We start from the raw sequence: 57,671 nt of genomic DNA on the forward strand, positions 1-57,671 counted from the left end.
AGAATTATTGACCGTATTGATGAAAATGCCTTTATAATTGAGTTTGATGTTAATTCAGTAAAAGGTGGTGTGCTACGACATTATTTAGACAAAAAGAAAAACAAGATATTACCCAAGATTTAATGCCGTTTCTTTAACATATTCAAATACATGTTTTCAACCTTGGTTCTTGCCCAAGGTGTACGTCTTAAAAATTTTAAACTCGATTTTACAGAAGGGTCATGAGTAAAACATCTAATGTTTATCTCGTAGCCCATATATTCCCATCCATAATGGGCTTGCAGCTCAGTAATAATCTGTTCTAATTTTACTCCGTGTAATGGATTGTTGGGTTGGGTTGACAAACTATAAGTTTTTAACTAATGCTTTAATCTTTACTGCCTTTTCAAAATGATCTAGCTTGTGTGTTTGTATCCACCAAGTAGCAGCTTCCATTAATAACTCAGGATTATCATTTTTATTTTTGAAAAAGGCATAAAAAGAGATACCAACATTAGTTCCTTTTTGCGTAATTTTCTTATCGCAAACTTCTAGGATTTTAGTTTTTAAACTTGGAGTCATTACTTAATTTCTATTATCAGAATTTCGTCTTCGATTTCGATTTCTATTTCTATTTCGGTTTGAAGTTTTACTCTTAGCGTTTCTAGAATTAGAGTTTCCACTACGACTTTGGTTTCTATTTCTATTCTGACCTGGTTTTATCGGTTCAGTTGAAGCATTAGGGTCGGGTTCAAAACCTTCAAGGATTTCAACCTCAATTTTCATATCGATGAGCTTTTCAATATCTCGCAAAAATGTAGTTTCATCTGCACTTACCAAAGAAATGGCTTGGCCACTTGCTCCTGCTCTACCTGTTCTACCAATTCTATGCACGTAGTCTTCAGAAATATTAGGCAATTCAAAATTTATAACATGTGGCAACAACGGAATATCCAACCCACGAGCCGCAATATCTGTAGCAACAAGCACTCTAATAGAACCATTTTTAAATCCAGCTAAAGCTTTTGTTCTTGCACCTTGGCTTTTATTACCATGAATAGGAGCGGCAGAAATACCTGCACTTATCATTTTCTTGGATAACTTATTAGCTCCGTGTTTGGTTCTGGTAAAAACCAAAACTTGTTTCCAATTGCCATCAGAAATCAGCTTAATAATTAAATCCGTTTTTTTGCCTTTAGCAACACGATATACCTTTTGTTCTATAATTTCTACAGCTGTATTCTCCGGAGTTGCTTCAACCTGAACAGGATTATTAAGAATAGAATACGCTAGTTTTTTAATATCCTTAGAAAAGGTCGCTGAGAACATTAAGTTCTGTCTTTTGTCTGGCATCAGTTTCATTACACGTTCTATATCGCGTAAAAAACCCATATCCAACATACGGTCTGCTTCGTCTAACACAAAGATTTCGACACGTTTTAGAGATAATGCACCTTGACTTTCCAAATCGATTAAACGGCCTGGTGTTGCCACCATAATATCTATCCCTTGTCTTATTTTAGCAACTTGTGGTTTTTGGTTGACTCCACCAAAAATAACAGCACTCTTTAAATTTACAAACTCGCTATATTCCTTAACATTAGCATAAACCTGCGCTGCTAACTCACGTGTAGGAGTTAATATCAAAGCTCTTATGGGTCTAAATTTCTGTTTAGGATTTTCGGATAATAAGTGTAATAATGGCAGTGTAAAACCTGCGGTTTTCCCAGTGCCTGTCTGTGCCGAAGCTAAGACATCTTTACCTTCTAAAACTGGCGGAATGGCTTTGGCTTGTATTGGTGAAGGTGTTTCGTATCCTTTTTTACTAATGGCTTTTAGTAAAGGCTCGGATAAGCCTAGTGATTTAAATGACATATAAATTTTTTGGCAAATGACCTTCTAATTTATAGCGTCATTTTTCTTAGCCGCAAAGGTAGTGTTAATTTATTCGTTACCTTGTATTTAGTTGACTTTCTGAAAATTTTCGATTAACTTCGATTAACGTTTGATATAAGTCATTAAAACGGACTCATATCACTAAAGTTAAACGATCTTCTTCAAAAAAACTCAGCATACTGCATTACTCTAAAATTAAAGGTGTTAAATTCTGGATCTTTAGCTTTGAGTTGTTTGTATAATGGTAATCTGCTTATTGAAATGTTTGCTGCTCCAGAGCCTGAGGTTAGAGATACGGTTTTTATGGTTCGTTTTGTTTGGTCAGATTGCTTCGTTTCTCTCGCAATGACGGGAAATGAGAATTCATGAATTCGTGGCACCTCATTACTTACCAATTCTAATTTTAGGTTGTAATCTTTTAAGTGTTTTCTAAAAAAATATTCTGGTCCGTTTTTGCTGTTGCCTCCTGTAAATAAAATGGTTTCTATACTTGGATATTGTTTTAAATACCCAACCACATCTCGCAGTTTAATATTCTGCATACCTAAGTCTGAGGCATCAATTTTTTCGCGTTCTGCGCTTTCTACAATATCACAAACACCAATTTTGTGTTTTATTAGAAACGCTTTGCGTTGGTCAATAGCTTCATTAGAGTTATCGTACCGTAAATTGAGATTATGGATTTTATCTATAAACAACCACAACGAATTGTAATAACTTCCATAACAGAAGTCCACATCTTTTTCTAATAACTCACCTGTTGAAAATCGTGGTGGTGGCAGTGTGCCAACGATTAGTTTTTTAGTGTTATTTTGTATAAATGGTTGGTATGGATGTTTGTGTTTGAACATATCTTTGTTGTAGAAATCTACACTACTTCAATAAAAGTAAACCTTAGCAAGACACTTCGACTGCGCTCAGTGTGACATATAGAAATGACAAACTATAATGTTTTCAATAATCGTTCAACCTCAACAATGGTAGTTCTATAGATACGTCTGTTGGGTTTTGTCATGTGTGCGATTCTACTGAAATTTCTTGTAATAGCTCTTTACCCTCAGAGGTTCTGTTATTTTCTAAATAGAATTTTGCCAATTCAAGTCGCTCTTCATAGTTAGAATATGGTCTGTCTATTTGTTTTAATTCGGTTTCGGCTTTTTCAATTTTTCCTAATTCTTTCAATGCCAAACCATAGCAAAATTGCTGTTTAGAACCCTTAAACTCTGATTTATTGATAATCTGTTCAGCATGTTCTACAACACCTATATAATCCTTAAGCTGAAAATAGCATAGTACTAATTGTTGTCTGGCGTATAAATCATTTTGATCTGTATCTTCTAGGGTTTTCTTATAATTTAAAATAGCATTTGGCATATCATTATTCTGCACATAAGCATCAGCCAGTTCTACTCTATTAGCATAGGTGTCCGAAAATTCCAGCTTCCTTTCTAAATCCTTTATCTTCTTGGTAGGATTGATAATAGACGTAATTTCACTCTGAATTTTGTCTGCATCATTCTTATTATACACCTGAGTGATAATATAGATTAGAGAGCCAATAACTGGAATGAAAAAAATTAAAAAGAACCAATAATATGGTTTATGGTTTTTGTACACATGATAAATACAAAAAGCCTGAAGCGCAACAATTAAGTAATAATGCATGAATTATAATTAGACCCTTAAATATAAAAACTATCTAGTAAAAACCAACTCGTTTTCAGATGATAAGTCTTCACTAAAACCGTAGCCTTCATAGTTAAAACCTTTAACATCATCAATAGTTTTAGCGTCTATATCTATAATATAACGCGTCATATAACCTCTGGCTAATTTAGCATACGTCATTATGGTTTTGTATTCACCATTTTTTAGGTCCTTGAAATTTGCAGTAACTACAGGTACTTTTAACGTTTTTGTATCAATTGCTTTAAAATACTCATTACTTGCTAAGTTTAGAAAAAGTTCGTCATCCTCTAACTCATCATTTAAGGCTTGTGTTACCTTCTTTTTCCAAAATTCATAAAGGTTTTTGTTTTTACCTACTGGTATTTTGGTTCCCATTTCTAGTCGGTAAGGCTGAATTAAATCCAAAGGTTTTAAAACACCATACAATCCTGAAATAATACGTACTGTATCTTGTACTTTATCGAGTTTCTTAGTATCAATAGTATATGCATCGATTCCTCTATAGACATCACCACTAAAGGCATACAAGGCTTGCCTTGCATTGTCTTTTGTAAACGGTAATTGCCATTCTTGGTTACGCTCATAGTTGAGTTGCCCAAGGTTATCTGAAATGCTCATAAGCTTTGATAAACTTTTGGCAGATTTTTTTTTTAGCAGTTTGTTTAAACGTTCTGCTTCTGCTAAAAAACAACCTTCAGACGTTTTAGTTGTTGGCAGTTTGGTTTCAAAATCTAATGACTTAGCTGGTGATAGTACGAGTTTCATAAAAAGCCCCTTTTGATTTCCCCAGAGGGGAAAAATTATAACTCAAAAATACAATCTTAAATAGATAGATTGAAATTGAATTGAAAACAATTTTTGATAGTGATATAATTAAAGTCTATATCGCTTTAGTAAATGAACTTTCTTTCTGAATTTAGAACTTGGATGCTGTGTTAGATGCTGTAATAAATTCAGCATGACAAAAAAAGGATATTATAGTTCCTTAGGAGTCTTGATGTTTTGCGTAATGCCTCCATTTTTCGATACATTGTTGTATATCTTCTGGTATTTCGGATTCGAACCTTAAAAACTTACCAGTTGTTGGATGTTCAAAACCTAAGGTTTTAGCGTGCAACGCTTGTCTTGGCAAGACTTTAAAGCAATTATCTACAAACTGCTTGTATTTAGTAAACGTGGTGCCTTTTAAGATTTTTTCACCACCATAACGCTCATCATTAAAAAGTGTATGTCCAATGTACTTCATGTGCACACGGATTTGGTGTGTACGACCAGTTTCGAGCTTACAGCTTACCAAAGTTACATAACCTAAGCGTTCTATAACCTTGTAATGCGTTACTGCTGGTTTGCCTTTGTAGGCTTCATCTCCTTCGTAAACTGTGTTCTGTAAACGGTTTTTAGGATGACGACCTATATGACCTTCAATAGTGCCTTCGTCTTCAGTCATATTTCCCCAAACTAATGCTACATATTCTCTTTCGCTTGTTTTTTCGGCAAACTGATTGGATAAATGTGCCATGGCTTCTTCGGTCTTAGCAACAACCAATAAACCACTTGTATCTTTATCTATACGATGCACCAAACCTGGTCTGTTGCTGGAGTTGTTTGGTAGGTTTTCAAAATGATAAATTAAGGCATTTATTAAAGTACCTGAATAGTTACCATGACCAGGATGCACCACCATACCTGCAGGTTTATCTACAACGAGTAAGTCATCATCTTCGTAAACAACAGTTATAGGAATATCTTCAGCAACTAGTAGATGTTCGTGCGGAGGATGCTCAAACTTTACAGTAATTTGGTCGTTGGGCTTTACTTTATAGTTAGACTTTACTACATTTCCGTTTACAAAAATGCTTCCATCTTTTGCTGCAGCCTGAATTTTATTGCGTGTAGCATTTTCAACAAAATTCATTAAATATTTGTCTATTCGGAGTGGTTGCTGACCCTTTTCTACCTTAAAAGCATAATGCTCATAAAGTTCGTCTTCCTGATCAGAACTATCTAAAATATTTGGCATCCTTATTATCGTTTTCCATTTCCTAAAACCAAATCTATAGTAGATGTAAGTGGTAACAATGTACCTGGTTTTAATGTTTTGCCTTCGTGCTTCATTCCTAAAACAACATCTTTACCAATGTTATCTATATATGTAATGTCACCTACTTTAAACTCTAAGGCTTCTAACTGTGGTTTTGCTTGTCTAAAAGTACGCTTTAGGATATTTGGCACTTCAACTTTACGGTAACCCGAAGGATTAAGTATAAGGTATATTTTTCTATTTTCTTTAACCTGAGAGCCTGCTTCTGGATTTTGTTCTATAACCGCAAACTTTGGATAGTTAGGATTATAGTTTGCAGAATCTTGAATTTTCATTTGAAGATCATTGTCCTCCAATTCAATCTTTACGGTTTCAATTGATTTACCCTTTAAATCTGGCACAACAACAAATTCGCCATGGTTTGTAGTTATATCTAACCATTTTAATATAATAAAGCATAATACTACAATGGCAACAATGGCCAATGCTAATTGCTTAAAAAACACTTTACTGGTAAGAAATTTAACTAAACTCATAAGCTTACTGATTGATTGACAAAACTAATAAATTATAACGTTATAATAACGGCACAAAATTAAAATACGTATCAAAACTGCATTTAGTTTGTTGAAAATAAATTATACATTTACATTACTCTATGGAGTTTAAAATATCTCACGCTAAAAACATAGCGTAGATACTTAAAATACTGATATAAATTCAGCACAAGCAAGTTTAGCATAAATGAAGAAAAATATTGCAATTATAATGGGTGGTTACTCCAGTGAGTATCAGATTTCCCTAAAGAGCGGCAACGTCGTATATGAAACTTTAGACAAGGAAAAGTACAATTCTTATCGTATCCATATTTTTAAGGATAAGTGGGTTTTTGTAAATACTATGGATGAAGAGTTTCCTGTTGACAAAAATGACTTTTCGGTTTTAGTAAACGAAACAAAAATTACTTTTGATTGTGTTTTTAATGCCATACACGGTTCGCCTGGCGAAGATGGTTTTATGCAAGGTTATTTTGAATTATTAGGCATGCCACAAACAAGTTGTAGTATGTACCAAGCTGCTTTAACCTTTAACAAGCGTGATTTGCTTGCTACTCTAAAACCTTATGGTATAAAAACTGCCGAAAGTTATTATTTAAATCTTGGCGATGAGATAAATGAAGATGCCATTGTCGCTAAAGTTGGCTTACCTTGTTTTGTAAAAGCCAATAAAGCTGGTAGTAGTTTTGGGATTTCTAAAGTTTATAAAAAAGAAGATTTACAAGCTGCTATTGAGAACTCTTTTAAAGAGGACAACGAAATTATCATTGAACAGTTTTTGGATGGCACTGAGGTTTCCGTTGGAGTTATTTCATACAAAGGAAACACCAAAGTTTTACCAATTACCGAAATTGTATCTGAAAATGATTTCTTTGATTATGCTGCTAAGTACGAAGGCAAATCTCAAGAAATCACTCCTGCAAGGCTCACTGAGGATTATAAAACCAAAGTAGAAACTGTTGCCAAAAAAATATACGACGTATTAGGTATGACAGGCTTTTCTAGAAGTGAGTTTATCTTTAAAAACGATGAACCTTATTTACTGGAAGTTAATACGGTTCCTGGCTTAACTAAAGAAAGTATTTTACCTCAACAAGCTAGAGAAGCAGGCATAAGCTTACAAGATTTGTTTAGTAATGCTATTGAAGAAGCATTCAAAAAGTGATGATTTTTGAATTACAACTTTTGAATAGTTTACTCAATTTCTTAATTCTTATCTTTGTTAGAGTTTAATTTAAAAGATTTCTGCTATCGCAGAAAGTAAACATGAAAAAAGCACTTTTCCCTGGTTCGTTTGATCCTATTACTAATGGCCATTTTGATATTATACAACGTGGCATCAAACTTTTTGATGAAGTTGTTGTAGCCATAGGTATCAATGCCGATAAAAAATATATGTTTTCTTTAGAAGAAAGAAAGCAGTTTATTGAAGAGGCTTTTAAGAACGAACCAAAAGTAAAGGTTGTGACCTACACAGGCTTAACGATAGATTTTTGTAAAGAGATCGGTGCGGAATTTATTTTGAGAGGTCTAAGAAATCCTGCTGATTTTGAATTTGAAAAGGCCATTGCCCATACCAACAGAAAATTGTCTAAAATTGAAACGGTATTCCTTTTAACTGCTGCAAAAACGTCATTTATATCATCTTCAATTGTTAGAGATGTCATTAGAAATAATGGTGACTATACGGTTTTGGTACCTGATAGTGTTAGAGTTAAATAATATTATTCCGTCTGGCTTTTTGAACAGCTTCTAACTTATTGTGCACTTGAAGTTTTCTGTAAATATTTTCAATATGCTTTCTTATTGTGCCTGTGGAAAGTATTAAGTTATCTGCAATAGCATTATAGCTTAAACCCTTACTTAACTGCTCTAAAACATCTACTTCGCGATCTGTGAGTTTAATGTTTTCTATCTCTTGTTTGCCTTCTGCTACAAAAGGATTTCGTAATAACTTTAAGGTTTTTAAGGCTATTGAAGGGTTCATTGCTGCACCACCATTCAAGGTTTCTAAAATTCCTGAGTGTAAATCACCTGCATTTATCTCCTTCAACAAATAGCCGTCTGCACCAGCTTTTATTGCGTTAAAGATGTTTTCGTCATTATCAAAAACAGTCAGCATAATAATCTTAATGTGTGGATATTTTTGCTTTACTTTCTCCGTAGCTTCAATACCATTCATTACTGGCATTTCTATATCCATTAAGATTAAATCTATATTATTGTTTTCTTCTAACTTTTCGAGCGCATCCATACCATTCATAGCCGTATATCTTACCTCTAAATCTTCAAAAAAAGACAGTTTTTCTTCTACTGCTTTTATTAAGAAGGCATTATCATCTACTATGGCTATTCTAATATTCATGGACTTAAATTTAGTCTAAAGTTTGCAATTCTTGTCTTAAAAACAAATACGTAAACTATCGTATTTTACATTTGTAAGGTTACTGTGGTGCCTTCATCTATAATAGAATGTAGGTCTAGCTGTCCTTTTATTTCATTAGCACGTTTTTTCATATTATTAATACCGTTACCAAGTTTTACAGTATTCTTATCAAAACCATTACCGTTATCTTTTATTTGTATAACCAAATTATTGTTTTGCACAAAAATATTGACATCTATTTTAGTTGCATCTGCATATTTTAAAGCATTGTTAATGGCTTCTTGTATTATTCTGTAAATGTTCATTCCTTCCACCGAAGAAAACGACATATCTTTATTGACAGTCTCATTAACAGCAAAATGAAACTTAATATTCCTAGAGGCTAAATTGGCTTTATCTATAAAGTTAGAAATTCTTATTTCAAGATCTTCAAAAGTAATTTTATCCTTATTCATGGCCCAAATTGTATCTCTAAGCTCATAGATTGTTCCAGACGTAAAGTTGCTAATAGCGTCTAACTTAGTGTTTAACTTCTCATCTTTTATATCAAAACCATATTTTAAATTATCAATTGAAGAAATTATAAAAGTGAGCTGCGCACCAATATTATCGTGTAAATCTCTAGAAATTCTTAAACGCTGCTCCTGTAGTTTGTTTTGGGTTTCAATCTTTAGCAAAGCGTCCTTTAATTCGTTTTCCTTTTGTAATTGTTGATTTTTAAGACGTTGCTGATTAAAAAACAGATAACCTATTAATCCCAAAATCAAGGCAATTGCAGCCAAGCCTAACAATTGGTAATCTCTCTTTTGAATTATTAAATCTTGCTCTGCTATTTCGGCGCGTTGTATTAAGATTTCTTTTTCTTTTTTTTCAGTTTCGTACCTAACTTCTAAATCTGCTATTTTTTGGGCATTTTTTTCTGAAAAAATTGAGTCTTTAAGCTTTATATATATTGCCTTTTGCTTTCTGGCTTCACTAAAATTTCCTAACATATAATTACTCTCGGCATCAGTAAGGTAAAGGTCAGCAGAAATCAGCTCTATCTCAGGATATTTCTTAACTAGATTAAATCCTTCGGTTACATAACGCTTTGCTACTTTTGGTAAATTTTTTTCATTATAAAGTGTAGCAATGTTGTTGTAGGTTGAAAGCATTCCTCTTTCATCACCATCATAATTTTCTTTCTTTTTTAGAGCTTTTAAATAGGTCTCTAATGCCAAATTTATGTCACCTTTAGAGTTGTATGCATTAGCTAAATTGTCTAAGATTTTATAATAGTCTATTCTATTATTTAAACGCTCTGCCAGCTCTAATCCTCTTTTGTATGTTGCAATTGCCTCATCAATTCTTCCTAAATCTTTTAGGTTGATTCCAATATTATTTAACGAAGCTATCTGTTCATTTTCTTGATTGTATTTTTCTCTTACTTCTAATGCTTTTCTGTGATATTGAAGTGCTTTTTCACTAAGGTTCATTTCTTGGTAAATTAGCCCAATATTATTAAGTGAAGACGATGTTGACCTTTCATTTTTTGAGGCTTCATCCATCTTTAAGGATTGAAAAAAATAATCTAAGGCTTTGTCATAGTTTCCTCTATTCCAATTAAACATTCCTAGATTATTAATGCACATGGACTCTATATTCTTAAACCCATAATCCTGACTCATTTTCAGGGCTTTTTCAAAATAAAAAGCTGCAGAATCTGATTGCCCAGTTATGTCCATATAAATACCATGAGTGTTGACAAGCTCTGTTAATCCGAAGTTGAAATTGGCTTCCCTTGCATATTGTTTACCTTCTTTGATGACCTCTAGTGCTTTTTTAGTGTCGTTAAACACATAACTAAAGGCTAACTTATTGAACATTCTAATTTTTACAGAATCATTCTTGGTATGGCGAGCAACGGTTAGTAAACTATCAAGATTTTGAGAATAAGCATTGAAACTGAGTAATATGCCTAAGCAAATTAATAGGTGTTTTTTCATACTAAAAAAAGAAAAAAGCATCAATGGTATGCTGTTAACTTTAACAGAACATATCGCTGATGCCTTCTTCAAAAATTGATTAATAGCATATGTAATATATAACAATTTTTTACTCATTTTGGTTTTTTTCGATAAATGGACTATTTCAAAAGATTAAGCGTAATCGCTTAATGATTACGCCTAATCGAAACAAATCTCAACAACAAGATTTATTGGCTAAGGTTATAGGCGTAAATGGTTTTATCATTTGGTTTGTAATACAAATAACCACCAAACTCATCAACTTTATATTCAGGTTTCTTATCCTTTAAGATAATCTCCTTTTCAACATTACCAGAATCTTTGTTTATTTTAATTAATCCTACACCGTCATCAAGCTTAGTAAGAATAAATTGAGAATTTTCTGTTGCTGAAGTTGCCTTAAAACGTTTTGCCAACTCATTAAAAGAAGCAGTTCCTATAGCCGAAAACATATCCTGTGCTCTTTTCATCTCTGCACCATACTGATTATATTGTCCTAAATAATTTTTATTAGCACCTGCTCTTGCTGCTGCACTCATAGCCATTCCTGTTGATGCTACAGCAGTTACACCTGCTAAAATAGCACCAAAAGCACTTATTCCCGGAGCTCTATGATACTCATGCCAATTAGTTTTACCTTCCCAATCAAGCAACATCATGTTCTGATCTGAAGTTAATAGAATTCCTCCATCTCTTACCTCAATATGTGTTGGATCTTCTTTGCCTTCAAAATCCGCTTCTACTAATAGCTCTGAAGCACCAGAATCTGCGTCTATACTAAACAGCTTTTCATCTGCAGCGATTAAATATCTATTGTTCTTTTCATCAAAGGTAGAACTTACTGTAGTAGCTCTTTTAAACTTTAACGGTTTTGCCCATACTTGTTCGCCAGAATTAAGATTTACAATATTTGCATCTTCTGAAGTAATGTAAATAAGACCTTGAGGCGTTTCTGCCATGGTCAAAATATTTTCACCTGTTTTTAATGGCTTTTTAAATAAAGTATTTCCGTCGTAAGATATTTTGTTGATACCTCCTGATTGGATACCAAAAAGGATACCATCTTCCATGATATAAAAATGCTGTACATAACCTTTTGTTTTTGGTGCTTTATCCCAGAGGTCTTCTCCATTAGCCGCATTAAACATTGTAATTTTAGATTCTGATTTAGCAGCTAGAGCACCACTTCCACCTGCCACATCACTAACAACCGCTAACCCTTGAGATAAAATCTGAAAATTTGAAACACTTCCTTTTACTTTACGCTCGTCTTCCCATGCCTCGGTACCGTTAGCGTTGATTTTATAGATTCTAGTGTTTTTACCATTTGTTGTTGCAGCAAAAGCATATATATCGGTCTCAGTCTCGTTACTCGTCATCCAATTAACATTTTTTACTTTATTTTCCCATAGCGTTTCACCTGTTTTTGATTTTGCTATTATACCTTGACTTGTAGGAATCAGCAATTTGTCTTTTAAAAGCAAAGGTTTCCCAGTAACAGCATAATGTTTCATGGTTACTTTACCAGGTGTTAATAAGAAAAATGAATAGTCTTCCTCACCGGTTCCTAAGTCATAAACAGCAACTTTAGGAGTTACATTTTCAGCTTTACCACCACCCTTTTGAAAACCGCTAACTACTAATTTGTTTTGAGGCATCATAACATCGCAAGTAAATACATTTTTCCAGTTTTTAGACTCTGTTGTAAAAAGCACTTTACCAGATACATGATCTATAACAGCCTTTTTGGAAGATAAGTTTGCAAAACCTGTTTGACCAACCATTACATAAGGAGATAGTGGTATATAATTTAATTCTTCTGGTTTTACTTTTCCATAATCCGTAAAATTAAATAGCAACTCATTAGAGCCTGGTTTAATTCCCACCAAACCGTCATTGGTGGCTACCACCACTGTTCCACTTTGTGTGATTGTCATATCATTAATTTTAGCTCCTAAATCGAAACTAAAATCTGGTGATTCTGCTTTTTGAGCATACAATGATGCTGCACCCAAAACGAGGGTCAGCATCATTACTTTATTTATTTGAGTTAATAGCGTTTTCATAAATAAAAAGTTATTTATTGAACTTGCTTATTTAAGTTAAAGGAACCATCTGTTATTGTTTTTACAGATTGGTCTCCATTAATGTTTTTGCATGTAAACTCAAACGTACCTTTTACCTTATCGTCGGTTTCTTCAGAAACACTTAAAGAACCTACCATTGAATTATCATATGGTGCCTGCCATATTTCGGTTGTAGAATTTTGAGGATTGTTTAAATCCACATCAGTTTCTGTATAAGAAGCTACATTAACATTTGATATTACTGAACCGTCTAAATCATAAGTACCTACACCTTCGTAACCCCAAATTGTGAATGCAAAAGCATTACCATCACTATTTGAAGCAATAATAATTAGATTCTGGCCATTATTAGCTATTGTTGCAGAAGACGAAATCTCCCAAGATTCGTAATTTGCACCATCTACTTTAGCCACTAAAGTTCCTGAAGGCGCACTACCTCCACTACCTCCATCATCACTGCTAGAACATGAATTAAAAGTTACTAATGACACTACCATTATCAGTAACAAGATTTGGTTTAATTTTTTCATCGTTAATTAATTTATTGGTTAATACTTCGACAAATCTCAACAATTAGATAAAGGCAAACCATACGATGAATTGCGTATATTTTTACAAATACCTATATATCAATAAGTTACTTCGAGAATAACACTTAAATCCTAACAAAATATCATGAAAAACCTGTAACAAAAGCTGCTTTTTACCTACATATTATTACAACATTCTCGTTTTTATGTTACATCAATTTACATACATGCTTTTTAGGCTGAAGTTAATTCAGCCTTCTGAAAATGCAATTAAGTATTGGATTGATACTAACGCTATTGCAAAACTAGAATACGCTTTAAAACACGGTAATTATAAAACGCGTCAACTTGCAGCAGAAGGACTAGAGCTCGTTGGACAACCGTCATCCATTCCGGTATTACTCAATGCTATAAACGACAATATACAAAAGGTGTCTATTGCAGCACTAAATGCCCTTGAGACTTTAGGTTGTTCTGATGATTTAGTAATTTCAATAACGAGAAAGCGCTTTAATTGGGTTAAAGAACTTCGTGATAAAGAAGAAAAGGAACAAAATAAAAAACCTAAAAAGCACAATATTTATCGTTGGGAACGTGCCAGTAAAAAATCTTTTGATCGGGTTAAGGAACAACTTAACAAACCTATTCGCTAGGTATTATTACTTAATCAAATTTAAAATGTGGGTGCTTATCACACAAGTCTTTTATATAAGATTGAAGCTTGGTTACAAACTGTTGATGTGCTTCTGACTTTGAATTGAAAGGCTTGTGTTTTAATCCTTTTTGAACCATCTCAACATTTTGCATTGTAATTTCTGTAGCTTCCGAAATCCAAACCTGTTTAAACTTTTCCCAGATGTAATCTATGGCAAGGTCGTTTGGATGAATCATATCTGCATTGTAAAAGCGATAATCCCGTAATTCGTCCATCATAATTTCGTAAGATGGAAAATAATACAACTGATTTCTCGGTTCTACAACTTGATGAATTGCTGCTAACAGATGTGATTTACTTTGAGTATTTTCTACAAAACCATCTTTTGTATGACGTACTGGAGATACTGTAAAAAGAAAACTAACCTTTGGGTTTACACTCCTAACCAAACTTATAATTGCTAGTAAAGATTCTGCAATATCATTAACAGATAGCAACTCTTTTAAAAATGATTTTTGAGGTAATTTATGGCAATTGGCAACTATATGATCTGTTGAAATTTGCCTATACACCCAACTTGTTCCTAATGTGATAATGATATGGGTTGATTCTTGTATTTGTCTATTTGTTTGCTCTAAGGCATTATTAAGGTTGGCTGAAAGTTCTTCCTTAGAACTACTATTTAATTTTGAATGTGCATCTAAACAAGACCATTGTTCGTTATGAAAAATCAACTCATCTTCGGAATAGTAATCCTTGTTTATGGAACGTGTAATTAAGTTTTCAATGGCTTTAGGGTGAAATAGTATTCCGAATGGATTAATAATAGTTTGAAACTTAAAATAGCTAAACTTATCTCCAATATTCTCAGAAAAACACGAACCTAATAACAACAACTTAGAATTATAATCTATTTGGTTGTGTGGTTGTGCTTGTAACGGTATTTTGGTTTGTAATTTCATTTATTAATAAGCAAACTGAGACAAAAGTTATTACGCAGAGATTCACAGAGTTTCACCAAGTTTCACTGAGAAAACACCTATACCTACTCTTTGCGAATCTCTGTGCTTTCTCTCAGTGTGTCTCTGAGAAATCTCTTTACTTTATATAATCTTTAGCAGCCTTTAAAGCCTCTTCAATTCCAGCAGGATTTTTACCACCTGCAGTTGCAAAGAATGGTTGTCCACCTCCACCTCCTTGAATATATTTTCCGAGCTCTCTTACAATAGTGCCAGCATTTAAACTTTTGCTAGCGACTAATTCTTTTGAGATATAACAAGACAGAATTGCTTTTCCGTCATTTTCTGCACCAAATAACAAAAACAAATTATCAAACTGGCTACCAAGCTCAAAACATACATCTTTAATACCAGCTGCATCTAGATCGAGTTTTTTTGCTAAAAATTGAATACCATTAATTTCGGTTAGTTCTCTTTTAAGCTCTCCTTTTATGTTTTTGGCTTTATCTTTTAATAAACTCTCTATTTGCTTTTTTAAATCTACATTTTCAGCTTGCAAATTTTGTAAAGCCTTTACAGGTTCCTTAGCGTTATTGAGCAAATCCTTCATTTCAAAATATGCTCTGTTATTTTCAAAATAAAAATCTTTAACAGCATCATTGGTAATTGCTTCAATACGGCGAATACCAGCTGCAACAGCACTTTCAGATACTATTTTAAAATGCCATATATCTGCTGTATTCTTTACGTGAGTACCACCACAAAGCTCTATAGATTGTCCAAAACGAATGGTACGTACTGTATCACCATATTTTTCGCCAAACAATGCCATTGCCCCATCGTCTAAGGCCTTATCCATTGGTACATTTCTATTTTCTTGCAATGGTAATTTGCCATCGATACGTGCATTGACAAAATTTTCAACATCTCTTAACTCATCTACTGTTAGCTTAGAAAAGTGTGAAAAATCGAAACGTAAATGTTTAGAATGCACTGCAGAACCTTTTTGTTCAACATGCTCACCAAGAATTTCTCGCAATGCCTGATGTAGTAAATGTGTTGCGGTATGGTTACATTCGGTTCTGTATCGCTGTTTTGCATCAACAACAGCCTTATGTGTTTCGACTAAATGATTTGGTAAATTTTTAGCGAAATGTATAGTTATATTATTTTCTTTTTTAGTGTCTAAGATATAAATGACATCACCATTTATGTCTTCTAAATAACCTTTATCTCCAACCTGTCCTCCACCTTCTGCATAGAAAGGGGTTAGATTAAATACCAATTGATACATTTCACCATCTTTTTTGGAGGTTACTTTTCTGTATCGTGTTATTTTTACATTAGCTTCAAGTGTATCGTAGCCTATAAATTCTTGTTCTGCATCATCAATTAATACGGTCCAATCGTCTGTAGATATTTCGCTTGCAGCACGAGATCTGTTTTTCTGAACTTGAAGTTGCTCTTCAAATCCTTTTTCATCTAATTTTAAATTCTTTTCAGATAAAATTAAAGCGGTTAAATCTATAGGAAAACCATATGTATCGTAAAGTTCAAAAGCTTTATCACCAGAAACAGTATCTCCTTTTGTTTCTTCAACAATACGATTCAATAATACCAAACCTTGATCTAAGGTTCTTAAAAATGAGGTTTCTTCTTCTTTAATTACATTTTCAATAAGTTGTTTTTGCGCTTTCAATTCTGGGAAAGCATTCCCCATTTTTTTACTAAGCATATCAACCAGACGATATATAAATGGTTCTTTCTTATCTAAAAATGTAAAACCGTAACGTACAGCACGACGTAAAATTCTTCTAATTACATAACCAGCACCAGTATTACTTGGCAACTGACCATCTGCTATAGAAAATGCTACTGCACGTACATGATCTGAAATAACACGAATAGCGACATCGACTTTTTCGTCTTTACCATAATCTTTATCTGTTATGGTTTCAATTTCACGAATTATAGGTGTAAAAACATCTGTATCGTAGTTAGATTGTACTCCTTGTAACACCATACATAAACGCTCAAAGCCCATTCCTGTATCAATGTGCTTGTTTGGCAAAGCTTCTAAACTTCCGTTAGCCTTACGGTTGTATTGCATAAATACCAAGTTCCAAATCTCTACAACTTGTGGATGATCCATATTTACTAAAGATTTTCCATCCACTTTTGCTTTTTCTTCAGCAGAACGAATATCGACATGGATTTCGCTACAAGGTCCGCAAGGTCCTTGGTCACCCATTTCCCAAAAGTTGTCCTTTTTATTTCCTTTTAGTATTCGGTCTTCAGAGATATATTGTTTCCAAATGTCATAAGCTTCTGCATCCATTTTAAGATTATCAGCATCATCGCTACCTTCAAAAACCGTAACATAAAGAATGTCCTTATCAATTCCATAGACTTCGGTAAGCAATTCCCAAGCCCAAGCAATAGCTTCTTTTTTAAAATAATCGCCAAAGCTCCAGTTACCTAGCATTTCAAAAAGTGTATGATGGTAGGTGTCGTAACCAACCTCTTCCAAATCGTTATGTTTACCAGAAACACGTAAACATTTTTGCGAATCTGCAATTCTATTTTTCTTTGGTTCTGCATTACCTAAAAAATATTCTTTAAAAGGTGCCATACCAGAGTTTACGAACATTAATGTAGGATCATTTTTTAACACCATAGGTGCAGATGGCACAATAAGGTGTTGTTTCCCTTCAAAGAAATTTAAAAATTTAGCGCGAATATCTTGAGACTTCATATAATGAAATTATAGCTTGTTTAGTTTTAATTACCACAATTACAAAACAATTTTTATCTTTACTCACCAATCTCTTAATTTAGATTTTGGTGTTCGTGAACCTACAAATAAACTACAATAAAAAATAATGTAATATTATTTTTGTAGGTTTGGTTGTTTTGCTAGTGAAATTAACACTCAATTAGAGTTTACTAGCTGCAAAAATAGTATAAATTCAGACATGGCTAAGGTAAAATATTATTACGATGCTGAAACGCTTTCATATCGTAAAATAAAGCGTAAAAAAAGAACAACATTTAAGTATGCTACGGTATTTCTTTTAGCAGCTGCATTATTTGGCTTTTTATCTTTTGCAATTGCCAGTAATTATATAGAATCTCCAAAAGAACGACAATTAGCAAGAGAGTTGCAGAATATGCAATTACAATATGAATTGCTCAATAAACGTATGGATGATGCCATAGCTGCTTTAGAAAATGTTGAAGAACGCGATAATGCCATTTACAGATTATATTTTGAAGCAAATCCAATACCTGAAGAGCAAAGACGTGCTGGTTTTGGTGGTATTAATCGTTATAAAAAGTTTGAAGGATTTGACAATTCTCAGTTGATTTCTGAAAGTAACAAGCGCTTGGATATTCTTGAAAAAGCTATTGTTGTGCAATCGAAATCTTTAGATGAAATTGCTAAGCTAGCAGCAGACAAAGAAAAATTCTTAGAAGCTATACCAGCAATACAACCTGTGAATAATGTAGATCTTACACGTATGGCATCTGGTTATGGTTACAGAACCGATCCTTTTACCAAGATTAGAAAATTCCATTTTGGTATGGATTTTACGGCACCTCGTGGCACACCAATCTATGCAACAGGAAATGGTATTGTAAAACGTGCAGATAATAGTTCTACAGGTTATGGAAAGCATATTCGTATAGACCACGGTTTTGGTTACATGTCCTTATATGCTCACTTATACAAATACAATGTTAAGGTAAATCAACGTGTTAAACGTGGTGATTTAATTGGATTTGTAGGCAGTACTGGCCGTTCTGAAGCTCCACATTTGCATTACGAAGTTTTTAAAGATGGTGAACGTATTAACCCAATAAACTTCTATTATGGTAATTTATCTCCACAAGAGTTTGATATCTTGCTTAAGAAAGCTTCATTAGAAAACCAATCCCTCGATTAAGATGCATATAGAATTACCAGAAAAACGATATTATGGCATTGGTGAAGTTGCTAAAGCCTTTAATGTAAACGCTTCATTAATTCGGTTTTGGGAAAAAGAATTTGATGTCCTTAAGCCTAAGAAGAATGCAAAAGGCAACCGAAAATTCACACCAGAGGATATTAAAAATTTAAAGTTTATCTACCACCTTGTAAAGGAAAGAGGATTTACGTTAGAAGGAGCTAAAATTCATTTAAAAGAAGAAAAAAAGCAATCTTTAGAAAAATTTGAAATTATAGAAAAGCTTGAAGATATTAAAGCACAACTAATTAAAATAAAAACTCAACTTTAAAACTTATTAATTATGAAAAAATGGCTAATTCCCTTAATTATACTTGCGATAATCGCATTTGGTGTCTATAATTGGGCCGTAGGCTTTAATAATAATGCCGTAGAACTTGAAGCCAATGCAAAAACAGCTTGGTCTAATGTAGAAAGTGCTTACCAAAGACGAAATGACCTTATTGGAAATTTAGTAAAAACCGTACAAGGTGCAGCAGATTTTGAAAGAACAACATTAAGAGAAGTAATTGAAGCTAGAGCAAAAGCTACATCAACTACAATCGATGCAAGCAACCTTACAGCTGAGAATATGGCTCAATTCCAACAAGCACAAAGTGGATTATCAGGAGCGCTTTCAAAATTATTAGTATCCGTAGAGCGTTATCCAGAATTAAAAGCCAATCAAAATTTTCTAGAATTACAGAGTCAATTAGAGGGCACTGAAAACAGAATTAATGTTGCTAGAGACAGGTATAATGAGAAAGTAAATGATTATGATATTTACACAACAAAATTCCCAGGAAAAATACTTGCTGGTTGGTTTGGCTTTGAAGAAATGCCACGCTATAAAGCAGATCCTGGAAGTGAAAATGCACCTGACATTAATTTTGAATTCAACTAAAATCTAACCATGCCACACATTGAAGATTTCCTAACCACAAAAGAAGAGCAGGAAATCGTAGAAGCCATACGTATTGCCGAGAGTAAAACTTCAGGTGAAATTCGTGTACATATAGAACAGGAATGTAATATTGATGTATATGAACGTGCGCTTGATGTTTTCCACATTCTTAAGATGGATAATACCAGACAACAAAACGGTGTACTTATATATGTGGCTGTAAACAATAAAGCCTTTGTAATTTTTGGAGATCAAGGCATTAACAATAGTGTAGGTGCCAATTTTTGGAATTCTACTCGCGATAAAATTGCTTCACAATTTAAAGTTGGTGATTTTAAACAAGGGCTAATTGATGGTATAATGGAAGCAGGCAAGGTACTTTCAAAGTATTTTCCTTGGGAGCACGGAGACACAAACGAATTGGACAATACAATTTCTAAAGGCTAATGCAACAATTAAAGTATATCATTTTATTTCTGTACCTAGTCTGCACATTTAGCGGTTTTGCGCAATATGATATTCCGCCAAAACCAGAGTTCCAAACTAGTGTTTATGATGACGATATAAAGTTATTATCCCAATCCCAAAAAAACAGTTTAGAACAAAAACTTATTAGGTATTCAGACACCACTTCTACTCAAATTGTAATTGCAATAATTAGTTCTACAAAAGGAGAATATATTAATTATTTAGGTGCACAGTGGGCAGAAAAATGGGGAATTGGTCAAGCAGATAAGGATAATGGTATTTTTATTCTCTTAGCCAGAGATGATAGAAAAATTGGTATAAATACAGGTAAAGGTGTTGAGCATTTGCTAACAGACGCCATGAGCAAACGTATTATTGATAGAGACATCATCCCATACTTTAAACAAAACGATTATTACGGAGGACTCAACAGAGCCTCAGATGCCATTTTTGAAGTTATGAATGGGGAGTATCAAGGTACACGGCAAAGTAATGGCACTGACTTTCCTTTTGAAGTTTTCTTTATCCTATTTATTGTCTTTATTATTTTCATTATTGCCATTTCTAAAAGCAGAGGTGGTGGCAAAGGTGGCAATGGAGGTAATCGTAATGATGATTCTCGAAGTATTCTCGAAGCCATTATATTAAGTAATATGGGGCGTGGTAGTTATTCCAGAGGGTCCTCTTCTGGAGGATTTGGTGGATTTGGTGGAAGTTCTGGAGGTGGTAGCTTTGGAGGCGGAGGCTTCGGAGGTGGTTTTGGAGGAGGAAGTTTTGGTGGTGGCGGAGCTTCTGGAGGCTGGTAAAGCCCCTTTATCCTGCGGACATTTCCCTTAAAGGGAAAAATTTACAGCACTTAGTATGTAAACTGTTTTAAAACTAGAAAATATTATAAAGGTGTAAACATAGTTCTAGATTTGTTTTTTCTTTGGACTAATCAAAGTAGAAAAAATCACTATCATTAGTCTCACCTTTACTTCCTAGACTATTAAATTTATAACTAAAGCCCAACATAAAATATTGTCTTAACACGGTACTCTGCGAATCTTGTATATAATCTTGTGTAGCTACACGTCTAGCATTTGTATTTTGGTCTAATAGATCATAAACTTTCAAAGAAATTAATCCTTTATCCTTCAACAAGCTATAGCTAAGGGTTGAGTTCCAAAACCAAGCACTTTTCTGAAAGCCATCAGCGACATTTGGATTGTAGTTAAAGTTAATATCATTACGCCATTCAAATTTTTCTGGTAAAAAGGTTGCTGTTCTTAGTCCTGCATTATGGCTTATAAAATTTCTATCTTCAAACGCTTCTATATCATATGAGTTATTAGAAATATTTAATTCATAATAAGGTTTTATCTCCATAACTTTAGTCCAAATAAAATCTATTCCAAGTCTTGGTGAAACGGTATTCATTTTACTGGCGTATTTTACGTCATTATTAAAGTTGATGTTTTTACTTTGATTAAATCGTGCTCTTAAATTTAGTTTTACGGACCTTAAAGTGTCTAGTTTTATTTCTTTACTGTAATTTCCTGAAACACCATAGTTATAGTTACCATCCACGTTTTCATAAGTGGTTGTTCTCACTAAAGACTCTGGGTCAACCACCGTTTTAGATACCACTTGATTTTTCGTGAAACTTGCATTGAAGTTGGCATAAAATCCTGTACGTTTTTGCCAATCAAAACCATTATATCCTGCGTAAAAACTATGTCGGTTTGATGGTTCTAAGTTAGGGTTACCAATTATAATGCTCAATGGGTTTGACACATCTGTAAACGCTTGCAACTGTCGTAATGCTGGAGGGTTGTTTCGCAACCAATAACTACCATAAATTGATGCCTTTGGGCTAAACCTATAATTTAACCTATAACTTGCCTCAATATTTTTAAATTGACGTTCTACATTAAACTGTGGTCGTAATAAATCATTATTTTCTAGATTACGAATATTATAACCAATATCGAAACGTGTATATAATTTTTCACCTCTATAAGTGGCCCCAAAACTTGGCACACTTCTAGAATCTGTATATTCAAAATCGGTACTTAATGCTGTATTAAAATCGGTAAAATCTTGTGCACCTTCGTTAAAATCATAAGTACTTTCCCTGTTTTTATCTTTATCTCTTGAATATAGATATTCAAAATTCAAGAAAAATTTCTTTGTTATTATTGGTAATCTATAAGTGAATTCTGTTGAAAACCCATAACTATCATTAATACCATCCGTAAATTGATTTCTATCAATGGTTTCGGGTTCAGTGCCAAATATTTCAGCAATTGAGTTTAAAAAATCATCACTTTCTTGCTTACTCACATTGGTTTGTATTTCTGCTCTAATAAAAGCACCTTTACTACCAAAACGCTTAGTTGCTGACACATCGGTTGAAAACTCCCTGGCATAGCGTTCTACAGTTGAGTTTACAGAAGATTGGTTGGTAAGCACTAAATCTTCATCCAAGGTTTCGTCATTACTTTTGTATAATGTTCTTGTTTTAGAATAGCTAAAAGAGGGTTCTATTGTAATTTGAAAAGTTGAATCTGTTTCTATTTCAAATTCCATATTTGCAGTATGACTATCCGTTTCGTTATCTGACCTTGATCTTGAGTTTGTAAAAAATCTTGAATCTGCTAAAATGGTTTCGCGTTCTGTTGATGTTTCATTTTCCGAATTACTAAAAGAATTAAAATAATCTGCCGATATATCTACGGTTTCACCAATAACATCAGCATAATTTAAACCTGTACTCCTAGAGGTTGTAATACCTTGCCCTCCACCAAATGAACGTCCATCAAAACTAAACGAACCATTGCTATTAAAATAAACACTCCTAGCATTACCAAACATTTTTGAAAGCTCACCAAAACTAAAACCTGGTGAGTTAATGTTGTTACCACCTGCAAGTACACTAATACGTCTGTCATTATCAAAGAAATTTATCATACCTGCATATTCATAACGCTTATCTGTACCTGCACCAGCTGCAACACGCCCAAAAATCCCTTTGTTGTTTTCTTCTTTAATTGTAAGGTTTATGGTTTTATTTTCCGTATCACCAGCTTCACCGGAAAACGCTTCAGACTTTGTTTTTGTGTCAACAATCTGAATTTTTTCAATAATATCTTTGGTTAAATTTTTTGTTGTAATTGTAGGATCATCTCCAAAAAATGGTTTCCCATTTACCAAAATTTTGTTTACTGGTTTGCCGTTTACCGTAATATTTCCTTCATCATCTACCTCTACTCCTGGTAATTGCTTAAGCAAATCTTCAACATTGGCGTCTTTCTGTGTTTTAAAAGACTTTACATTAAACTCTAAAGTGTCTTTTTTTATGGTTATGGGTGCTGTAGATTTTATCAAAACCTCATCGAGCTGATTATCTAATTGAAGCGAAATTGTACTTAAATCAATCGTTTCTTTATCGATTGCTATTTGCTTAAAATAGGTTTGGTAGCCTACATACGACACATAAAAATTTAAGCTTTTATCGTAAGTAGAACTTTCGAGTTTAAACTTCCCATCCTTATCAGAAATGGTATAGGTAACAATAGTACTATCCTTGACGCGCTCTAAGTAAACAGTTGCTGACTCTAAAGGAAAATTAGTGTCTTCTGCTTTAAGCGTTCCGGTAATTTCAAAGGATTTTTCTTGGGAAAACGATGATTGTATTGCAAAGAGTATTACAAAAACTAATAGCAGTTTTTTCATTGAGATTGATTGATGGTTGTAATTGTAGTTGTTTTAACAACGCAATAAAGAAATAAATCGTATGAATTTTCTTAAAATTATAATAAATTTTAAGCTTATCGTTTTAAGGTAAAGTGCCCTTTAAAAGTCCTACCATCAATTAGTTTGGCTACAAACCAATAATCATCAGTAGGTAATAATTGTCCGTTATATGTGCCATCCCATTTAGGATTATTGTCGTTTAAAATGGCAAGGTGCTTCCCATAACGATTAAATATATCGACTCTAGCTGTGACAGGAAATTGTGATGAAAATCCCGAAATCTGCCAAGTATCATTTACAGTATCATCATTAGGAGTAAAAAACTTAGGAAAGCCAAGTACAGAAATATCACTTGAAACTATACCACAATTGTTCTTTATGTCTTTTACATAAACTGTATGAATACCAGGACTTACATTTTCAAAAACATTGGATTCTTGATAGACTCCATTTTCATCATCTAAAGCATAAACGTAATCACCTTCACCTGTTACCAATACTGTAATTGTATTGTTTTCTGAGATATCTAACACCTCAATAGTTTCAACAGTTGCTGTGCTCGATGGCAACACTACAATTGTCCTTCTATTGGTACAACCAGCTGGTCTTGTTACAAACACAATATACGTTCCTACTTCATTTACTTCTATGTTCATGGTTGTTTCTCCCGTTGACCAATCATAAGCATAATTGTTTGGTATATCATCAAGAATTCCACCTTCTAAAGTTGTAGTTTCAGGAAAAGAATTTAAACAATAATAGACCTCTTCGTATTGCAAAACATTGGGCAAATTCTTAACCGTTAAATTCACTTCGTTAATGGCATAACAAGTATTGTCTATATCTACTCTAGCATATACTGTTTGATTGTAAGCCACCTCATTAAAATAATCTCCAATGATTACATTTTCTCTTAACAAAGCTTCGTTATAAGTAACATAGTAGGCAATACTTGCATTTACTGGTGAATTTGTTAATATCTGATTATCCGCTTCTGATAAATCAAAAAAAGCAAATCCATCTTCAATAAAATCATCACATATTTCTATGCTTGCACTCGTATCACTTGAAGAATTAACTTGCAATGTCACTTCAGACACACTAAAGCAGCCTGTAAAATCATCAAGCACTTTAGCATAGATAACTTGATAATTGCTTGTATTTATGTAGTTATCACTATTTATTTGAACACTTAAATCTTCATCTTCATAAAAACTTATATCCCAAATAGGTATAACCTGTCCGTTAACATCTCTTACGATATCGTCTGTATAATTATTAAGATTGAAACTTGAAATGCCGTCACCAACTTCATCATCGCATTGAATAATAGTTATATCATTTGCAATTGGAGATTCATACACGTTTACTGTAACGGGAATTCTATTTCCATCATTACAACCATTAAATAAAGGCAACACATAGTATGTTGTAGAGGTATTTATATAATTTTCATAGGTAAATCCTGTGTGTATTATATCTGTTGAGCTTTGTGTCTCAAACCATAACACTTCGTCTGTATTAGTTTCAATAGTTATTTCTGCAATACCTTCTTCACATATTCTATTTGTATAGATATTGGTTTTTGGCATTACTATAACTGTACTTGCAGAAACATTAATATCTGGATCTCCTGGCATGCCACCAAATTCTACAATATAACCTTTAGGGTGATAAGCACTATTTGGATCTGTAGAACCTGTAATAGCTAAATCATTCCAAGAGCCTAAAATACCTATATCAGGATCGGTAATATGTGCATAATCTTCTTCACCTAAATTGTTGGGTTCACCATTATTCCAAAAAGCAAACATGCCATCAGGGGAACTTCCATTTACAGCACCATTCCAAAACACCTGACCTGCTTCTGGACCTGTTTCCCACCTCCACACACCTTCCGTTCCTTGATCCGAGCCACCTATCCAGCCTGTACCTTGAGCTTGCTCTCCTGTTATTTGCACCTCTTCTTCTGTGGTAATTGTTGCCAAATAACCTTGTAAGCCAAAATAAGTTTCTGCAGCCGCAGCATCTCTTGCTTGCGTCCAACTAACACCTATATCTTCCACATAAAAATAGTAATGTCCTGTTGCTGGAAGAAAATTTGCCTCACCAAGATTTATTGAAAAAAATTTGTCTTGTGTAAAATTGTTTTCTGAAGTTTGAAACCGTACTGCGCTTATTGCATTTTCAAAATCCGCAAAACTTGCAGGACCAGTAAGTGTCAGTAAGCCTTCGCCTATTGACCAAGACTCTGTAATATTAGGATGTGTGCCAGTTAGTGACAACACATCATTCCCTAAAGAATATCCTGTAGCTATTTGTATAAAGATAACATCGAGCATGCTCTCACCTGACGTACTGGATATTGAAACATCAGTAACAATTGGCATAGGTGCTTCAGCACAATACATTTGATTTCCTGAAGCTGAAATATTTGGTGGACTTTGTGCTATTGCAAAATTGCACAGCATACTAACCAAACAAATAATATGAAGTCTAAATTTTAACATAGCAGAAAGTAAATGTACTACTTTTTGCGCATGTAGACACTTACTGGAACACCATTAAAATCAAAATGATCTCTTAACTGATTTTCTAAGAAACGTTTATAAGGTTCCTTTATGTATTGTGGTAGGTTACAGAAAAATGCAAACTGTGGTTGTGGAGTTGGCAATTGCATAATGTATTTTATCTTAACGTATTTACCTTTGTATGCTGGTGGAGGGTTGTGCTCTATTATAGGAAGAAGCACATCGTTAAGAACACTAGTTTTAATACGTTTAGTTCTGTTTTTGTAAACCTCAACTGCCGTTTCTATAGCCTTAAAAATTCGTTGTTTATTTAACACTGAGATAAATACAATTGGCACATCTGTAAATGGAGCAATTTCTTTTCTGATATGTTGTTCAAATTCTTTGGCTGTTTTGGTATTTTTATCAACCAAATCCCATTTATTGACTAGGATTACAATGCCTTTTCTATTGCGTTCTGCTAACCAAAATATATTTTGAACTTGTCCATCAAAACCTCGAGTAGCATCTAATACTAATAGACAAACATCACAGTGCTCTATTGCCCTAACACTTCGCATAACAGAATAGAATTCTAAATCTTCTTTTACTTTAGATTTTCTTCTAATTCCAGCAGTATCTACCAAATTAAACTCAAAACCAAAACGATTGTATTTTGTATCTATTGAGTCTCTTGTTGTACCTGCAATATCTGTTACAATGTAGCGGTCTTCGCCAATTAAAGCATTTATAAAAGATGACTTACCTGCATTAGGTCTACCAACTACAGCAAATCGTGGCAATTCTTCTTCTTCAACTTCTTCTTTCTCAGGAAGCGCTTCAACTACAGCATCAAGTAAATCTCCTGTACCGCTTCCGTTTATACTTGCTATGGTGAAATAATCGCCTAATCCTAATGCATAAAATTCAACAGCATCTTCTGCCCTTTTATTGTTATCTACTTTATTTACAACAAGAAAAACAGGCTTATCAACTTTTCTAAGCAAATTAGCAACATCCTCATCCATTCCTGTAATACCGTCTTCTACATCTACCATAAAAATTATAGCATCTGCCTCGTCTATAGCTAATTCTACTTGCTTATCGATTTCAGCTTCAAAAACATCATCACTACCCACAACATAACCTCCTGTATCAATAATAGAAAATTCTCTACCATTCCAATCGGTTTTACCATAATGACGGTCTCTAGTTACTCCACTAACAGCATCAACAATGGCTTCACGTCTTTTTATCAAGCGATTAAAAAAAGTAGATTTACCAACGTTTGGTCGTCCTACAACTGCAACTATATTTCCCATATCTTAAAATTTATTCTGCATTACATATCCTGTAAGCGGTTGCAAAGGTAGTGTTTAATTTTAGATTTACGTTTTGAGTTTTGAGTTTTGAGAAGTCGAAGTTTTAGTTTCAATATGAAAATATGTAAATTGAAGTCCTATAGTTGAAATTATGGAGCTTTCAAACGATGTAATATTAAGGCCAAGATTCAAATTCATTGTCAACCATGACAATGAATATTTGCTGTCTTTATTTGAAATTGAGAGCAAAAAGCAATCCAGTTTTATCGTAACACGAGTTGACGATCACGTTTTTATCAAAATTCCAAAAACTAAACAACACTTCTGGTCACCACAATTACATCTTGAAATCAACGAAGATTACAATAACGACGAGACTAGTATAATCTATGGCTTATTTGGTCCTAACCCAACAGTTTGGACCATGTTTATGTTTTTTCACTTTATAATCGCTGGATTATTTATTGGTTTTGCCATTTGGGCTTATGTCAACTGGTCATTGAAAGCAGATTATGCCATTCAATTGTTTTTAACCTTTTTTATGGTGATCATTTGGTTGGGACTTTATTTCAGTGGTCGTTTGGGAAAAAAAGCTGGTATGACGCAAATGCACGAGCTACATCATTTTATGAGAGATACGCTTCGCAGTAAGAATATACATGCAGCATCTTAAATTATTTTTGATTATAACCAAAACGTCTTAACTGATTTTGGTTACTTCTCCAGTTTTTATTCACTTTTACATACAGTTCTAAATGCACTTGTTTGCCAAAAAATTTCTCTAAGTCTTTCCTCGCTTCAACACCAACTCTCTTTAAAGCAGAACCTTTATGGCCTATTATTATCCCTTTTTGAGTTTCGCGCTCAACCATAATAACCGAACGCATTCTTATAATATTTTCTTCTTCAAAAAATTCTTCGGTATCAACTTCAACTGCATACGGAATTTCTTTTTTGTAATGCATTAAGATTTTTTCTCTAATAGCTTCATTTACAAAAAAGCGTTCTGGCTTATCTGTTAATTGGTCTTTTGGATAAAATGCTGGTGACTCTGGCAACAACTCTATAATTCTATCAAACACATTTTGAACGTTAAACCCTTGCAATGCAGAAATTGGAAAAAATTCGGCATTTGGTACTTTTTGCTGCCATAATTCTGCCTGTTCTTCTAATTGCTCTTGGTTAGAATTATCAATTTTATTTAAAAGCAGTAAAACAGGTATTTTAGAGTTTGTAATCTTCTTGAAGAAAGCTTCATCCTTTAATTCTTTCTCGCCTATCTCCACCATATAAACAAGCACGTCAGCATCTTCAAACGCAGACTTCACAAAATCCATCATAGACTCCTGTAACTCGTAAGCTGGCTTTATAATTCCTGGTGTATCGCTCAATATCACCTGAAAATCATCACCATTTACAATACCTAAAATTCTGTGTCTTGTAGTTTGAGCTTTGGATGTAATTATAGATAGTTTTTCACCTATAAAAGCATTCATTAAGGTGGACTTACCAACATTAGGGTTACCAATAATATTTACAAAACCTGCTTTGTGCATTTTTAAAAAATTTATTGCAAAGGTAGTATTAAAATGATGACATTTTTAATCATTGACGATACTATTATATAATTCAAAAAAAATCACTTATGAAACCGACACGACTAATTTATTGTTTTGCGTTATTACATCTTATATTGTCTTGTAGCTCTAATGACGACAGCAATAATAATTCTGATCTTTTCAGTAACTACGTAACGCAATGCAATGACGGAACAACTACTATTACTGGTGGTAAAGCCGCTTATTGGGATTTTGCGAATGCTAAACCTATAGGTTTAACACAGATTCCTCTTATTCAAAATCCAGGACAGCAATTTATACATAGCCTTCAACCACTTTTGGGTTTTACAATTCCTCAAGGATTTACAGCTTTTGAGCTTACAAATCCACAAACCCAAACTATAGGTGTTGACGTTTTTAGGAATGATAATGCTGTTTTCTTTCGTTGGATACCATCGAGTTCAGTAATCGGACAACAGATTCCTTCGCAAAATTTTATTGCTAACGAAATCAACAACCTATTTGCCTTTTATAATTTTAATGGTACACCTGAAGTCCTTTGTTCTGAATTTAAACAACAAGTATTTTCTACAATTCCCATGGAATTTAATGCAAGACTCTTAAGATTTAACGGCAGGATAGCTCAGGTTTGGATCATTACCACTTATGCAGCTGGCTCAACATATATCACAACCTCAATAACTACTGCTCCTGAAGCAGAATATGATGCGCAAGTTGCCAATACTTTTCTGCCTATTAATTATCAATTATATGTAGATAATAACGGAGGCATTGTGGATAACGATATGGATGGTTTTGATATTCTTAGAGATCCGGATGATAACGACCCAAATGTGCCTTAAAAGGTAGTTGTTTTTAATGATAATTTTTACATCGTATCAATATAAATAATAAACATAACATTATAGATTATGAAACTTTTACCAATTAACATAGTTGCTCTATTATTCTTACTATTCTCTTGCAAAAACGAACAGAAGACTCAAGATTCTAATTTTGATAGTGGACAACTTTCCTTTGAAACTGAAGAAGTCACAAAAACACAAGGCCAGCCTGTTATTAAAAATAAAAATGAAACCACTACAAGAGGGTATCAGTATTTTGAAAATTACGACCCTATTGTAAAAATGGTTTCAGGAAGGGTTCAATTACCAAATGGCTGGAGACGCGTAAAGAATGACAAACAGTACCAATATGTAGGGCCGAATGATATGAAAATTGGTCGCATACAAATGTCAAATCTATTTTCTTATACCGAAGATTATGGCATGCTGCAAACATTCCAGATGTCTGGCACACCTAATCAATATCCTATGTCGATAAATCAAATTGTAGAGACGTATTTTATGCCTTATGCCAATGAAAACAACTTACAATTCATTAAGTCTTTTCCATTGCCAAAAGTCGCAGAAAAATCAAAGACCTTTTTGGAATTGAATTTTAAATCACAACCTACACAAATAGAAACCGAAAGTGCTGGCTTAGAATGGAAAGACAACAAAGGCAGAAAATATTTAACTATTTTAAGAAAAACAGTTTATAAAACTTACAATCAGTGGTCATGGGGATTTTTAAACCAGCACATTGAAGCACCTGCTTCAAAATTTGATAATGCCAAGAAAATATTTATAGACATGACTCTAAGCGAACAGCATAACACAGATTGGTTGTATCGCAAAAATCAAATTGCTGCCCGAAAAGCCAATCAGCAATACCAAGAACATGTAGCGAGGATGAATGCTATAAAACTTAATAGTTCTAATTCCGGTTTTTCATCATCTAGCGTTGCCAGTACATATAGTGATATTTTAGACATCAACCATTCTGGCTACTTAAAGCGTAGTGATATGACCTCGCACGGTCAGACACGCACAGTAAATATGATTTCCGAGAGAAACATTATTTCTAACCACAATACAGGCGAACATTATAACGTCCAAGCTGGAAGCAAAAATTACTGGGTTAACAACAATGGTAAATACTTTGGTACGGACAATCCTAATTACGACCCGAGAATAGACCGAAGAATCAATCAAACAGAATGGTCACAATTTAATATTGAGAATTAGATTGATAACAAACAATACCATTTACGATATAACTTAAAACTCTTTAAACATCAATTCATTATGAAAAATATAGAATGTAGATAGTGGGAAGGTTCAGGTGGTTATGGCATCGTTAACTATTTTGAAATTGAGGCTGTAGAGGATGCCTTAAGCTATTATGTTGAAATATTAGAGTGTGCACCAGATCCAATACCATCTAATGTAGGGAGAACATATTCTTGGCCACCAGATTCTAACCTACCCTCTTGTAATAATGTTGGTTCAGGATCAAGCCATCTTACGGAATATATACCTGGTGCTTACCATGCCAATACCAATACAGGAAGTGGATACTTAATTTACCTTGAAGACGTAATGATAACTGCGAATCAGTCATAGCAGCTGCTAGAGTAACTGCAATTGTTGGTGAGCAAAATTAACAGTAAAAGATTTTTAATAGTAACCTTTTTAAAAGACTTTTTTGGTAGAACTGCTTATTCATCTAGTTAAAAAAGTCTTTCATCATCTAATTATTGTTTAAAAATGAAATAATTGTATCTTTCTAATGTTTAGCTATTAACATGAGGGAAGCATACAAAATTGACAATAAACTACAGGTAGTTGTTGCTATTAAGGAGAATGATTCTTTGACCTTAAAAAGCATCTACACGCAGAACTATCCAAAAATTGAAGCTTTGGTACTAAAAAACAGCGGTACAAAAGAGCATGCCAAGGACATTTACCAAGAAGCCTTTTTAGCGGTTTGGCAAAATATAAAACAAGACAAATTTATACCAAAAAATGAGTCTTCAATAAACGGTTATTTATTTACCATTGCCAAGAATAAATGGATGGATGTTTTAAGATCTCAAGGGTACAAAAAAACAATTGTAGCATCTCAATTACAGTATTTTGAAGTAAAAGATGAAGAAAATAATGGTATTGATGATGACATTTTAAAAGATGAACGATTACAAGATGTAATGTTAGCCTTTAAAAATCTAGGTGAAGCATGTAAGAGCTTACTAAGTAAATTTTATTTTGAAAAGAAATCCATGAATCTCATAGCACAAGAACTGGCATTGGATTCTGCTTCAACTCGAAATAAAAAGTACCGCTGTATGCAAAAACTGAAAGCAATAGCTCTTAAAAAAAATTAATAGCAATGGACTTAAACGATATTTCACAAGAAGAATTTGAAAAGATAGAAGCCTTTATCAATGGGCAACTATCGGAGGAGGATTTATCTACTTTTGAGAACAAGCTTAAAAATGAAGACGGTTTTAAAGCTAAAGTAGAAGATATAAAAGCTATTTTAAATGGAATAGAAACTCAAGCAATGAAAGAACAATTAGATGAGTTTCATACTGAAATATCTTCTAACGAAGAAGTAGCTTTTGTTAACGAACCTAGAGCAAAAAGTTTAAACTGGAAAAGAATTGCTATTGCCGCAATTTTAATTATAGGACTTGGAAGTTTTTGGTTATTTAATGGCAATAGTAATGACAGATTGTATGCCAAATATTTCACTCCAGATCCTGGGTTACCTACAACCATGAGCAGTAACGAGGATAATTACGAGTTTTACGAAGCCATGGTAAATTACAAACAAGGTGATTACAAAACTGCTTTAACTAAATGGAAAACCTTACAAAATAAAAAACCAAATAATGATACCATAAACTACTTTATTGGTGTAGCACATTTGGCAAATAAAAATGAAAATGATGCTATTTCTTTTTTAGAAAACGCTATAGAAGATTCTAATTTTCCGTTATTAAATGATGCGTTTTATTATTTAGGATTAGCTTATTTAAAAACAGGGAATATAGATAAAGCGAAAGCTAATTTACAAAATTCAACTATTGATAATAGCAAAGCCCTCTTATCTGAACTAAACGATTAACCAACTCACTAAACAGTTGATTATGAAACGTTTTTACAATTGCATTAGGCTAATTATATGTGTATTGGTTCTTTTTGGTATACTGCAAATGGTACACGCACAGCGTAATAACGTATCAACCACACAACTGCTAGATTCACTCATAACTAATAAAGCATATAAAGTAGCCGATTCTGTACTTACAATAGAAATAAATAACTTAAGGCAACAACAGGCTTATTTTGATTTAACACAACATATATACTATTTCGGGAAAATTGCTTTAAATCTTAATGATAAAGATTTAGCCATTAAAAAAACCAATGAATTTGCAACAAGTATAACAGATGCAACAGACTCATTAACTGTTTCACGGAAAAAACATTTAGTATTAGCAAGGTTTTATGCGCTTTTGCGTGATTACAAAAATGCTTCAGAACACAACTTAAAAGCTTTAGAAGTCACTAAAAAAATGCCAGATGCAACTGGTGATTTATTTGGTTTAATACATCATAATCTAAGCATTGATTATGGGAGATTAGGTGACTTAAAAAAAGCCACATGGCATAGCCGCGAGTCTATAAAACATTATTTGTCCTATCCTAAATCAGATAAATCTAAAGTTTTAGATGCTTATAACTCCATGGGAGGAAGAATGTGGGATGCTTATAAAATTGATAGCGCATTATTTTATTTTTTGAAAGGCGAAAAAATAATTGATGAACTAGAACAAACACCCATTAACAAATATTACCATGCAGCAAAGGCTCAATCAAACATTAGTTCCGTGTACGCTTTGCTTGGCAAATCTGCTGATGCCATAAAATATAATGAAAAAGCAATTAAAAATTATACCAGTTTTATAAATTCTAACACCGACGGTAAAGATTTTTTTAAAGAGGAAGCAAGATTGTTTTTGTATATGACTATTGAAAACTATGCTGATGATTTTAGCAAACAAGGCAATTTCAAAAAAGCTAAAGATTTAATAGAGTACGTAAAAGGGCAAAAACTAAAATATTACCCTTCAAATGATCCAGAACTTGGATTTACAAACATGCAACTGGGTAATATTTATTTAAAATTAAAAGAATATGAAAAAGCAGAATTACTTTTTGATGAAGCCCTAAAAAATTATACCAATGAAAAACCTCAAAATAATTTGAGAATTGCTGATGCTTATTATTATAAAGGAATTATACATGAATTCTATAATGACATAAGTAGAGCAAAAGACTATTATGAAAAAAGCAAAGTGTTGTATGAAGATGTCTTTGGAAACAATTACGATGCATTCTATCTAAACGCTATGCTAACCTATTCTAGTTTTTATTCAAAAAATGGCTATACGGAAAAAGCCCTCGACATGGCAACTAAAGCTTATGAATATGTGTTAAATAATCAAGGTACAGAAACGATTTTAGAATATTCTCTATTAGTAAACTTGGCAGATATCCATTACAAGTCTAAAAATTATGATGATGCCCATAGTAAAATAAATGAAGCATTAGAACTATTAAACACGTCCTATTCACAAGAAGCTAACCAACGCAACGATTTAAGTGTTGATATAAAAAAGCCAATGGCTTTATTACTTAAATCTAAAGTAGAAATGCAACTAAAGAACAATAAGGACATTGAATTTTTAAAAAGTCAATTTTCTACGCTTAAGGAAGCCATAAGTATTTTAGAACAGCAAAAAACTATTGTTAGCGAAGACCAAAATGTATCAATTATTCTAGATGATAATAATGAAGTTTTTGAGTTTGCCAAAGCAATAGCCATTGTGCTATATAAGCAAACTAAAGATGAGCAATATCTAAATGAAATTCTGAGCCTTCACGAATCTAAACTCTACAATAAAATTAGACAACAGCTTAATATTCAATCAGATTTTTCATTAGAAGATATACCACAAGATATTTTAGATAAAGAAAAGCAATTAAAAGAAGTTCTAAATTCAACTTTAAATAATGAGAACGAATTTGACGAGTTTATTAAAGCCAATTACAACTGGAATGATTTTCTTGAAACCTTAAAACAAGATTATCCTAAATATTATGGCTTAAGATACGCTTCTATTTCAAAATCTTTAAATCTTAATGACTTAAACATTTCTGGCAATATGTCTATTGTAAGGTATGTTTATATTCAGGAAGATCTTTATGCTTTTATAATTCAAAAAAATAAAATTGGAGCGTATCAATTAGATAACAGTAAATTAAATGACATACTTGAAGCCAAAGAAAATGAAAATAAATTACAGGAAGAGAACCTAAGCGCCAACAACAATCTATATAATATTTTGTGGCAACCGTTTGAAACAGCAATTACCACTAAAAGTGTAATCATAATTCCTGATGCAAATCTCTTTAATTTAAGTTTTGAAGTATTAACTACAAGCTACGTAAATTCATTTAAAGAATTGGCAGAAAAAAGCTTGCTGAAAAAGTATAGTATCTCGTATAATTACAGTCTGTTGTTAATTAATAAAAATAAGACTCCTAAGTTTTTTAAAAATAATTTTGTGGCTTTTACGCCTGAGTTTAACAACCAGATGAAAAGCAAATACAAAATAGCTATAAAGGACTCTGTGTTACTAGATAAAACTTACCTTACCTTATTACCACAACCTTTTACAGTAGATTTAGCCAAAGAGTATTCCGAGTTATTTGGAGGCAATTCGTTTATAAATGAGAAAGCTTCTAAACAAATTTTTACACAGCAAGCAAAGGAGCATAAAATTATTCATATTGGTACTCATGCTGAATCTAACAATGTGTCACCAGAGTTTTCAAGATTAATTTTTGCTAAAAACCTTGATGATAGTAATAATACGGACAACAATTCCCTTTATACTTATGAAATATACAATCAAAACCTTTCCTCTAACCTAGCCATTTTAACCGCTTGCGAAACGGGTAAACCCACATTTCAACCAGGTGAAGGTATGATATCCTTAGCTCATGCCTTTAACTATGCAGGTAGTGAAAGCATCCTAACAAGCCTTTGGAAAATAGATGAACAATCTAGTGCTAAAATTATAGAAAATTTTTACAATCATCTTAAAAATGGCTTACCAAAAGACGAAGCTTTACAAAAGGCAAAATTAGACTATTTATCTACTGCTGAAGGTAGAACAATGTCTCCACAATATTGGGCTGGATTGGTACTTATAGGAGATGCTAGTCCTATTGATTTATCACCATCTAATTTATGGTGGATTTGGGTGTTACTTATACTTATACTAATCATAGGCATACTCTTCTTTGCTAAGAACAGAATTGTTTTTAGTTCAAAGTTTAATAGAAAATAGTGCAGTAAATTCAGTACACTATCATATATTAGTACAATATAGCTGACTTACTTTTATTAACATAAAAATGCAATCACCAAAGAAAAAAATAGGTCTTTTTCTGGGACCACTATTGTTTTTACTTATTAAATTTTTCTTTCATCCTGAAGGTTTGGATGACGCGGCAAATGCCATTTTAGCTTCAACAGCTTGGGTTGCTGTTTGGTGGATTACAGAAGCTATTGCTATACCTGCTACAGCGCTATTACCAATAATTTTATTTCCCTTATCTGGTGGATTGTCTTTAAGTGAAACTACAGCTTCTTACGGTCATAAATATATCTTTTTATTTCTCGGTGGTTTTATTTTAGCAATTGCCATAGAAAAATGGAATTTACATAAACGTATAGCCTTGAATATTATAAAATTAGTTGGAACAGATGTAAGGAAAATTATTCTTGGTTTTATGGTGGCTACTGCCCTACTTTCCATGTGGATTTCTAATACTGCAACAGCAGTTATGATTTTGCCTGTTGGTATAGCCATAGTATTACAACTCAAAGACAACCCGAAGACTGAGGAGAATGAAAATTTAATATTTGGCAAAGCGTTAATGTTAGCAATAGCATATAGTGCTTCAATTGGTGGTATGGCAACATTAATTGGAACGCCACCAAATCTTGTACTTGCTGGTGTTGTAGAAAGCACTTACAACACAGAAATAACATTCTCGCAATGGTTTATGTTTGGGTTTCCTATAAGTGTTATTTTATTGATTATCTGCTGGATTTATTTAACTAGATATGCTTTTAAATTTAAGCAAAAAGAGTTTCCTGGAGGTAAGAAAGAAATCGAAAATCAAATCAAGGCTTTAGGAAAAATGTCTTACGAAGAAAAAGCCGTACTAACAGTATTTACCATAACAGCGATAGCATGGATTTGCAGATCTTTTTTATTAACCAAATGGTTGCCAGCTATAGATGATACTACCATTGCAATAATTGCCTCTATCTTACTTTTTTTAATTAGGAATAATAAAAAAGAACATGCCTTAATAAATTGGGAGGATGCGGTAAAACTACCATGGGGAATTCTGTTACTTTTTGGAGGAGGAATGGCGTTAGCCATGGGATTTGAAGTTAGTGGTTTGGCGGCATGGATTGGAAATCAATTAACATCTTTAGTTGGTGTTTCAATATTTGTGCTCTTGTTAATTTTAATTGCAGCAGTAAATTTTTTAACCGAAATTACTTCAAATATGGCAACAACAGCTATGCTTTTACCTGTGTTAGTATCGTTGGCTGCTGTTCTTAATATTCATCCTTATATATTATTAGTAAGTGCAACACTTGCGGCTTCATGTGCTTTTATGCTACCAGTGGCAACTCCTCCAAATGCAGTGGTTTTTGGTTCTGGTTATTTAAAAATAGAAGATATGGTAAAAAAAGGCATTTGGATGAATGTAATCTCAATCATACTAGTGACATTGATTGTGTATTATGTTCTACCACTAGTGTGGAATCTTTAATTAACTTAAGAACCTTATTTTCTTTTTATAATTAAATTCAAACTTAAACCAGTCACAATAATAATGATGCCTATTAAGTTATATATATTATAAACTTCATCAAACCACAATAAGCCTAAAATTACTGTAAAAACAACTTCAAGATATTTTAATGGAGCTATTTGATTGGTTTCTCCAACTTGCATCGCCTTTGTCATGTATAGTTGAGCAAAATAACCAAAAACACCTAAACTCATAAAAATGAGCCATTCGTTTCCTTGTGGTTGTATCCAATTGTTAATTGCCAAAAGCCCACCTATTATGGCAGATATAATCATAAAATAGTTAACCACAACTACAGGATGATCATCGTTTCCAATTTTTCTAATGGTGATATAAACCAAACCTGCAAACAAAGCTGAAATTATAGCAAATACAATTCCTTGTATTTGTATACCTGTATCAAATCCTTTTAAAATTAGAACTCCAGAAAAGGCTATAAGAAAAAAGAGCCATTGTATGGGTTTTACTTTTTCTTTAAGAATGATGAGCGCAAATAATGCTGCAAAAATTGGAGCAATATACCTTATTGAAACTGCCGTTCCCATAGCAATATACTTTAAAGACAAAAAGAACAACGTCATTGAGATTAGGCCAAAAACACTTCGCATTATAAGCAGCCCTTTTTTATTCCCTAAAAAGGAAATATTATTTTTCAATAAAAAAGGAATCGTAAAAAAAAGTGATCCAATAGACCTAAAAAAAACAATTTGATAAACGCTAAAGTTATTTAAAGATTTTACAAATACATTCAAAAAAGTAAATGCCAGAGCACTTATTATCATGTATAGGATTGCCTTTTTCAGAATTTAATTTCTTTTAGAATTATTATAAGAATACATCAATTAACTTAATCATTTTTTCATTTGTAACCGCTTCTATTTCATCATAAGGATGATTATTTTGGATATTAATTAACTCAACAGGAGTTGAATTAAAAATGTATTCAGATTTTGATTTATTTCCATTTGAAACTATAATAATACCATCAATTGAGCCATCACTAAGACTCATAACACACTCTTTTTCTTTAATATAGGAATTGTAGGATTGATAAAACAGAATTCTATATCCAAAGCGCTCTGCTGTTTTTTGTATGCAATGAAGTGTATAACTGTAACACGCTTGTGTTACTTCTGGTATAATGACTGCAATTAACTCCGATTTTTTAATTCTAAGTGAAACCGCGTAACTATTTGGAACATAGTTGTGTTGCTTCGCTAAGGTTTTAATCGTTTCTCTTGTGGATTTACTTATCTCTAGTTTATTATTAAGTGCTTTAGATACCGTAGATACTGAAAATCCAGATAGTGAAGAAAGTTCCTTTATGGTTACAGCAGACGATTTCAATGGTTATGATTTTAAATCTTTAATAATTGATAATGCATTTTTAGTATCTGATTCAATTTTAGCTAAATCATAATTACCATCTGCATTTTTGGAAATAAGTTTAGAGCCTATACCAACACAAATTACACCAGCATTAAACCAGCCTTCTAAATTCTCTCGAGTTGGAGAAACACCTCCTGTTGGCATTATACTTGTCCAAGGTTGAGGCCCTTTCACAGCTTTAACAAAACTAGGTCCATAAATACCACCTGGAAACAACTTAACTACCTCACAACCTAATTCTTCAGCTCTACAAATCTCAGTTAAAGAGCCACAGCCTGGCGACCACATTACTTTTCTTCTATTACAAACAATAGCAATATCTTCTCTAAAAACTGGTGTTACGATAAAGTTTGCACCCAGAGACATATAATAAGAGGCCGAGGCAGCATCCGTAACAGAACCAACTCCCATTATCATTCCTGGCAATTCTTTTAGTACCCATTTGTTAAGTTCTCCAAAAACTTCGTGAGCGAAATCACCTCTTGCCGTAAACTCTAACAAACGTGCACCACCATCATAAGTGGCTTTGATTACTTTTTTACTTATTTCAATATCTGAATTATAAAACAACGGAACCAATCCTGTTTGTTTCATTGCATTTACGACTTCTATTCTTGTATATTGTGCCATTTAATTTTATTTACCTTGAGACTTTTCCTGAAGCATTACCACTTAAAAACTTTTCTATTTCTTCTAAAGAAATTAAATTAATGTCCCCAGAAATAGTATGTTTTAAACAACAAGCGGCTACTGCAAAATTTAACGCCCTTTGTTTATTTTTTGAATCGTTTAACAAACCATAAATTAATCCTCCCATAAAAGCATCTCCACTTCCAACACGATCTACAACAGGAGTAACCTCTTTTATATCTGCACTACAAATACTTTTTCCATCGTACAGAATACCTCCTATACGCTGATGCGAAGCACTAACGGAATATCTTAATGTTGTTGCTATTGTTTCTAAATTAGGACATAATTTAAAGAGTTGGTCGTATAAAAACGGTAACGTCTTTTCATTTTGATAATTAGGATTTACTTTGTCCTTTCCTAACATAAAAAATGCCGTATCAATATCACCTAATATAATGTTACTATACTTTAAAAGTTCAGGCATTACTTCATCTGGCTCTTTACCATAATTCCACAGTTTAGATCTATAATTTAAATCTGAAGAAATAGTAATACCTAGTTTATGCGCTACTTTTAAAGCCTCTAAACATTCTAAAGCTGCAGACTCTGAAATCGCTGGAGTAATACCACTCCAGTGAAACCAAGTTGCATCTTTTAATACCTCTTCCCAATTAATAGAACCTTTTGGAATTGTAGCCATAGCACTATTTGCTCTATCATAAACTACATTACTTCCTCTTGTTCCTGCACCAGTTTCAAGATAATAAATACCTAGTCTATCACCACCGTAAACAATGTTTTTAGATTCCACATTATACTTACGCATCTCTTTTATTGCACAAGCGCCTATTTCGTTATTAGGTAATCTTGTTACAAATTCCGCCGGAATTCCATAATTAGCTAAAGATACCGCAACATTAAATTCGCCTCCACCATAGGATGCTGCAAAAAATTTTGCTTGCGAAAACCTTAAATGACGCTCTGTAGAGAGTCGTAACATAATTTCGCCAAATGTGACAATTTTACTCATGCTTTATACTTAATTACTATTATTTTTAAAAGCCAAATAGCATTTAAAATATAACTATTTGGCTTTTAGTATATGCCTTTTTAAGCCTGAAATTTTAATTATGAAACTTAGCTAAACGCTAATCCTCCATAGATATCAATATAATATCTTAAATTCCTAATGCTTGTCCTCCTCCAATTTGGATAGTTTCTGCCGTTATAAAAGAAGCATCTTTACTTGCCAAAAATGAGACAACACCAGCAACATCTTCTGGTTGACCTAGTCTACCTAACATTATATTATTTGCCCACGAAGCAAATACTTCCGGCTTAGTTGCTTTAATTTGTGCATGAAATGGAGTATCAATAGTACCAGGAGATACAGCATTAACTCTAATACCATATTCAGCTAAATCTTTTGCCAACGCTCTGGTTATAGCATGCACACCTGCTTTAGATGTACCGTAAATTCCAGCTCCAGGTCCACCTGCTGTCCATCCTGCATTGGATGTATAATTAATTATAGAAGGATGTTCACCCTTTTTAAGAAATGGTATAGCAGCTCTTGATGCAAAAAAGACTGAATCTAGATTCAATGCCATTACAAATCTGTAAAATTCTGTAGTCATTTCTTCAAACCTAGATCGTCCACCTAATCCGCCTGCGTTGTTAACTAGAACATCTATTCTACCGTATTTTTCACCTATTTTTGTAATGTTTGAAGTAACTTCAGATTCTTTTGTGACGTCAAACCCATAATATTCTGCATCGATACCTTCTGCTTTAAGTTCTTCAACTCGTTTAGCACCAGCACTATCTTCAATACCGTTTAATATTACTGTATAACCATCTTTACCTAATCTTTTTGCTACTTCAAATCCTATTCCGCCTGTTGCACCTGTTACTATAGCTACTTTTCCTTTATTATTACTCATCTTATTAAATTTATTCCTTTAAATTATACTTGTTTTTTATTTAACTTAATTTATTTACTGCTTAGGTTTTAATGGCTCTATTTTAGGGCATAATACCCATACTGCTAAAAGTGCGGTTATTGCTAAAGCCCCACCAATTATAAATGCAGGTGTGTAATTTCCGCCTGCAGTTACGAACGTAACTACGTATGTAAGACCTGCTGCACCTAATTTCGCTGCCATACCAGCAAAACCAGACAATGTTCCAACGATTTTTCCACTATAAAGATCACTAGGAAGCGTCTGTATATTTCCGATTGCTATTTGGAATCCAAAAAGTAATACTGCCATAATAATTACGGCACTAATAGCGGATGCTGGTGCTTTTAATAGAAAGAAACAAGGGATCATGATAAAACAACCTAAAGTAATAGTCATTTTTCGTGTTTTATCTACAGACCATCCTGCTGAAAGTCTATTTTTGGCGAGTAAACCACCAAATATCGCTCCAATCATTGCGCCAACATAAGGTACCCAAGCCGAGAAGGCAATTTGCTTTACATCCATTCCAAAAACTTCTGATAAGTAAATTGGTATCCATACTATGAACAACCACCAAATTGGATCAATTGCAGCAGAAGCTATTATAACTCCCCAACTCTCTTTGTGTTTGAGTAATTGGCCAGTGTCTGGAGTATAACCTTCATCATAGTTACCATCTTCGTTTATATCCTGATTTCTTTGCCCTAAGAGTATAAAATTCTTTTCATCATCTGTTAACCAAGGGTGTTTCTTTGGCGGTGCTTTTACGATGTAAAACCATGGTAGCAACCATAAAAACCCAAGTACTGCGACCACAATGAATATTGCTTTCCAATCGAAATAAACAGCTAATAATCCAATAATTGGATAGGCGACTATACCTCCAATCGCAGCTCCTGAATTAAATATACCTTGTGCAAGTGCTCTTTCTTTAGTTGGAAACCATTCTGCATTTGCTTTTGCTGCCCCAGGCCAGTTACCTGCTTCTGCAATTCCTAGGATAGATCTAAATATTGAGAAACTTAGTACTCCCTGTGCAAATGCATGTAACATGGTTGCAATAGACCACACACCAATAGAAAGCGCAAAACCCATTCTAGTTCCTATCCAATCGAAAATTTTACCAAAAAGTGCTTGACCTCCAGCGTATGATAATATGAAAACCACCGAAATAGTGCCGTAAATTGCCTTATGACCATCTGCATCCAATTCTGGAAATAGATCCTTAGCAATATCAGGCCATAACGCACCAAAAGCTTGTCTGTCTATATAATTTATAACTGCAGCCAAAGCTACTAGCCCTACTACCCACCAACGTAATCCTTTTACTTTCATATTTTATTTTATAGTGTGTTATTTAAATGTATAGTTATACATTATAACAATATTGATATAACACACTAAAGTGCGCCTTCATTTTTGCTTTTGCTAATTGGGGTTTTTGTTTTTTAATGGCGTCAAATATTTCCTCATGCTCTTGTATTCCTCTATTTGCTAAACCTTTATCGCAAACATGGTATTTTTCGAAATTAGTTATGATTTGAGGTGTTATTGTTAGCATGAATGTATTCATTGTACTATTACCACAAGCATTGGCTATTGCTAAATGGAATAATAAGTCCTCTTGTACAGCATCTTCACCATCCAATACTTTTTGAGTATAGGCATCTAATGCCGCTTTAATTTTTTTAAGATCTTCATCAGACCTTCTAATTGCAGCTAACCTAACTGTTTTAAGTTCTAATAGTATTCTTGTTTCAACAAGCGATTTAAAATCTGGTTCTTCAAGTCTTAAGATATCGTCTATCATGCCATTTAAAGCTATGATTCCAATATTAGCTACAAAGGTTCCACTTTGAGGTATAGAGTCTAATAATCCAAAAAATTCTAACTTTTGAATAGCCTCTCTTACATTACTTCTAGTGACTCCAAACTTTTCAGATAACATACGTTCTGAAGGTAATTTTTCACCAGGTTCTAAGTTTTTTAAGTTTATTAAATCTCTGATTTTAGATATTATACTCTTTTGTAAACTTCGACCATCAACATTTGCTAACATTTCTATTTTCATAACTTAAGTTTTCTAAATTGGTTACCCAGATTAATCTTTTTAAATTTATGTAAATATTAAACAATTTGTAATAATTATGTCATTTTTATTAGCGCTTAAAGAATTCCACCTACATTGAATAGTAGAATTCAATAAGCGACTAACTCAAACAAACCTTATTCTAATGACTAACTTCTAATTCATAAAATCTAACCTTAGCATAAGCTCCTTCATCTCTTGTTTGGAAATAATTTCCGGCTTTAAAATAGTTTTCGAATATTCCCCATTTTTTCATATGAATGCTTTCATAGACTTTATACTCTGTGTTATTTAAAACTATCACCATTTTTCCTTCAGAAACTTTTACTTCTAATGTAAACTTTCCAAATCCCACTTTTTGTTCAAAATTAAATCCTTCATCATTATCCCAAGCATCTTCATGTAGTAATTCATCACCAGTGGCATTCAAATTTTTCAACACTTTAGTTTTAACTCGGATTTTACCGTCATCCCAGTAAATTTTTAGAATAGGTGGCGCATTATTATCATCTTCTCCAATTAAATCTCTTTGTTCATTAGTTAATCTTCCATGTATTTGCATTATAATAATGCGATGATATTTACCATTCTTATCTTTAGAAACTTCATCAATCGCAATTTTACCCTTCATAGTTCCACCTTGCTCAAATGTCCAATTAACATTATTATCACCAGGTACCATTTGCTCTCTTAGTTCTGACCTTGTGTATTTAGTGTTTTTTGTTTTAGATTCTGTAGGCATTGCATGAAATACAATGGCTCCTTTAGTAGAATCTATATACATATAAGGTTTGGCTTCTTCTATGTTAGCAAAATCTAAAATTTCAGGAGGGCTAATTTCTAAAGGTTTCCCTTCATCGTTCGTTATTGGTAAAGTGACTTTCCAATGACTTAAATCAATATCTGGAAGCTTTACTTTTTTCCTCTTCTTTTTTCGCTTCTTCTTGTCCCTTTTTTCAATCTTAGTTTCCGAGTCTGTAACGCTACTCTTCTTGTTTTGAGAAGTAGCGTTAACAGATAGAAATACTATTAGTACTATTGAAAATAATATGTCTTTTCGGAAATTTTTCATCTTATAAATTATTCATTAATTGCTGTAATTGTAATAGAATCAGCACGAATCTCTTCATCTCCATTATTATATCCATAATCACCTCCTGCACCACCTGTAGCAGGACCTCCTAAACCTCTCATGAAAAGTGCAACACTATTATTAGCACCTGAATTGAATATATAGGTATAAGTAATGTAATCTGTGTTGCCAGGATGACTAACAGCTTCAACTAAAAGATTATTTGCTGGATCTTCAACTTGCGCAACTGAATTATAACCCCAAAGACCAGTTGCAGAATTACCTTGTGGCATAAGAGCAGTATCTGTATAATAAACCGGAGTGTAACCGCTTGTATAACCTGTACCAGCTAATACTCTTAACTCAAACGAACTAGGTAATGAACCACCTTGAGAACTTTGAAAACCTACAACTACATCAATAATGTAATCTGCATTTGGTACAACTTCAAACTCTTGATATACGTGATCTGGTTCATTATTATCAAACTTAAGGAAACCACTAACACCACTTACAGTACTAGATTCGCCCTGATCTCCAATATCTCTATTTATCCAACCTGCACATGCACAGTCAGAACCTGAAGATTTAGGTAATACATCAAAAGTGTCATTCACTATACTAGGATCAGGAACAGCTGGTAATTCTGGTTCTTCTACAATAACGTCCATAGTTATAGAACTAGTAGCTCCATTAGAATCTCCAGTTGTGTAAGTTACTGGATACACTCCTTCACCGGCAGTAAAAGTATATGTTGGGTCTTGTTCCATAGAAGTATCACCATTTCCAAAATCCCATAGGTAGGTATTAGATTCTGATGACAAGTCTTGAAAATGTATTGTTGTATAATCATCCTCATCTACCGTGTACGAAAAATTTGCTTGTGGTAATTTAGTATCAACTTGAGAGTTAGAATCTGGCAAATCATCTCTGAAAATCTCATCACCTACACAACTAACTATAAAACTAGCTGCAAGCAGACAAAGGAATAATAGTTTTGTTTTGCGGAAAATATTTACTTTATTTTTCATGTTTTAATTATTTTATTGTTGATATCCTGGGTTTTGCGTCAAAAGACCACCACTTAAATTTCTTTCTCTTTGTGGAATAGGCAAAAACAATGCTCTTCTTGAGTCATAAACATATCCCATTTCATCAGAATGTGCACTCAATACTGCATCTAATACTCCAAACCTAACTAAGTCAAAATAGCGTTGATTTTCAAAAGCTAATTCTACACGTCTTTCGGTCAGTAATTCTTCTTTTGTAATACTAGTTACTGTATCCGTTAATCCAGCTCTGTTTCTTACTTTTTGGAAAGAATTTAACGCGTTAGTGCTTGAGGTTTCAGAACCTCCAGCCAAAATTGCCTCAACATGCATTAAAAGTACATCAGCATAACGAAGAGCAATATAATCATTACCTGCTTGTTGTGGGCTTGATCCATATGTTGGTGGTGTCACAGTAAGATTAGTTCCATCTGGTAAAAACTTTGCTACTTCATTTGAACTACCGAAAGTGACATATGAAACTTCTGTTCTATTTCCTCCATACATAGCAAAATCTGATATAAGATTTGCATTAACAATATTTTGACCATCATCTCTTCCTTGACGGTAAGCCGAAGTAAACTCAGCTGAAAAACCTTGGCTTTCATTTGCAACTCCTGTTTGATATTGGATAGCAAAAATAATTTCATCATTCAATTCTGAATAAAATACGTCTGAAAAATTATCTTCTAAATCAAACTCCATACTACTAATAATAGCTTCACACAATTGCTGTGCACCAAGATAATTAGGATTTGCTTGTGTTAAATATACCTTTGCCAATATACCTTGTGCTGCTGCTTTTGAGGCTCTAGATTTATACGTGTTATCTAAAACACTAACAGCTTCTTGCAAGTCCTCTATAATTTGCTCATAAATTTGTGCTTCTGGTATTCTAGTAAAAAGAGCATCATTGTCTTGCGCTTGTACAACAGAAGTAACTAAAGGCACATCACTATATAATCGAACCAGCTTAAAATAAGCATAGGCTCTTAAAAATTTAGCTTCAGCTGCATATTTTGCTTGATTATCCTCATCTGCAACATTAATGAAGTTTAAGATGTTATTCGCTCTAAAAATAACTTCATACATAGATTGATAATAATCTTCAGATTCTACATTGTTGGCATTAATTAAATACCTGTGAAAATCTGCCTTTGAACCTTCGTTTGTATCATTTCTTGTATTATCAGTACGATGTTCAGTTAAAAGGTGTTCAAATTGTACACCTCTGTTAGCTCTACTAATGTTTGTTTCAACATTTTCACTAATTCCTTGAAGCGCGTCATAAATTCCTATAACACCAGCTAATACATCTTCATCCGTTTGGAAATATGTATCTACTACAACTACTGTATCTGGAAGAGGGTTTAAAAACTCTTCAGTATCACAGGCTGTGAAAACAAATCCTGTTACTACTACGATTAAAAATTTTATATGTTTCATAATTTGTTTTTTTTATATTAAAAATCAACATTCAAGCCGAATGATATAGTTTTATAAATAGGAGTACCTGCTCTTTGAGAACCATAAGCTCTAGGATCACCATTATCATCGTGTTCTGGGTTAAAACCGTGATAATCATCTGCAGTAATATAAAGCAAATTCTGAGCAGTAGCATAAATTCTTACACCTGATAAACCAATTTGCGACACCAAATCACTTGGCATGTTGTACCCAAGGCTTACATTTCTTAATGAAAAGTAGTCTGCGCTTGCAATAACCTCGCTTGTTAACACCTTTTCTTGAATAAAAGATTCGTGTGGTATAACTCCATCGGCTACTGCCTGTGCTGCACCTCCACTACTGGTTGGGTTACCAAACCAATTGTAGAAATATTGATCTCCTATATTATTAACTTGGGCTCCTAAGCTTCCTTGTACCATAAATGAGAAATCAAAGGCTCCAATCTGAAATTCATTAGTAAAACTATAAACTAAATCTGGATAAGGATCTCCTAAAATAGTTTTGTCTTCCTCAGTAATAATACCATCACCATTTAAATCTTTAACTATAGTATCTTCAGCTTCACCATTTATTCTATTCCAAGGGTTACTAACATAGTTAGTTCTAAATTCCGTATCATTATAGGCATCAGTATCTACTACATAACCCCAAAAAGATGAAATAGGTTCTCCCACTCGGTTAATCCATTGTGAGTTTCTACCATATGTATCTTCTACTAACGCATTGTTAGAATCTCCAAAACTTAGTAATTCATTTTGGTTGGTAGATGCAATAAATGTGGTACTCCAAGAAAACTTCTCTCTAGTAATATTTTTAGTTCTTAGCTCTAGTTCCCATCCTCTGTTTTGTACTTTACCTAAATTTACGATACCTCCTGAAAACCCAGTAATATAAGAAACGGGATTATCTAATAGTAATTTATCACTAGTTCTTTGATAATAATCTATAGATCCTGATATTCTGTTATTAAAAAGTCCAAAATCTACTGCAGGATTAAATTCTTCTGAAGCTTCCCATTGTAATAATGTATTTGCAATATTAGCTGGTGAAACACCATTAGTTATACCACCATCAACAATAGCGTTACCGTTTTGCAATAAGGATAAATAAGGCCAAATATCAAGTTCTGCAATACCGTCGACGTTGAAATTCTCCGAACCTGTAAAACCATAACTAACTCTAAATTTTAACCTGTTTATTATTTCACTATCAACTAAAAAATCTTCATTATGAACGTTCCAACCTACAGACACAGCAGGGAAATTACCCCATTTAGAATCTATACCAAAAACAGAACTGCCATCGCGTCTATATGAAGCAGATAATAAGTATTTGTCATCATAAGCATAGTTAATCCTACCAAAATAACCAATTTTATTTTGTTGTAAATTATATTGCAAAGGCGGTTCAAACAAAGTTGCACCATTTAAATTTGGAAGTAAATCATTGGCATATCCAGAAGCAGTGACGTTACTATCTTCAGTTCTTCTCTTTTGTATAGTCATACCTGCTAACACATCGAATTCATGTTTACCAAAAGATTTGCTATAATTTAAGGTATTATCTGTAATCACTCTAGTACGGTATCTATTTTGCAAATTAAACTGTGCTCTACTTGCGCCAGCTGCATGGTGTTTAGTTCCATCCCATCTTTCTCTTTTACGTTGTTCTAATGTAATACCTAGAGATGTTTTCGCTGTTAATCCGTCTATAATTTTCCAGCTTAAATATGTAGATCCATATAGTTTTGTATTATACTCATAGTGTTCTCTCTCTACATATTGCGCGTAAGGGTTAGAATCCCCTGAAGTACGTGGTCTTTCTCTACTACCATCATTGTCTAAATCCAATAGTCTTAAATGCTCCTCTCTAAAATAATCTCCCACCTGAACATCTGGAAAATAATAGTTATCAGTAGGGTCATCTCTATTAACAAATTGAAGCGTTTCTTCTGTATGATATATTGGTAACCATGGTGATTGCCGTAATGGATTGTGTATTGAAGTTGGTAATCGTCTTTGCTTAGTATAAGATGGAGTGACGCTAACCCCAAACTTAAATTTCTTACCTAATTTCGTATCTATTTTAGCGTTTCCTGTAAGCAATTTGTAATCATCCGTTATTACAACTCCTTCATCATGAAGGTATCTTAACGATGTACTAAATTTAGTACTTTCTGAACCTCCTCTAGCAGCAAATGAATGACTAGTAACTGTCCCTCCATTGAAGAAAACATCTTGCCAATCTCTATCTATGCCTGTAGTAGACACTAATAATTGCGCATATAAGGTTTCACCTGAAAGCGTCCCTGTTGCAGCAAGCTCTCTATCTGCCCAATCTGATACACTTTTTCTGTAATCATCACTTCCATGAGCAGTTTTAAAACCTGTATATGTTTGATAGCCAAATTTTGTTTTTCCTTCCTTTCCACTTTTTGTAGTAATCATTATAACACCATTCGCACCTTCACTACCATAAATAGCTGCGGAAGCAGCATCTTTTAAAACTTCAAAAGACTCAACATCATTCATATCCAAGTTACCAAGGAACTCTGAACTTACAACAATTCCATCTACTACTACAGCAGGTCCTGAGTCTGCAGATATCGAACCCACACCTCTAATAGTAATAGTAGGAGCACCACCAGCTTCTGCATTTGTCGCCTGGATATTAACACCAGAAACTTGACCAACCAAAGCATCATCGACCCTAGATACAGCTATTTGATCTAACTTCTCATTTTTTACTTTAGAAATAGCTCCTGTTAAATGACTTTTCTTTTGAGTACCATAACCAACAACGACAACCTCATCTAATGCATTAGTGTCTTCTGCTAAAATTACATTTAGAGTTTTTTGGTTATCTATAATTACAGTCTGTGTTTTGTATCCCAAGTAAGATATCTGCAAAACATCACCACTTGTTACAGTAATTTGAAAATTACCATCAAAATCAGTGGAAGCACCTTTTGTAGTACCAACAATTAGAATATTTGCACCAGGAATAGGCATATTATCAGCAGACTTCACTGTACCGCTTAAAGTATAGCTATCCTGAGCAAAAATCATTACACTAAAAAGAAGTGCAATAATTGTAGTGAGTTTAACTTTTAAATTCATAATTCATTGTTTTGATTAAATTAGTTAGTTATGTATTAAACATTAATTAGTCCTTAAAAAAAGTAGGTTTCGATGTAAACAAAAGGAGGGTAGTTTTGTTTGTTCTATTTGGTAAACCAAATTGGTTGACCAAACTGGTTGACCAAATATATATAAAATTTTGTTAATTCCAACGTTTTCGTAAAAATAAAATGTTAAAAAAGAAGATGTTTGGGTTAAAATAGCAAACATCTTCTCTTTTTATAGGAATAATACTACTGTTTTATAATATCAAAAGAAAAAACAAGACTAGTAGATTTTTTATGCTTTTTTATCTCCAAAATAAGATACCTTTCCACCACTTAAGAAATCTTCTCTAACAGGGCTAAATGTATCAATTAGCTCACCTTCTTCCAAACAAACTGCGCTATGCATTAAATTAGGTTCGATATAGACACCGTCTCCCGCTTCTACAATTTGCTTTACTCCATCAATTTCAAATTCAAACTTACCTGATACACAATATGTTGCTTGTGTATGAAAATGTTGATGTGGTGAGCCTAATGCTCCTTTTTCAAATTTTACTCTAACCATCATAATTTGATTATCGTATCCTAAAAACTTTCTTGAGACTCCTCCTCCAAGTTCTTCCCATTCTATATCTTTAGTTATGATGTACTTTTCACTAAATCGTTTCATTTGTTTATTGGTTTTATGAGCTCTTCAGGAGAGCTCAATGTGACATTTGATTTATTATTTTATTCTAATTGAAATAATAAGAACCTGACCACTCATAATTCTTATCATTAATTTTTACACTATGGCTTGTCTCTGTTGAAGCGTTTTTATTAGCTGTTATAAATAATTTTGTACTACCATTTATATTGGTTATATGTACAGCTGTATATGCTTCAGTATCTAATACAACTTCTAAATCTTTTATACTACTATTAGAATTTATAGCAGATTCTGAAACAGGGCTATAACTTCCATGACTCTCTATTACAGAAACAAACGTTTTGTCTTTGGAATTTTTAGTTCTTAATATTAAAGCAGGATCACGTCTCAAATTAAATTCTGGATCGTTGGCGCCAATTCTTGCGAATAAAAATTCATCATTACTATTGGTGATGGTTGTTAGGGTGTAAAATTTGTTATTGTTAAACCATGAGAATTTAGAATTATCACTATTTGCTTTTGCAGAAGCTTCTAAATATAAATGTTGATAACCATTTTTACTCCCTAAAGCTTTTAGAGTTTCCTTTGTTTGGTATTCAAAATTAGTTTGTAATACCTGTCCAAAATAGTAAAAAGGATAGTCATATTGGTTAGGTGAATCAGAAGTTACCTTCATTATATCAATCAGATAAGGTTTTTCAAAATCCTCATCATTAATCACTGCCATGGTACGAAGCATTTCTGTACCAGGATAAGCATTAGATTCTTTTGCGCTTGCCACTTGTACGTTTTTATTTTCTGAAGAAAAATAATTAAGCACTGAATGGTGCTGACTTCCTACTTCATATTTCGCATTAAAATGAGAAGTTTCGTTTTGAGTTACTGTATTATGTGCAATAGTTTGTTTTGCCCAAGTTTTGTTTTCCTTTAGGTAATTTCCACCTCCTTTTTGCTCGATATTTACAAAACGTGCTAAGCCATAATCTTGGATCACTTCTTCACCTCTTTCGTATAAAGAATAAGACAACTTATCATAGTGGCCATGACTAGAACCTTGTGCTGCATACTTAAATACGAGCTCAATATCTTGATTCCTTAAAATAGCGATGCCACCTTGGGTTCCTTTTGGTCCATCAGAAAGGTTAATCGACTTTTTATTGAAAGGTTCTTCTTTTCCATTTTTTATACCTAAAGCAACTGCTAAACCAGAATCATCTAACAATACTTGGTTTTGCTCTTTTGCGATACTTAATAAACCAGGATCTTGATTACCATAATGATATGAAATATCTACTGCTGTAACTAAAGCACTGTTGTAATAAGACATTCCTTTTTGACCATCATTAAGCGGAAAAAAATCGCCATCAGCATCTGATAAGTTCAATAAGGCATTTATTGATTTTAGTAAAACACCTTCTTTATATTCGAATATCTTTAATTCAGGTTTTACGTTGTGTAACCCTTCTGCAAAAATTAAAAATGGATACATGGCGTAGCGTTGGTAATATGGTCCTTCATTGTAATAACCATCTGGTGAAAAGGGCTCTTCGATGTTTGCTAAAAAACCTGCTTTTCCATCTTTGTTTAAAAATCCGCCATCATCATCTTTAGCCTTGGCATCTAATTTTAAGTCTTTTATTCCGTATAAAGCACGATCAATCAATTCTTGGTCGTCCATGACTAAACCAATCATACCCACTGCTGCATTTCCCCAAGTACTATGATTATGAACTCTCTGATAAAACTGTGGACTATCTATTGAGATATGATCTGCGAATGGTCTAAATAGATTTGTTTCTAGCTTGTTGCGTTCTTCTTTAGATAAATAATTATAGATACAATCGTACGCCTGACTCACATACACCAACCAATTAGAATCGTTTAAACATTGCCAGAATAATTTGCCTCTAGCATACGATCTGGTTTTTGGATGAAGTGGTAATGTCTTATACAAAGCTTCATATTGCATTAACATGTTTTTTACATATTTGGCATATTTTTCATCATCTAAAATTTGATATAACAAACCTGCTTGTTGTAATACTACCCAATTGCGTTTGTGTCTTACATGCGTGTAACCTCCAGAATAATCTTTAGGAATTGGCACTTCTATACCAGCTTCAATTTCAGCATCAATTTCTTCTTTTACTTTTGCTAAAGTGTTATCAAAAATTGGAATCTTACCCAACTGCGCTCTAATGTCTTTTACACCTTGAGCTGTTAAAATTAGTTTTGGGTGTTCTTGAGAAGTATTTATAATTTCACTATCTGGTATAGAGGTGCTCTCATTTTTACATGAATATATCGTAAACAAAACGAAAACTAAAATTAATATAAATGAGAATTGATTTTTCATAAAAAAAACTGGTTTACCAGATTGGTTTACCAATATACAAGATTTTTAATATATACCAAATAATGTATAGAAATTTAACTCATTTCTGTGTTAATTTAACTACAATCATGCAAAATATTCAGAAAATTTAACTTAAAAATCAGTGATAGCTCATTTACATATTGTAAACGCCACCATTAATATCCAGTGTAGCTCCAGTAATAAAGCCATCATATTCCGATGCCAGATATAGGACTGTTCTTGCAACATCATCAGCATTTCCTGCGCGATTAATAGGTATACCTTCAATTGTTTTAGCTGCAGATTCTTTGGTTGTGTGTGTATTGTGAAAAGAAGTTCCAAGTATTAAACCAGGTGCAACCGCATTAACACGTATACCTTTAGGTCCAAGTTCCGTTGAAAGCGCACGCGTATATGTTAATATAGCTCCTTTACTTGTAGCATACACTAATGAACCTGGATGGCCACCTTTACGTCCTGCAAGTGATGCCAAATTAACAATACTACTGTTTTCGTTTTTTGCTAAATGAGGTGCAGCAGCTCGAGTTACAAATTGCAAAGATGTCATATTTATATCCATAACTTTATGCCAGAAGTCAGCTTCCAATTCATCCAACATTTTACGAGCCACTAATGAACCTGCATTATTGATAAGTATATCTAAGCTCCCTAAGGTTTCAACAGTTTTTTTAACCAAGGTATTAGCATCCGATTCTTTTGTTAAATCACCACTTATAGCAACCGCTTTTTGCCCTTTGCCTGTTGCATAATCAACCAATGTATTAGCAGTATCTGCACTAGAAAAATAGTGAATGGCAACATTTGCACCACTATCTATAAAATGTTTGGTAATTGCTTCACCAATACCTTGTGCACCAGCTGTGATAAGTACATTTTTTCCTGCTATCTTATTATTCATCATAATCTATTTTTTATTTTACTTTATCATTTTTGCTGAAATACCCTTCGTTAGATACCGCATTGTCACTTACTGAAATGCTTCCAGTTTTAAACCAAACTTCAGCATAATTTCCGTCGGCATATTGTTTTTGAACATCGCCACCATGCGTTTCAGCTCCAGAACACCAATTTCTATTCACTTCAGGTGATTTACCATTGGTTTGATTGTAGGCACCAAGTTTAAAAAAACAGCCTTCACCTGCATAAGCTTCTTTTCGCTCCACACCATCTTGACCAATAGGCACAAATAACTTTTGCGTTTGCTCTGGTATGTCTGCTTTTGTTGTGTATTCTGATTCAATTAAATTTTTAGTAAACGTTTTGGTTTCATGACCTTCACTTGTAAACTTCAATGTCATAATACCATCCTTAACTACCACTTCATAGCTAAATACTTCACCTAAAGCAATCCCATCTTTTGGTTCTTCGGGATAAGTGTTTTCTGTGTCACCAACTACTGAAAAATCATGTCCCCAAACTGCAGAAGAAAAATCCCAGCGTCCTGAATTATCATCACCAGCTGTATTAATTTCATAATGCCAAAACACAGAACCTTTGGTATGACCTGGAAACTTTTTGTAGAAAATTTTTAAAGGTTCATTTTCATGCTTATCTGCACTATGAATTTGCCCTACAACAACCGCATGCGAAGCCGCAACTCTTGCATCTCCAGTAGCAGATACATTCATAACTTTTAATGTTGCTGTCAATTTATCATCTGCTGTTTTAGGATACCATTTTTTGGTTTGTGCTAATTCGGTTCTTGTATTATTTGAGGTGCCATGTGTATTGCCTCCATTAGGTGTTTTAAAAACCACCCAATTATTTTCACCATCGTTAGTTGTATAAAAGTAATCCTTGTTTTCAAAGTTATTGGCAATTCCAACATTTGATCCATCACCTAAAATTAATTTCCAATGATCAAAAAACGGAATGACTTCACTAGCAAACACTGTTTTTTCAGTCTCTTTTTCTTCAGTTGTTTCCTCTACTTTTTCAGCTGCATTCTTACAGCTATTCAGTGTAAAAATGGCACATAAAATACAAAGTGCTATTGTGCTTGTTTTTTTATTCATGGTGGTATTATTTAATTTTATTTTTTAGAAATATTCTGTTAGCGCAACTATTCCGTTATATGAAATCACTAATGAAAAGAACAGTGCTGCAAAAAGTCCGATATTAACACCCAACCCTGTTTTATATTCTTTCATTATTTTTTTGCTGTTGACCATTAAAATGATTCCTAATACAACGGCTGGCAATACAAATACATTAAATACTTGAGAAAGAATTTGAACTTCAATAGGGTTGGCGCCAAAAGCCGGACCAATTAAAGCCACCAAACAAGCGATAAACGTTATAATTCTGAATTGCTTAGAATTGGTATCTAATTCACCAGATTGGTAATCGGCAATTAATAAAGGGGCGATTAATAAACACGGAAAAATAGAAGATAAACCTGCACTTAAAGCTCCAAAAAAGAAAATAGTAACCGCCCATTTTCCAGCTACTGGCTCTAAAGTATTTGCCATATCCAATACTTGACTCACCTCTTTACCTTGATAATATAAAGCACCTGCAGCCACAGCCATAATGACGCCACTAATAATAAATATTAAAATCGCAGCTGTAATGGAATCCTTTTTTTGCTGATCTAGGTTTTTAATCGTCCAACCCTTTCCTTTTACAAATAAGGGTCTGGACAAAAAAGTTGCTGAAGCCATCGTCGTACCAACAAAAGCAGCTACCAGCATTTTACCACTAGGAACATCTGGAATGGTTGGAATTAATCCTTTTACAACATCCATTGGAAGTGGTTGCACAAAACATAATGAAAGTATAAATGAGAATCCCATTAAGGTGACAAAAATGACCAGTATTTTTTCAAAAAACGTGTACTTACCAACGAGCATTAATAGGTAGAATGTAATGATGATGATAATGGCTGTTATTAAAACGGTTTGATATTTATAATCCGCTAAACCATCAAAGTTCACATTTAAGATTTCATAAATGATATTTGAGGAAATCCCCAGAATTCCCATTAAGGAATTCCATTGCCCAAAGGTGATGCCTATTATAATTAATATGGCTAAAGCTTTACCATATTTTAAATGCTTTTTAAATCCGTAGAGTGCTGTTTCGCCTGTTATCAATCCGTAGTTCCCGTAAGCAAACATGAGTACACCAGAGAAGATACAACTTAGTAAAAGCACCCAAAGCAGTTGCATATTAAACTTACTTCCTGCAACAATCATAGACGTCACACTACCTGTACCTATGGTATAACCTATGGCAAAAATACCTGGACCAAACCCTAATACTATGGCAATAATTTTTTTGAGTAACGATGTCTTTGATGTTGTTGTATCCATAATATTAGTTTGTTTTATTCCAAATGGTGTGATGACTTTTCACGCCATCATCATCATTTCTTTTGTATGTATGCGCTCCAAAATAATCACGTTGTGCTTGAATGATATTTGCTGAAGAATCTACTGTTGTGATTCCGTTAAAAAACTGAATAGATTCACCCAGACATGATACTGTAATATCATTAAGCACACATTGCGACACTACCTTTTTAACAGATGGTTTGTAGTGTTTTATTGATGTTATTAATTGCGAGTTGGTTAATATATTCGTTGTCTCTTTGAAGACTTCAACTAGTGCTTCCATTAATGTTGACCTTATGATGCAACCGTTTGTCCAGATTCTAGCAATTTCACTTAAATTTAAGTTCCATGAGAATTTATCTGAAGCTTCAGCAATGAGTTTAAATCCTTGATAATGGTTTATGATTCTTGCAAACTGATAGGCTTCTA

51 protein-coding genes (2 of these 51 running past the window's edge) are annotated in these 57,671 nt (G+C 33.3%); 16 read left to right on the forward strand and 35 right to left on the reverse strand.

Translation table 11 applies throughout. The features are described 5' to 3' along the window. Nucleotides 1–123, forward strand: the final stretch of a protein-coding gene (locus ACFFGA_RS15835) for a YitT family protein (RefSeq protein ID WP_386065567.1). The gene continues 768 nt to the left of window position 1, outside the view; only the last 123 of its 891 coding nucleotides appear in the window; its start codon lies off the left edge, out of view; it ends in the stop codon at nt 121–123. On the opposite strand, the gene ACFFGA_RS15840 is transcribed toward ACFFGA_RS15835, so the two are convergent. The 8 genes from ACFFGA_RS15840 to ACFFGA_RS15875 all read right to left on the reverse strand — a co-directional run bounded on the left by ACFFGA_RS15840 (nt 120) and on the right by ACFFGA_RS15875 (nt 6,141). Then, nucleotides 120–344, reverse strand: coding sequence for a VF530 family protein (locus tag ACFFGA_RS15840; RefSeq protein WP_386065569.1), 225 nt, complete (start codon nt 342–344; stop codon nt 120–122). The genes ACFFGA_RS15835 and ACFFGA_RS15840 overlap by 4 nt on opposite strands. A gap of 1 nt (nt 345) precedes the next feature. Further along, the gene (locus ACFFGA_RS15845) at nt 346–561 is read right to left on the reverse strand and encodes a DUF6500 family protein (RefSeq protein ID WP_386065571.1); all 216 of its coding nucleotides are present in this window, start codon (nt 559–561) and stop codon (nt 346–348) included. A gap of 3 nt (nt 562–564) precedes the next feature. Beyond that, nucleotides 565–1,854 (reverse strand): DEAD/DEAH box helicase, encoded by a 1,290-nt coding sequence (locus ACFFGA_RS15850; RefSeq protein WP_386065573.1) that lies wholly within the window; start codon nt 1,852–1,854, stop codon nt 565–567. 182 nt (nt 1,855–2,036) lie between these two features. Further along, complete coding sequence (locus ACFFGA_RS15855; RefSeq protein WP_386065575.1) at nt 2,037–2,726, reverse strand: uracil-DNA glycosylase family protein; 690 nt, start codon at nt 2,724–2,726, stop codon at nt 2,037–2,039. Between the two features lie 160 nt (nt 2,727–2,886). Next, on the reverse strand, nt 2,887–3,540 hold the full coding sequence (locus ACFFGA_RS15860) for a hypothetical protein (RefSeq protein WP_386065577.1): 654 nt from the start codon (nt 3,538–3,540) through the stop codon (nt 2,887–2,889). Between the two features lie 30 nt (nt 3,541–3,570). Beyond that, nucleotides 3,571–4,329, reverse strand: coding sequence for a peroxide stress protein YaaA (gene yaaA / locus ACFFGA_RS15865; RefSeq protein ID WP_386065579.1), 759 nt, complete (start codon nt 4,327–4,329; stop codon nt 3,571–3,573). A 220-nt stretch (nt 4,330–4,549) separates the two neighbouring features. Beyond that, a complete protein-coding gene (locus ACFFGA_RS15870; RefSeq protein ID WP_386065581.1) occupies nt 4,550–5,584 on the reverse strand; it encodes an RluA family pseudouridine synthase in 1,035 nt (344 codons plus the stop codon). Between the two features lie 5 nt (nt 5,585–5,589). After that, nucleotides 5,590–6,141 carry a PASTA domain-containing protein gene (locus tag ACFFGA_RS15875; RefSeq protein ID WP_386065583.1) on the reverse strand — a complete coding sequence of 184 codons (552 nt, stop codon included), beginning with the start codon at nt 6,139–6,141 and terminating at the stop codon, nt 5,590–5,592. A 208-nt stretch (nt 6,142–6,349) separates the two neighbouring features. Here ACFFGA_RS15875 and ACFFGA_RS15880 point away from each other — a divergent pair, with 208 nt between their 5' ends. Continuing rightward, the gene (locus ACFFGA_RS15880; protein WP_386065585.1) at nt 6,350–7,327 is read left to right on the forward strand and encodes a D-alanine--D-alanine ligase; all 978 of its coding nucleotides are present in this window, start codon (nt 6,350–6,352) and stop codon (nt 7,325–7,327) included. A gap of 101 nt (nt 7,328–7,428) precedes the next feature. Continuing rightward, nucleotides 7,429–7,884 (forward strand): pantetheine-phosphate adenylyltransferase, encoded by a 456-nt coding sequence (gene coaD / locus ACFFGA_RS15885; RefSeq protein WP_386065587.1) that lies wholly within the window; start codon nt 7,429–7,431, stop codon nt 7,882–7,884. Here coaD and ACFFGA_RS15890 read toward each other — a convergent pair. From ACFFGA_RS15890 to ACFFGA_RS15905, 4 genes are all read right to left on the reverse strand, one after another. Then, on the reverse strand, nt 7,877–8,527 hold the full coding sequence (locus ACFFGA_RS15890; protein ID WP_386065589.1) for a response regulator: 651 nt from the start codon (nt 8,525–8,527) through the stop codon (nt 7,877–7,879). The genes coaD and ACFFGA_RS15890 overlap by 8 nt on opposite strands. 65 nt (nt 8,528–8,592) lie before the next feature. Then, complete coding sequence (locus ACFFGA_RS15895; protein ID WP_386065591.1) at nt 8,593–10,533, reverse strand: tetratricopeptide repeat-containing sensor histidine kinase; 1,941 nt, start codon at nt 10,531–10,533, stop codon at nt 8,593–8,595. A gap of 209 nt (nt 10,534–10,742) precedes the next feature. Further along, nucleotides 10,743–12,620 (reverse strand): outer membrane protein assembly factor BamB family protein, encoded by a 1,878-nt coding sequence (locus ACFFGA_RS15900; protein ID WP_386065593.1) that lies wholly within the window; start codon nt 12,618–12,620, stop codon nt 10,743–10,745. 14 nt (nt 12,621–12,634) lie between these two features. Beyond that, nucleotides 12,635–13,171 (reverse strand): DUF6252 domain-containing protein, encoded by a 537-nt coding sequence (locus ACFFGA_RS15905; protein ID WP_386065595.1) that lies wholly within the window; start codon nt 13,169–13,171, stop codon nt 12,635–12,637. Nucleotides 13,172–13,377: 206 nt separating this feature from the next. Here ACFFGA_RS15905 and ACFFGA_RS15910 point away from each other — a divergent pair, with 206 nt between their 5' ends. Then, nucleotides 13,378–13,824 carry a HEAT repeat domain-containing protein gene (locus ACFFGA_RS15910; RefSeq protein WP_386065597.1) on the forward strand — a complete coding sequence of 149 codons (447 nt, stop codon included), beginning with the start codon at nt 13,378–13,380 and terminating at the stop codon, nt 13,822–13,824. A gap of 10 nt (nt 13,825–13,834) precedes the next feature. Here ACFFGA_RS15910 and ACFFGA_RS15915 read toward each other — a convergent pair whose 3' ends face one another. Both ACFFGA_RS15915 and alaS read right to left on the reverse strand, forming a co-directional pair. Next, on the reverse strand, nt 13,835–14,788 hold the full coding sequence (locus ACFFGA_RS15915; RefSeq protein ID WP_386065599.1) for a GSCFA domain-containing protein: 954 nt from the start codon (nt 14,786–14,788) through the stop codon (nt 13,835–13,837). A gap of 136 nt (nt 14,789–14,924) precedes the next feature. Next, a complete protein-coding gene (gene alaS, locus ACFFGA_RS15920; RefSeq protein WP_386065601.1) occupies nt 14,925–17,540 on the reverse strand; it encodes an alanine--tRNA ligase in 2,616 nt (871 codons plus the stop codon). A 220-nt stretch (nt 17,541–17,760) separates the two neighbouring features. Here alaS and ACFFGA_RS15925 point away from each other — a divergent pair, with 220 nt between their 5' ends. From ACFFGA_RS15925 to ACFFGA_RS15945, 5 genes are read left to right on the forward strand one after another with little or no spacing between them, the layout of a single operon-like run. Then, nucleotides 17,761–18,732: a M23 family metallopeptidase gene (locus tag ACFFGA_RS15925; protein ID WP_386065603.1), complete on the forward strand. Its 972-nt coding sequence runs from the start codon at nt 17,761–17,763 to the stop codon at nt 18,730–18,732. A 1-nt stretch (nt 18,733) separates the two neighbouring features. Beyond that, on the forward strand, nt 18,734–19,063 hold the full coding sequence (locus ACFFGA_RS15930; protein ID WP_386065605.1) for a MerR family transcriptional regulator: 330 nt from the start codon (nt 18,734–18,736) through the stop codon (nt 19,061–19,063). 12 nt (nt 19,064–19,075) lie between these two features. Further along, a complete protein-coding gene (locus ACFFGA_RS15935; protein WP_386065607.1) occupies nt 19,076–19,675 on the forward strand; it encodes a LemA family protein in 600 nt (199 codons plus the stop codon). 9 nt (nt 19,676–19,684) lie between these two features. Next, nucleotides 19,685–20,122: a TPM domain-containing protein gene (locus ACFFGA_RS15940; protein WP_386065609.1), complete on the forward strand. Its 438-nt coding sequence runs from the start codon at nt 19,685–19,687 to the stop codon at nt 20,120–20,122. After that, nucleotides 20,122–20,949, forward strand: coding sequence for a TPM domain-containing protein (locus ACFFGA_RS15945; RefSeq protein ID WP_386065611.1), 828 nt, complete (start codon nt 20,122–20,124; stop codon nt 20,947–20,949). Before ACFFGA_RS15940 ends, ACFFGA_RS15945 begins: the two co-directional genes overlap by 1 nt. A 127-nt stretch (nt 20,950–21,076) precedes the next feature. Here ACFFGA_RS15945 and ACFFGA_RS15950 read toward each other — a convergent pair whose 3' ends face one another. The 3 genes from ACFFGA_RS15950 to der all read right to left on the reverse strand — a co-directional run bounded on the left by ACFFGA_RS15950 (nt 21,077) and on the right by der (nt 27,713). Next, nucleotides 21,077–23,860, reverse strand: a complete 2,784-nt coding sequence (locus ACFFGA_RS15950; protein ID WP_386065613.1) for an outer membrane beta-barrel protein — start codon at nt 23,858–23,860, stop codon at nt 21,077–21,079. A 95-nt stretch (nt 23,861–23,955) separates the two neighbouring features. After that, nucleotides 23,956–26,391 (reverse strand): T9SS type B sorting domain-containing protein, encoded by a 2,436-nt coding sequence (locus ACFFGA_RS15955; RefSeq protein WP_386065615.1) that lies wholly within the window; start codon nt 26,389–26,391, stop codon nt 23,956–23,958. 17 nt (nt 26,392–26,408) lie between these two features. Then, the gene (gene der, locus ACFFGA_RS15960; protein WP_386065617.1) at nt 26,409–27,713 is read right to left on the reverse strand and encodes a ribosome biogenesis GTPase Der; all 1,305 of its coding nucleotides are present in this window, start codon (nt 27,711–27,713) and stop codon (nt 26,409–26,411) included. A gap of 151 nt (nt 27,714–27,864) precedes the next feature. Here der and ACFFGA_RS15965 point away from each other — a divergent pair, with 151 nt between their 5' ends. Then, nucleotides 27,865–28,386, forward strand: a complete 522-nt coding sequence (locus ACFFGA_RS15965; RefSeq protein WP_386065619.1) for a GTP-binding protein — start codon at nt 27,865–27,867, stop codon at nt 28,384–28,386. 1 nt (nt 28,387) lies between these two features. Here ACFFGA_RS15965 and era read toward each other — a convergent pair whose 3' ends face one another. Further along, the gene (gene era / locus ACFFGA_RS15970; protein WP_386065621.1) at nt 28,388–29,269 is read right to left on the reverse strand and encodes a GTPase Era; all 882 of its coding nucleotides are present in this window, start codon (nt 29,267–29,269) and stop codon (nt 28,388–28,390) included. 89 nt (nt 29,270–29,358) lie between these two features. Between era and ACFFGA_RS15975 the strand changes: the two genes are divergently transcribed. The 6 genes from ACFFGA_RS15975 (at nt 29,359) to ACFFGA_RS16000 (ending at nt 38,049) form a co-directional block, all read left to right on the forward strand. Then, nucleotides 29,359–30,135, forward strand: coding sequence for a hypothetical protein (locus ACFFGA_RS15975; RefSeq protein WP_386065623.1), 777 nt, complete (start codon nt 29,359–29,361; stop codon nt 30,133–30,135). A gap of 69 nt (nt 30,136–30,204) precedes the next feature. Then, the gene (locus ACFFGA_RS15980) at nt 30,205–31,362 is read left to right on the forward strand and encodes a hypothetical protein (RefSeq protein ID WP_386065625.1); all 1,158 of its coding nucleotides are present in this window, start codon (nt 30,205–30,207) and stop codon (nt 31,360–31,362) included. 560 nt (nt 31,363–31,922) lie between these two features. After that, nucleotides 31,923–32,501, forward strand: a complete 579-nt coding sequence (locus ACFFGA_RS15985) for an RNA polymerase sigma factor (RefSeq protein WP_386065627.1) — start codon at nt 31,923–31,925, stop codon at nt 32,499–32,501. A 5-nt stretch (nt 32,502–32,506) separates the two neighbouring features. Next, nucleotides 32,507–33,247 carry a tetratricopeptide repeat protein gene (locus tag ACFFGA_RS15990; RefSeq protein WP_386065629.1) on the forward strand — a complete coding sequence of 247 codons (741 nt, stop codon included), beginning with the start codon at nt 32,507–32,509 and terminating at the stop codon, nt 33,245–33,247. Between the two features lie 22 nt (nt 33,248–33,269). Then, entirely contained in the window at nt 33,270–36,542 is a 3,273-nt protein-coding gene (locus ACFFGA_RS15995) for a CHAT domain-containing protein (protein ID WP_386065631.1), read from the forward strand. 67 nt (nt 36,543–36,609) lie between these two features. Further along, nucleotides 36,610–38,049, forward strand: a complete 1,440-nt coding sequence (locus ACFFGA_RS16000; protein WP_386065633.1) for an SLC13 family permease — start codon at nt 36,610–36,612, stop codon at nt 38,047–38,049. A 14-nt stretch (nt 38,050–38,063) separates the two neighbouring features. Here ACFFGA_RS16000 and ACFFGA_RS16005 read toward each other — a convergent pair whose 3' ends face one another. The 17 genes from ACFFGA_RS16005 to gnd all read right to left on the reverse strand — a co-directional run. Further along, nucleotides 38,064–38,897 carry a DMT family transporter gene (locus tag ACFFGA_RS16005; protein WP_386065683.1) on the reverse strand — a complete coding sequence of 278 codons (834 nt, stop codon included), beginning with the start codon at nt 38,895–38,897 and terminating at the stop codon, nt 38,064–38,066. A gap of 19 nt (nt 38,898–38,916) precedes the next feature. Then, nucleotides 38,917–39,438 (reverse strand): LacI family DNA-binding transcriptional regulator, encoded by a 522-nt coding sequence (locus ACFFGA_RS16010; protein WP_386065635.1) that lies wholly within the window; start codon nt 39,436–39,438, stop codon nt 38,917–38,919. A gap of 3 nt (nt 39,439–39,441) precedes the next feature. Further along, nucleotides 39,442–40,110, reverse strand: coding sequence for a bifunctional 4-hydroxy-2-oxoglutarate aldolase/2-dehydro-3-deoxy-phosphogluconate aldolase (locus ACFFGA_RS16015; RefSeq protein ID WP_386065637.1), 669 nt, complete (start codon nt 40,108–40,110; stop codon nt 39,442–39,444). Nucleotides 40,111–40,120: 10 nt separating this feature from the next. After that, nucleotides 40,121–41,143: a PfkB family carbohydrate kinase gene (locus tag ACFFGA_RS16020; RefSeq protein WP_386065639.1), complete on the reverse strand. Its 1,023-nt coding sequence runs from the start codon at nt 41,141–41,143 to the stop codon at nt 40,121–40,123. 148 nt (nt 41,144–41,291) lie between these two features. Beyond that, nucleotides 41,292–42,056 carry an SDR family NAD(P)-dependent oxidoreductase gene (locus ACFFGA_RS16025; RefSeq protein ID WP_386065641.1) on the reverse strand — a complete coding sequence of 255 codons (765 nt, stop codon included), beginning with the start codon at nt 42,054–42,056 and terminating at the stop codon, nt 41,292–41,294. A 54-nt stretch (nt 42,057–42,110) separates the two neighbouring features. Further along, a complete protein-coding gene (locus tag ACFFGA_RS16030; protein ID WP_386065643.1) occupies nt 42,111–43,412 on the reverse strand; it encodes an MFS transporter in 1,302 nt (433 codons plus the stop codon). Nucleotides 43,413–43,446: 34 nt separating this feature from the next. Beyond that, nucleotides 43,447–44,148 carry a FadR/GntR family transcriptional regulator gene (locus tag ACFFGA_RS16035; RefSeq protein WP_386065645.1) on the reverse strand — a complete coding sequence of 234 codons (702 nt, stop codon included), beginning with the start codon at nt 44,146–44,148 and terminating at the stop codon, nt 43,447–43,449. A gap of 160 nt (nt 44,149–44,308) precedes the next feature. Next, a complete protein-coding gene (locus ACFFGA_RS16040; RefSeq protein ID WP_386065647.1) occupies nt 44,309–45,238 on the reverse strand; it encodes a polysaccharide lyase family 7 protein in 930 nt (309 codons plus the stop codon). Between the two features lie 8 nt (nt 45,239–45,246). Continuing rightward, nucleotides 45,247–46,269, reverse strand: coding sequence for a PKD domain-containing protein (locus ACFFGA_RS16045; RefSeq protein ID WP_386065649.1), 1,023 nt, complete (start codon nt 46,267–46,269; stop codon nt 45,247–45,249). A gap of 12 nt (nt 46,270–46,281) precedes the next feature. Then, nucleotides 46,282–47,733 carry a RagB/SusD family nutrient uptake outer membrane protein gene (locus tag ACFFGA_RS16050; protein WP_386065651.1) on the reverse strand — a complete coding sequence of 484 codons (1,452 nt, stop codon included), beginning with the start codon at nt 47,731–47,733 and terminating at the stop codon, nt 46,282–46,284. A gap of 17 nt (nt 47,734–47,750) precedes the next feature. Further along, entirely contained in the window at nt 47,751–50,873 is a 3,123-nt protein-coding gene (locus tag ACFFGA_RS16055; protein WP_386065653.1) for a SusC/RagA family TonB-linked outer membrane protein, read from the reverse strand. A gap of 300 nt (nt 50,874–51,173) precedes the next feature. After that, nucleotides 51,174–51,551: a cupin domain-containing protein gene (locus tag ACFFGA_RS16060; protein WP_386065655.1), complete on the reverse strand. Its 378-nt coding sequence runs from the start codon at nt 51,549–51,551 to the stop codon at nt 51,174–51,176. Between the two features lie 64 nt (nt 51,552–51,615). Further along, on the reverse strand, nt 51,616–53,886 hold the full coding sequence (locus ACFFGA_RS16065) for an alginate lyase family protein (protein ID WP_386065657.1): 2,271 nt from the start codon (nt 53,884–53,886) through the stop codon (nt 51,616–51,618). 154 nt (nt 53,887–54,040) lie between these two features. Continuing rightward, nucleotides 54,041–54,808, reverse strand: a complete 768-nt coding sequence (locus ACFFGA_RS16070; RefSeq protein WP_386065659.1) for an SDR family NAD(P)-dependent oxidoreductase — start codon at nt 54,806–54,808, stop codon at nt 54,041–54,043. A gap of 10 nt (nt 54,809–54,818) precedes the next feature. Beyond that, nucleotides 54,819–55,922, reverse strand: coding sequence for a polysaccharide lyase family 7 protein (locus ACFFGA_RS16075; protein WP_386065661.1), 1,104 nt, complete (start codon nt 55,920–55,922; stop codon nt 54,819–54,821). Between the two features lie 24 nt (nt 55,923–55,946). Next, nucleotides 55,947–57,221, reverse strand: coding sequence for an Nramp family divalent metal transporter (locus ACFFGA_RS16080; protein ID WP_386065663.1), 1,275 nt, complete (start codon nt 57,219–57,221; stop codon nt 55,947–55,949). 4 nt (nt 57,222–57,225) lie between these two features. After that, a protein-coding gene (gene gnd, locus ACFFGA_RS16085) for an NADP-dependent phosphogluconate dehydrogenase (RefSeq protein WP_386065665.1) crosses the window boundary here: on the reverse strand, nt 57,226–57,671 show its end. The gene runs 1,447 nt beyond the window's last position; only the last 446 of its 1,893 coding nucleotides appear in the window; the start codon falls outside the window, past its right edge; it ends in the stop codon at nt 57,226–57,228.

This window comes from Winogradskyella pulchriflava (genome assembly GCF_042434315.1).
Lineage (GTDB): Bacteria > Bacteroidota > Bacteroidia > Flavobacteriales > Flavobacteriaceae > Winogradskyella > Winogradskyella pulchriflava.

Excerpts from the sequence above, each read along its gene's own strand:
- ACFFGA_RS15845 (WP_386065571.1), bottom strand. The coding sequence starts at position 561 with ATGACTCCAAGTTTAAAAACTAAAATCCTAGAAGTTTGCGATAAGAAA.
- ACFFGA_RS15850 (WP_386065573.1), bottom strand. The coding sequence starts at position 1,854 with ATGTCATTTAAATCACTAGGCTTATCCGAGCCTTTACTAAAAGCCATT.
- ACFFGA_RS15855 (WP_386065575.1), bottom strand. The coding sequence starts at position 2,726 with ATGTTCAAACACAAACATCCATACCAACCATTTATACAAAATAACACT.
- ACFFGA_RS15860 (WP_386065577.1), bottom strand. The coding sequence starts at position 3,540 with ATGCATTATTACTTAATTGTTGCGCTTCAGGCTTTTTGTATTTATCAT.
- yaaA (WP_386065579.1), bottom strand. The coding sequence starts at position 4,329 with ATGAAACTCGTACTATCACCAGCTAAGTCATTAGATTTTGAAACCAAA.
- ACFFGA_RS15870 (WP_386065581.1), bottom strand. The coding sequence starts at position 5,584 with ATGCCAAATATTTTAGATAGTTCTGATCAGGAAGACGAACTTTATGAG.
- ACFFGA_RS15875 (WP_386065583.1), bottom strand. The coding sequence starts at position 6,141 with ATGAGTTTAGTTAAATTTCTTACCAGTAAAGTGTTTTTTAAGCAATTA.
- ACFFGA_RS15880 (WP_386065585.1), top strand. The coding sequence starts at position 6,350 with ATGAAGAAAAATATTGCAATTATAATGGGTGGTTACTCCAGTGAGTAT.
- coaD (WP_386065587.1), top strand. The coding sequence starts at position 7,429 with ATGAAAAAAGCACTTTTCCCTGGTTCGTTTGATCCTATTACTAATGGC.
- ACFFGA_RS15890 (WP_386065589.1), bottom strand. The coding sequence starts at position 8,527 with ATGAATATTAGAATAGCCATAGTAGATGATAATGCCTTCTTAATAAAA.
- ACFFGA_RS15895 (WP_386065591.1), bottom strand. The coding sequence starts at position 10,533 with ATGAAAAAACACCTATTAATTTGCTTAGGCATATTACTCAGTTTCAAT.
- ACFFGA_RS15900 (WP_386065593.1), bottom strand. The coding sequence starts at position 12,620 with ATGAAAACGCTATTAACTCAAATAAATAAAGTAATGATGCTGACCCTC.
- ACFFGA_RS15905 (WP_386065595.1), bottom strand. The coding sequence starts at position 13,171 with ATGAAAAAATTAAACCAAATCTTGTTACTGATAATGGTAGTGTCATTA.
- ACFFGA_RS15910 (WP_386065597.1), top strand. The coding sequence starts at position 13,378 with ATGTTACATCAATTTACATACATGCTTTTTAGGCTGAAGTTAATTCAG.
- ACFFGA_RS15915 (WP_386065599.1), bottom strand. The coding sequence starts at position 14,788 with ATGAAATTACAAACCAAAATACCGTTACAAGCACAACCACACAACCAA.
- alaS (WP_386065601.1), bottom strand. The coding sequence starts at position 17,540 with ATGAAGTCTCAAGATATTCGCGCTAAATTTTTAAATTTCTTTGAAGGG.
- ACFFGA_RS15925 (WP_386065603.1), top strand. The coding sequence starts at position 17,761 with ATGGCTAAGGTAAAATATTATTACGATGCTGAAACGCTTTCATATCGT.
- ACFFGA_RS15930 (WP_386065605.1), top strand. The coding sequence starts at position 18,734 with ATGCATATAGAATTACCAGAAAAACGATATTATGGCATTGGTGAAGTT.
- ACFFGA_RS15935 (WP_386065607.1), top strand. The coding sequence starts at position 19,076 with ATGAAAAAATGGCTAATTCCCTTAATTATACTTGCGATAATCGCATTT.
- ACFFGA_RS15940 (WP_386065609.1), top strand. The coding sequence starts at position 19,685 with ATGCCACACATTGAAGATTTCCTAACCACAAAAGAAGAGCAGGAAATC.
- ACFFGA_RS15945 (WP_386065611.1), top strand. The coding sequence starts at position 20,122 with ATGCAACAATTAAAGTATATCATTTTATTTCTGTACCTAGTCTGCACA.
- ACFFGA_RS15950 (WP_386065613.1), bottom strand. The coding sequence starts at position 23,860 with ATGAAAAAACTGCTATTAGTTTTTGTAATACTCTTTGCAATACAATCA.
- ACFFGA_RS15955 (WP_386065615.1), bottom strand. The coding sequence starts at position 26,391 with ATGTTAAAATTTAGACTTCATATTATTTGTTTGGTTAGTATGCTGTGC.
- der (WP_386065617.1), bottom strand. The coding sequence starts at position 27,713 with ATGGGAAATATAGTTGCAGTTGTAGGACGACCAAACGTTGGTAAATCT.
- ACFFGA_RS15965 (WP_386065619.1), top strand. The coding sequence starts at position 27,865 with ATGGAGCTTTCAAACGATGTAATATTAAGGCCAAGATTCAAATTCATT.
- era (WP_386065621.1), bottom strand. The coding sequence starts at position 29,269 with ATGCACAAAGCAGGTTTTGTAAATATTATTGGTAACCCTAATGTTGGT.
- ACFFGA_RS15975 (WP_386065623.1), top strand. The coding sequence starts at position 29,359 with ATGAAACCGACACGACTAATTTATTGTTTTGCGTTATTACATCTTATA.
- ACFFGA_RS15980 (WP_386065625.1), top strand. The coding sequence starts at position 30,205 with ATGAAACTTTTACCAATTAACATAGTTGCTCTATTATTCTTACTATTC.
- ACFFGA_RS15985 (WP_386065627.1), top strand. The coding sequence starts at position 31,923 with ATGAGGGAAGCATACAAAATTGACAATAAACTACAGGTAGTTGTTGCT.
- ACFFGA_RS15990 (WP_386065629.1), top strand. The coding sequence starts at position 32,507 with ATGGACTTAAACGATATTTCACAAGAAGAATTTGAAAAGATAGAAGCC.
- ACFFGA_RS15995 (WP_386065631.1), top strand. The coding sequence starts at position 33,270 with ATGAAACGTTTTTACAATTGCATTAGGCTAATTATATGTGTATTGGTT.
- ACFFGA_RS16000 (WP_386065633.1), top strand. The coding sequence starts at position 36,610 with ATGCAATCACCAAAGAAAAAAATAGGTCTTTTTCTGGGACCACTATTG.
- ACFFGA_RS16015 (WP_386065637.1), bottom strand. The coding sequence starts at position 40,110 with ATGGCACAATATACAAGAATAGAAGTCGTAAATGCAATGAAACAAACA.
- ACFFGA_RS16020 (WP_386065639.1), bottom strand. The coding sequence starts at position 41,143 with ATGAGTAAAATTGTCACATTTGGCGAAATTATGTTACGACTCTCTACA.
- ACFFGA_RS16025 (WP_386065641.1), bottom strand. The coding sequence starts at position 42,056 with ATGAGTAATAATAAAGGAAAAGTAGCTATAGTAACAGGTGCAACAGGC.
- ACFFGA_RS16030 (WP_386065643.1), bottom strand. The coding sequence starts at position 43,412 with ATGAAAGTAAAAGGATTACGTTGGTGGGTAGTAGGGCTAGTAGCTTTG.
- ACFFGA_RS16035 (WP_386065645.1), bottom strand. The coding sequence starts at position 44,148 with ATGAAAATAGAAATGTTAGCAAATGTTGATGGTCGAAGTTTACAAAAG.
- ACFFGA_RS16040 (WP_386065647.1), bottom strand. The coding sequence starts at position 45,238 with ATGAAAAATTTCCGAAAAGACATATTATTTTCAATAGTACTAATAGTA.
- ACFFGA_RS16045 (WP_386065649.1), bottom strand. The coding sequence starts at position 46,269 with ATGAAAAATAAAGTAAATATTTTCCGCAAAACAAAACTATTATTCCTT.
- ACFFGA_RS16050 (WP_386065651.1), bottom strand. The coding sequence starts at position 47,733 with ATGAAACATATAAAATTTTTAATCGTAGTAGTAACAGGATTTGTTTTC.
- ACFFGA_RS16055 (WP_386065653.1), bottom strand. The coding sequence starts at position 50,873 with ATGAATTTAAAAGTTAAACTCACTACAATTATTGCACTTCTTTTTAGT.
- ACFFGA_RS16060 (WP_386065655.1), bottom strand. The coding sequence starts at position 51,551 with ATGAAACGATTTAGTGAAAAGTACATCATAACTAAAGATATAGAATGG.
- ACFFGA_RS16065 (WP_386065657.1), bottom strand. The coding sequence starts at position 53,886 with ATGAAAAATCAATTCTCATTTATATTAATTTTAGTTTTCGTTTTGTTT.
- ACFFGA_RS16070 (WP_386065659.1), bottom strand. The coding sequence starts at position 54,808 with ATGATGAATAATAAGATAGCAGGAAAAAATGTACTTATCACAGCTGGT.
- ACFFGA_RS16075 (WP_386065661.1), bottom strand. The coding sequence starts at position 55,922 with ATGAATAAAAAAACAAGCACAATAGCACTTTGTATTTTATGTGCCATT.
- ACFFGA_RS16080 (WP_386065663.1), bottom strand. The coding sequence starts at position 57,221 with ATGGATACAACAACATCAAAGACATCGTTACTCAAAAAAATTATTGCC.